The sequence below is a fragment of the Pseudomonas sp. SMV71 genome (genome assembly GCF_052042015.1).
Classification (GTDB): Bacteria; Pseudomonadota; Gammaproteobacteria; order Pseudomonadales; family Pseudomonadaceae; genus Aquipseudomonas.
The window spans coordinates 57,672-115,342 of the sequence record NZ_JBKGGU010000003.1; the positions used below are offsets into that span (position 1 = coordinate 57,672).

Annotated in this window: 35 protein-coding genes (2 of these 35 cut by a window edge); 12 read left to right on the forward strand and 23 right to left on the reverse strand. The window is 62.5% G+C overall.

Annotated elements, in window-relative coordinates:
- The 9 genes from ACLEJQ_RS03480 to ACLEJQ_RS03520 form a co-directional block, all read left to right on the forward strand.
- Positions 1–685, forward strand: the 3' portion of a protein-coding gene (locus tag ACLEJQ_RS03480; protein ID WP_440792214.1) for a FecCD family ABC transporter permease. 299 nt of this gene lie to the left of the window's left edge; the window shows 685 of its 984 coding nt (coding positions 300–984); the start codon falls outside the window, past its left edge; its stop codon occupies positions 683–685.
- Positions 682–1,731: a FecCD family ABC transporter permease gene (locus ACLEJQ_RS03485; RefSeq protein WP_440792216.1), complete on the forward strand. Its 1,050-nt coding sequence runs from the start codon at positions 682–684 to the stop codon at positions 1,729–1,731. Before ACLEJQ_RS03480 ends, ACLEJQ_RS03485 begins: the two co-directional genes overlap by 4 nt.
- Before the next feature lie 39 nt (positions 1,732–1,770).
- The gene (locus ACLEJQ_RS03490) at positions 1,771–2,721 is read left to right on the forward strand and encodes an ABC transporter substrate-binding protein (RefSeq protein WP_440792218.1); all 951 of its coding nucleotides are present in this window, start codon (positions 1,771–1,773) and stop codon (positions 2,719–2,721) included.
- Positions 2,722–2,878: 157 nt separating this feature from the next.
- The gene (locus ACLEJQ_RS03495; RefSeq protein ID WP_440792220.1) at positions 2,879–3,832 is read left to right on the forward strand and encodes a TauD/TfdA family dioxygenase; all 954 of its coding nucleotides are present in this window, start codon (positions 2,879–2,881) and stop codon (positions 3,830–3,832) included.
- Positions 3,833–3,902: 70 nt separating this feature from the next.
- Positions 3,903–8,720 carry a condensation domain-containing protein gene (locus ACLEJQ_RS03500; protein WP_440792222.1) on the forward strand — a complete coding sequence of 1,606 codons (4,818 nt, stop codon included), beginning with the start codon at positions 3,903–3,905 and terminating at the stop codon, positions 8,718–8,720.
- 78 nt (positions 8,721–8,798) lie between these two features.
- A complete protein-coding gene (locus ACLEJQ_RS03505) occupies positions 8,799–18,263 on the forward strand; it encodes an amino acid adenylation domain-containing protein (RefSeq protein WP_440792224.1) in 9,465 nt (3,154 codons plus the stop codon).
- A gap of 11 nt (positions 18,264–18,274) precedes the next feature.
- Complete coding sequence (locus ACLEJQ_RS03510; protein ID WP_440792226.1) at positions 18,275–27,325, forward strand: amino acid adenylation domain-containing protein; 9,051 nt, start codon at positions 18,275–18,277, stop codon at positions 27,323–27,325.
- Positions 27,322–31,110: a non-ribosomal peptide synthetase gene (locus tag ACLEJQ_RS03515; protein ID WP_440792227.1), complete on the forward strand. Its 3,789-nt coding sequence runs from the start codon at positions 27,322–27,324 to the stop codon at positions 31,108–31,110. Before ACLEJQ_RS03510 ends, ACLEJQ_RS03515 begins: the two co-directional genes overlap by 4 nt.
- Positions 31,107–32,750 carry a cyclic peptide export ABC transporter gene (locus tag ACLEJQ_RS03520; RefSeq protein ID WP_440792229.1) on the forward strand — a complete coding sequence of 548 codons (1,644 nt, stop codon included), beginning with the start codon at positions 31,107–31,109 and terminating at the stop codon, positions 32,748–32,750. Before ACLEJQ_RS03515 ends, ACLEJQ_RS03520 begins: the two co-directional genes overlap by 4 nt.
- 7 nt (positions 32,751–32,757) lie before the next feature.
- Here the strand turns inward: ACLEJQ_RS03520 and fhuF are convergent, their stop codons facing one another.
- Positions 32,758–33,489, reverse strand: coding sequence for a siderophore-iron reductase FhuF (gene fhuF / locus ACLEJQ_RS03525; protein ID WP_440792231.1), 732 nt, complete (start codon positions 33,487–33,489; stop codon positions 32,758–32,760).
- Positions 33,490–33,688: 199 nt separating this feature from the next.
- Between fhuF and ACLEJQ_RS03530 the strand changes: the two genes are divergently transcribed.
- Together ACLEJQ_RS03530 and ACLEJQ_RS03535 are read left to right on the forward strand one after the other, a co-directional pair.
- Positions 33,689–33,904 carry an MbtH family protein gene (locus ACLEJQ_RS03530; protein ID WP_440792232.1) on the forward strand — a complete coding sequence of 72 codons (216 nt, stop codon included), beginning with the start codon at positions 33,689–33,691 and terminating at the stop codon, positions 33,902–33,904.
- A gap of 37 nt (positions 33,905–33,941) precedes the next feature.
- Positions 33,942–35,372, forward strand: a complete 1,431-nt coding sequence (locus ACLEJQ_RS03535; RefSeq protein ID WP_440792234.1) for a diaminobutyrate--2-oxoglutarate transaminase — start codon at positions 33,942–33,944, stop codon at positions 35,370–35,372.
- A 230-nt stretch (positions 35,373–35,602) separates the two neighbouring features.
- On the opposite strand, the gene ACLEJQ_RS03540 is transcribed toward ACLEJQ_RS03535, so the two are convergent.
- The 8 genes from ACLEJQ_RS03540 to gstA all read right to left on the reverse strand — a co-directional run bounded on the left by ACLEJQ_RS03540 (position 35,603) and on the right by gstA (position 43,515).
- A complete protein-coding gene (locus ACLEJQ_RS03540) occupies positions 35,603–35,998 on the reverse strand; it encodes an ester cyclase (RefSeq protein ID WP_440792236.1) in 396 nt (131 codons plus the stop codon).
- 90 nt (positions 35,999–36,088) lie between these two features.
- Positions 36,089–36,850 (reverse strand): SDR family oxidoreductase, encoded by a 762-nt coding sequence (locus ACLEJQ_RS03545; protein WP_440792238.1) that lies wholly within the window; start codon positions 36,848–36,850, stop codon positions 36,089–36,091.
- A 37-nt stretch (positions 36,851–36,887) separates the two neighbouring features.
- The gene (locus ACLEJQ_RS03550) at positions 36,888–37,715 is read right to left on the reverse strand and encodes an EamA family transporter (protein WP_440792240.1); all 828 of its coding nucleotides are present in this window, start codon (positions 37,713–37,715) and stop codon (positions 36,888–36,890) included.
- Between the two features lie 76 nt (positions 37,716–37,791).
- Positions 37,792–38,697 carry a transcriptional regulator GcvA gene (gcvA, locus tag ACLEJQ_RS03555; RefSeq protein WP_440792242.1) on the reverse strand — a complete coding sequence of 302 codons (906 nt, stop codon included), beginning with the start codon at positions 38,695–38,697 and terminating at the stop codon, positions 37,792–37,794.
- Positions 38,698–38,832: 135 nt separating this feature from the next.
- Positions 38,833–39,465, reverse strand: a complete 633-nt coding sequence (yfcF, locus tag ACLEJQ_RS03560; RefSeq protein WP_440792243.1) for a glutathione transferase — start codon at positions 39,463–39,465, stop codon at positions 38,833–38,835.
- 99 nt (positions 39,466–39,564) lie between these two features.
- A complete protein-coding gene (locus tag ACLEJQ_RS03565) occupies positions 39,565–40,854 on the reverse strand; it encodes an MFS transporter (protein WP_440792244.1) in 1,290 nt (429 codons plus the stop codon).
- 215 nt (positions 40,855–41,069) lie between these two features.
- Positions 41,070–42,833, reverse strand: coding sequence for a S8/S53 family peptidase (locus tag ACLEJQ_RS03570; protein ID WP_440792246.1), 1,764 nt, complete (start codon positions 42,831–42,833; stop codon positions 41,070–41,072).
- Between the two features lie 79 nt (positions 42,834–42,912).
- Complete coding sequence (gene gstA / locus ACLEJQ_RS03575) at positions 42,913–43,515, reverse strand: glutathione transferase GstA (RefSeq protein ID WP_440792248.1); 603 nt, start codon at positions 43,513–43,515, stop codon at positions 42,913–42,915.
- A gap of 123 nt (positions 43,516–43,638) precedes the next feature.
- Between gstA and ACLEJQ_RS03580 the strand changes: the two genes are divergently transcribed.
- Entirely contained in the window at positions 43,639–44,580 is a 942-nt protein-coding gene (locus ACLEJQ_RS03580) for a transcriptional regulator GcvA (RefSeq protein WP_440792250.1), read from the forward strand.
- Here the strand turns inward: ACLEJQ_RS03580 and ACLEJQ_RS03585 are convergent.
- The 14 genes from ACLEJQ_RS03585 to ACLEJQ_RS03650 form a co-directional block, all read right to left on the reverse strand.
- Positions 44,572–45,780 carry a multidrug effflux MFS transporter gene (locus tag ACLEJQ_RS03585; protein WP_440792252.1) on the reverse strand — a complete coding sequence of 403 codons (1,209 nt, stop codon included), beginning with the start codon at positions 45,778–45,780 and terminating at the stop codon, positions 44,572–44,574. The genes ACLEJQ_RS03580 and ACLEJQ_RS03585 overlap by 9 nt on opposite strands.
- Positions 45,781–45,992: 212 nt before the next feature.
- Positions 45,993–46,865, reverse strand: coding sequence for a DUF6282 family protein (locus ACLEJQ_RS03590; RefSeq protein ID WP_440792254.1), 873 nt, complete (start codon positions 46,863–46,865; stop codon positions 45,993–45,995).
- Complete coding sequence (locus ACLEJQ_RS03595) at positions 46,862–47,638, reverse strand: alpha/beta hydrolase (protein WP_440792256.1); 777 nt, start codon at positions 47,636–47,638, stop codon at positions 46,862–46,864. Before ACLEJQ_RS03595 ends, ACLEJQ_RS03590 begins: the two co-directional genes overlap by 4 nt.
- 14 nt (positions 47,639–47,652) lie before the next feature.
- On the reverse strand, positions 47,653–48,642 hold the full coding sequence (locus ACLEJQ_RS03600; RefSeq protein ID WP_440792257.1) for an NAD(P)H-dependent flavin oxidoreductase: 990 nt from the start codon (positions 48,640–48,642) through the stop codon (positions 47,653–47,655).
- A 63-nt stretch (positions 48,643–48,705) separates the two neighbouring features.
- On the reverse strand, positions 48,706–49,074 hold the full coding sequence (locus ACLEJQ_RS03605; RefSeq protein WP_440792259.1) for an antibiotic biosynthesis monooxygenase family protein: 369 nt from the start codon (positions 49,072–49,074) through the stop codon (positions 48,706–48,708).
- A 26-nt stretch (positions 49,075–49,100) separates the two neighbouring features.
- Complete coding sequence (locus tag ACLEJQ_RS03610; protein WP_440792261.1) at positions 49,101–49,661, reverse strand: flavin reductase family protein; 561 nt, start codon at positions 49,659–49,661, stop codon at positions 49,101–49,103.
- Positions 49,658–50,827, reverse strand: a complete 1,170-nt coding sequence (locus ACLEJQ_RS03615) for an LLM class flavin-dependent oxidoreductase (RefSeq protein WP_440792263.1) — start codon at positions 50,825–50,827, stop codon at positions 49,658–49,660. The genes ACLEJQ_RS03610 and ACLEJQ_RS03615 overlap by 4 nt, the downstream gene beginning before the upstream one ends.
- Positions 50,828–50,868: 41 nt before the next feature.
- A complete protein-coding gene (locus tag ACLEJQ_RS03620; protein WP_440792265.1) occupies positions 50,869–51,573 on the reverse strand; it encodes an RraA family protein in 705 nt (234 codons plus the stop codon).
- On the reverse strand, positions 51,570–52,781 hold the full coding sequence (locus tag ACLEJQ_RS03625) for an isocitrate/isopropylmalate dehydrogenase family protein (RefSeq protein WP_440792267.1): 1,212 nt from the start codon (positions 52,779–52,781) through the stop codon (positions 51,570–51,572). Before ACLEJQ_RS03625 ends, ACLEJQ_RS03620 begins: the two co-directional genes overlap by 4 nt.
- On the reverse strand, positions 52,781–53,803 hold the full coding sequence (locus ACLEJQ_RS03630) for an aldolase catalytic domain-containing protein (RefSeq protein ID WP_440792269.1): 1,023 nt from the start codon (positions 53,801–53,803) through the stop codon (positions 52,781–52,783). The genes ACLEJQ_RS03625 and ACLEJQ_RS03630 overlap by 1 nt, the downstream gene beginning before the upstream one ends.
- Positions 53,804–54,128: 325 nt before the next feature.
- Positions 54,129–55,049, reverse strand: a complete 921-nt coding sequence (locus ACLEJQ_RS03635; RefSeq protein ID WP_440792271.1) for a LysR family transcriptional regulator — start codon at positions 55,047–55,049, stop codon at positions 54,129–54,131.
- A gap of 90 nt (positions 55,050–55,139) precedes the next feature.
- Positions 55,140–56,330 carry an MFS transporter gene (locus tag ACLEJQ_RS03640; RefSeq protein WP_440792273.1) on the reverse strand — a complete coding sequence of 397 codons (1,191 nt, stop codon included), beginning with the start codon at positions 56,328–56,330 and terminating at the stop codon, positions 55,140–55,142.
- The gene (locus tag ACLEJQ_RS03645; RefSeq protein WP_440792275.1) at positions 56,327–57,328 is read right to left on the reverse strand and encodes a zinc-dependent alcohol dehydrogenase family protein; all 1,002 of its coding nucleotides are present in this window, start codon (positions 57,326–57,328) and stop codon (positions 56,327–56,329) included. Before ACLEJQ_RS03645 ends, ACLEJQ_RS03640 begins: the two co-directional genes overlap by 4 nt.
- Before the next feature lie 80 nt (positions 57,329–57,408).
- A protein-coding gene (locus ACLEJQ_RS03650; RefSeq protein ID WP_440792277.1) for an efflux RND transporter permease subunit crosses the window boundary here: on the reverse strand, positions 57,409–57,671 show its final stretch. 2,911 nt of this gene lie beyond the right edge of the window; only the last 263 of its 3,174 coding nucleotides appear in the window; the start codon falls outside the window, past its right edge; its stop codon occupies positions 57,409–57,411.

A 57,671-nucleotide genomic window follows, 5' to 3' on the forward strand; every position in this document is an offset into this window, starting at 1 on the left:
GTTGTTCGTCGTGTTCGGCCTGCTGGTGGTACCGGGCAACGATCTGTCGATGATTCCCCTGTTTGCCTTCGCGGGCGCACTGGTGGCTTCCATCGGTGTCCTGATGCTGGCGGGGCGGGGGCACAACCCGATTCGACTGACATTATCCGGGGCGATGATCGCGGCGTTGTTCAGCGCAATCACCTCGATCCTGTTATTGCTCGACCAGCAGGGGCTCGACAGCCTGCGTCGCTGGCTGACCGGCTCCATCGGCGTGACCGGGGGCTCGATGCAGACCTGGGTCTGGCCTTACGTCTTGCTGGGCATGTGCCTGTGCCTGGTCAACGTCCGTGCTTTGAATGCTCATCGCCTGGGGCCTCAGGCGGCTGCGGGCATGGGGGTCAATCTATTGAAAATGCGCGTGCTCGGCCTGGCATCGGTGGTGCTGCTGTCCGGGGGCGCAGTGGCCTTGGCGGGGCCTATCGGGTTCGTGGGGCTTGTGGTGCCGCATGCGGCGCGGTTGTTGTTTGGCGATGACTACCGCCGCCTGTTGTTGGCCGCCCCTTTGTTGGGGGCATTGCTGCTCATTCTGGCGGATATCGCCGCAAGGACCGTGGTGCGTCCGTTCGAGCTCAACACCGGCATCGTCACCGCACTGATCGGCGGTCCCATCTTTGTCGCGCTGGTCTTGAGGAAGGTCCGATGATGCGAGCTGGGTTCACCTTGCCCCGAACCTATCCGTTATTGCCTTGGGTGGCCCGGCCGATCGATCTGATTTCCGTGCTGGTGCTGATGGCGGCCGTTGTTGCCTTGGCCTCGTATGCATTGACCGTCGGCAGTTATTCACTGGATGTTGCCCAGGCATGGCAAGCGCTGCTGACGCCCGAGCAGGTCGATCCGATGACCCGCAATCTGCTCTGGGAGCTGCGGCTGCCCCGCATCCTGCTAGCGATCCTGGCGGGCGCCGCAATGTCCCTGGCCGGTCTGTTGATGCAGTCGTTGACCCGTAACCCATTGGCAGCACCGGGCCTGGTGGGCGTGGAGTCGGGCGCCAGTGTCACCATGTTGCTGATTATCGTGCTCTGGCCGACGCTGCTTCCCTTGGAATTCTATCCATTGGCAGCGCTGGCGGGCGGCTTGGCGGTGGCTTTCTTCGTGGCGCTGCTGTCCTGGCGCCAGGGTATTTCGCCGTTGCGCCTGATCCTGGTGGGCGTTGGGCTTACCGCTATGCTCAGTGCGGTGGCCGATCTGCTGATCACCTACGGCAATATCGATCAGGTGGAGTCGGCTCTGATGTGGCTGGGCGGCAGCCTGCACCGGGCCGGATGGGCCCAGGTCCATAGCCTGGGCGGTTGGCTGATGCTGGCGGGGCTGCCGTTGCTGTTCTGCCATCGGCAGTTGAACCTGTTGCAGTTGGGCGAAAAAGTCGCCCTGAGCCGCGGCCTGAATGTCACCTGGGTCATGATGTCCTTGCTGCTGTGCAGTGTCATGTTGACGGCGGCAGCGGTGGCCAACGTCGGCACCATGACGTTTGTCGGGCTGGTGGCTCCCCACCTGGCGCGGCAAATGGCCGGCGACCGTCATGGCGCGTTGATCCCCTTGTCGGCCTTGGTTGGCGCACTGTTGGTGCTGGCCGGCGATACCTTGGGCAGGGGGCTTCTCCCGCCTTTGCAGTTGCCTGCGGGACTGGTGGTCGCAATCATCGGAGCGCCTTATCTGATTATGTTGCTGGCGCGCCAGCGCAGCCGCTGAGCGCGGCGTTGTTCATTGAAATCGTCTGGAGGTAAGTGCGTGCGGGAACGGGTGAAAGGTTTTTTTCGAAGTGTGGCCGGCATGCTGTGCGTGCCGTTGGCATTGGTGGTCGCACCGGCCAGCGCCGCTGAAACCAAGGTGTTCGAGAACAGTTTTGGTCGGGTTGAGGTGCCTGTCGCTGCGCACTGCATTGTGTCCTTGCATGACTTCAGCCTGACGGCCCAATTGCTCGAACTGGGGGTCAAGCCCTGTGGTTCGACGGGGCGCAAGAAACTGTTCTCGGATGTGCTGTTTCGCGGAACGCAGCAGCGGTTCAATACCACAGGAATCCAGTATATCGGCTCGCACCAGTCGCCCGACCTGGAGGCTATCGCAGCGTTGAAGCCTGACTTGATCGTAGGGCTGTCGTATCACGCCGACATCAAGGACAAGCTCAGCAAGATCGCACCGGTCGTGCTGTTGCCTGCCCGGGAAACCGACATCAAGACTTATGCCAAGGAGCTCGCCGAGCTGGTCGGCAAGCAGCAGCGCTATGAAGAGATGCTCAATGAATATCAGTGGGTCGTCAGCGAGTTCAAGAAGCGCGTCAAGGATCCTTCACGCATCACGGTCACGACGCTGGAAGTCTACAGCGATGGCTTCCAACTGATCGGCCGCGGCGGCATGGACGACGTCATTGCCGATTTTGGCCTGGGGCGTGTCCCGGCTTACCGTGAGGCGCGGCAGAACGTGCCTTACAGCCTGGAGCGAATTGGCGACTTCGACAGTGACTTCATCATCGACACCTATGAAGAACTGCTCGACTCGGAAGCCAGCACCGCGGCGTTTCGTCAGTCTCCCCAGTGGAAGAACCTGTTTGCCGTGAAAAACCGCCAGTTCCTGTACCTCAATCGCAGCCGCTATGCCGATACCATGCAGGGCCTGCTGGGTTCCGCTTACCTGCTGATGTCGCATATCGCTGAACGGGAGAACGTACTGCAGGGCAAATAAGCTGATCCTGGCGATGCGATCAATACTAATGACAATGATTCTCTATTGCGACTGTGAGTCGTTTGTATTAGTTTATGCTCTCGAAAAAAATATTCGCTGATCGCAATGGCTGGGAGCTTATATGGAAAGCGGTTTGGTGCGTGCACAGGTTCAAACCATGGATGTTGTACCGGGTAACGAGCAAACCTTGCCGTTCATCTTCCAGGCACCGCTGGCAGGCGCTGCCTGGCAAGCCAGTCGAGCGCAGATCCTGCAGGCGGTGGAGTCCGAGCTGCCTCGTGCGGGGGGTATTCTGTTTCGCGGTTTCGCCTTCAGGGATGAAGCGGACTTCGAGGAATTCGCTCGCAGCTTCGGTCATGAACTGCTGACCTACGACTATGCCTCCACTCCGCGCACCAAGCTCAACAACCGGGTGTACACCTCCACCGAGTACCCGGCCCATCAGGTTATCCCGCTGCACAATGAGCAGTCTTATTCGCTGAACTGGCCGATGAAGATCTGGTTCCATTGCGTGCAGGCCTCGCCGGTCGGCGGTGAAACGCCCATTGCCGACAGCCGTCTCGTCTACCAGCAGATCGACCCCGCTATCCGTCAGCGCTTTGCCGAGAAGCGCCTGATGTATGTGCGCAACTACGGCAACGGCCTGGACCTTCCCTGGCAGCAGGCTTTCAGCACCGAGGACCGCTCGCAGGTCGAGCGTTACTGTCGTGCCAGCAACATCCAATTCCAGTGGAAAGACGACGGTGAGCTTTCCACTCGCCAGGTCTGCCAGGCCGTGGCCCAGCACCCGGTGACGGGGGAGTGGGTGTGGTTCAATCAGGCGCATCTGTTCCATATTTCCAACCTTGCGGCGCCGGTACGCGAGACATTGATCTCCATCGTCGGTGAGCAGGGTGTGCCGCGTAACGTGTTCTATGGCGACGGCTCGCCGATTGAATTGCACGCGCTGGAGCACATCCGCGAAGTCTTGCAGCGCTGTCAGGTGAGCTTCCCCTGGCAGGCGGGTGATGTCTTGATGCTCGACAACATGCTGGTCGCTCACGGTCGCGCAACCTTCCAGGGGGCGCGCAAGGTCGTGGTCGCCATGGCGGAGCCGGCCTCGGCAAGCTGATCGCCGCTTCCTTTCAGAAAGCCGCCGCAATGGGCGGCCTATTTCGAACAAGCACAATGAAGGACATCAAATGCTCGATCGCCTGATGCATCGCTGCTGGCTGCGTGGAATTCGCCTATCGATAGCCGAAGGTCGTTTGATCGTTACGCACCGTTCGCCAGGTGCGCTGGATGAAGAGCTCGACGCCCAGCTGAGCGCACACGACGCCGAGGTGCAGCAATGGCTGCAACGCCACCCCGACTATTTCGATGCCCGACCGTTGACGGACAACGAGCAGGCGCTCTGGTTTCTCCAGCGCCTGGAGCCCGACAGCTGCGCCTACAACATTGCCTATGCCGGACGGCTCAAACCAGGGTTCGTTACTCCCGATTTGCCCCAGCGCCTGCAAGAAGCCTGGGCAACCGTACAGCAGCGCTACCCGTTGTTGTGCACGCCCTATGCCGAGCGCAACGGTGACTTGCTGCAATGGAGCCACCGCGAGCGTGTCCAGCCGTTGCAACGCGTGGCATTGCAGGACGCAGACGCGCAGACGCTGCAGCAACGTATCACCGAGGCGGCCGATCTTCCCTTCAAACTGGAAGACGGAGATGTCAGTCGGGTAGTCCTCTTCAGCAACGCGCGCGACGGTCGTGTCGAGCACAGCGTGCTGCTGGTGATTCATCACATCGCGGCGGACCTGGCCACGTTCTACATCGTGCTCAATGAGCTGTTCGCGCTGCTCCAGGATCAGCCGCTGCCCGCTGTGAACCCTGACGCCTACCGCGACTATTGCAGCGACTTGCACATTCGCAGTGAGGCAGCCGAGCCTGTAGAACTGGCATGGTGGCAGGCACAGCTGGCCGAAGCCCCGACCCTGGAGTTGCCCACCGATTTTCCCTATGGCAGCAACCAGGCCTTCAAGGGCGGGGAGTTGTCAGTCCGCTTCGATCCGGCCACGACGGCACGGTTTCGCGCCGTCGCCCGAGCGTGGGGAGTGACGCCGTATGTGTTGTGGTTCTCACTGTTCCAGCAGTTTCTCGGCGTGCTGTCAGGCCAGGACGACTTCGTCCTGGGGACGCCCAGCGGTTGGCGCTTGCGCCGTGAACACGTCAACCTGCCGGGGTACCTGGTCAACCCGCTGCCCATCCGCTGCCGGCTGCGTCGGGACTTGTCCAGCGGCGACTGGGCCAGGCAGGTCGACGCCACCGTCAAGGACGCCCTGCGGCACCGCCATTACCCGTTCTCGCGGCTGGTCAAACAATTGGACCTGCCGCGCCAGGCGGGCAGGGCGCCGCTGTTCCAACACATGTTCACGCTGAACAAGGAACGCATTGCGCCGTTCGAGCAGTACGTCGACCGCTTGCTGTCGGAACAGCGAGGCGCGGCCCACGAATTGAACATGGTGATCATCGACGAAGAAGAGGGATTTCTTTGCCGGTGGCGCTACAGCAAGGCGTTGTATCGCCACGAAACGATCGAACGCTATCGAGATCAGTTCGTCGCCCTGGCCCTGGCGGCGATCGAACAGCCCCAGGTGCCGTTTGCCGAGCTCGACTGGCTGGCGCCCGAGCAACAGTCATTGCTCAAAGGCGAGGACGTGCCGGTTCCCTTCAGCAATGCCTGGCAGGCGTTCACCGCACAGTGTGGGCGCAAGCCGCAGTCGATTGCCCTGCAGGATGAACAGGGTACGCTCAGCTATGCCGATCTGGGACGTGCCGTGGTCGCCCGTGGCGAACGTATGCAGAAGGATTCGAGCCTGGCCGGTGAGCGCATCGCCTTGTGCTTGCCGCGCAGTCGTGAGCTGGTGATGCACATGCTCGCAGCCTGGCAATGCGGCGCGACCTACCTGGCGCTCGATCCGCAATGGCCGGCGTCGCGTTTGCAGGAGATCTGCCAGGACGCCATGCCCAAGGTCTGGATCAGTGAGGGCGAGCGCCCCGAGTGGTTGCCCGGGCAGGTTCGATGGTTGGCATTGCCGCCTGTGCCGTTGTTCAGTGAGTCGCCTTTGCGGACTTCCCTGGCGGCGGATCTCGCGGCCTACGTGGTCTATACCTCGGGCTCCAGTGGGCGGCCCAAGGGTGTCGAGGTCAGTCAGGGCAACCTGATTCATTATGTGACCGGTTGCCTTGAGCGCTTGGGCCTGCCGGAGGATGCGAGCCTGGCCAGTCTGGCCAGTTGCGCGACGGACCTGGGTCATACCGCATTGTTCGGGGCGCTGCTGAGCGGCCGCTGCCTGCGCCTGCTGGCCGAAGAGCTGGCCTTCGATGCCGAAGAGCTGGCTGCCGTCCTTGCGCACCAACCCGTGGATCTGTTGAAGATCGTGCCGTCGCACCTCAATGCCTTGTTGATCGCCAAGGACCCGCAGCGGTTGTTGCCACGACAGTGCCTGGTGGTCGGTGGCGAAGCCCTGGGCCACGATCTGGTGACACGTTTGCGCGCGTTGAAAGCCGATTTGCGCATCGTCAACCACTATGGCCCCAGCGAAACCACGGTCGGGGTGTTGACCCATGAGGTGGATGCCAGTGGCGCCGCACCGCTGGGACGGCCACTGGCCAATGTCCAGGTGAGCGTGCGGGCCCCTGACGGTGCCCTGTTGCCGGCTGGCGTCAGTGGCGAACTGTACGTTCAGGGCGCGACCGTGGCCCTGGGTTATCTGAGTGCCAGCGACGCCGACCGTGCACGTTTTGGTCAGCACGGTTATCGCACCGGTGACCGGGTACGGCTCAATCACCTGGGGCAGATGGAGTTTCTCGGTCGCCTCGATGAGCAGGTCAAGATCCGCGGCTACCGGGTGGAGCCAGCCGAGGTCGCGGCGCAATTGCGCGCCATGCCGCAGGTCAGCGACGTCAGGGTACTGAACTGCCCGACGCCGTTGTCGGGCAATCGACTGGTCGCCTTCCTGGTTGCGTCGCCTGCTGCGCTGGCCGATATCCAGGCAAACCTGCAACGGCAACTGCCGGATTACATGCAGCCGGCGCAATGGCACTGCCTCGACGCTTTCGCCTTGTTGCCCAACGGCAAGGTCGACCGTCAGGCGTTGTTGCGCCTGGCTGAGCAAGCGACGGCGCCGGCCCATGGAGCAGGGGCGTCGGACGATCAGCCCTTGAATGCCGTGGAAACCACATTGCTGGACATCTGGCGTTCCATGCTCGGCAACCCCGAGGTCGGGCCCGATGACAACTTCTTCGCCCTGGGCGGCGATTCCATTCTCGGCTTGCAAATCATCGCCCTGGCGCGCCAGCAACAGATCCTGATGACGCCCAAGCAATTGTTCGCCGAGCAGACAGTGCGTGCTCTGGCGCGGGTGGTGCAGACACCACAGCGCACCCTGGAGCTGCTCCTGCTGGAGATCGCCCGGGAGATTCTCAACAACTCGGATCTGCAGGTCGACGACAACTTCTTCTCGGTCGGCGGCGACTCGATCCTGAGTTTGCAGATCATCGCCCGGGCCAAACAACAGGGCCTGCAGCTCAAGCCCAAACAGATCTTCGAATTTCCCACCGTGCGCGGTTGGGCCGGGCAGGTGGTGGACCTTGGCGCGACGGCCGAGCAGCCTGCGAGCCACTCGCCCGAGCCCACCACGGCGTTCGCCTTGACGCCCATCCAGGACTGGTTCTTTTCCCAGGGACAGAACCCGGCTGAACACTGGAACCAGTCGTTGCTGCTGGCCCTGCACGAGCCACTGGATCAGCAACGGTTTACCCGAGCCCTGGGCACGTTGCTTGAACGCCACGCCAGCCTGCGCCTGACGTTTGAAGCATCCCCGCAGGGCTGGCAGCAACGCTATCAAGTTTTTTCCCAGGACCAGGTCAAAGCCCTGTTCCGAGTGGAGGAAGAGCCCTTGACCGAGGCCCTGCTGCAACGTTCGCAGCAAGGCTGGGACCTGACCCAGGCACCCTTGATCCGCTGGGTGTATTTCACCCAGAGCCGGGAGTTGCTCTGCACGGCCCATCACCTGCTGGTCGATGCGGTGTCCTGGCAGGTTCTGTTGCACGAGCTGGAGAGCCTGTACCTGCAACCGGATGCGGTTCTGCCCGCCGTCACGGCAGGTTTCCACGTGTGGAGCGAGGCGTTGCAGCGCCACCGGGGTGACCCTGAAGTGCTGGCGCAGGTGGATTACTGGCGTGAGCAGTTGGCCGCTGAGGGCGCCGTGCCCGAACAGGTCAGTGTGTACGGTGAGAGCCGAACGCTGGAGGCGCAATTGAGCGTCGAGCAGACCCGGTTGTTATTGGGCGATTGCCATGCCGCCTACGGCACGCAAGTCCAGGATCTGCTGGTGGCCGCCCTGGCCGGGACTCTCGGGCAATGGCAGGGACGCGAGCGAGTCACCCTGGAAATGGAAAGCCACGGTCGCACAGGCTGGGAGCAAGGCCCCGATCTGTCCCGTTCGATTGGTTGGCACACCAGTCGCTATCCGCTGGCTATTGACACCTCGTGGGACCCCGAGCGCTCGATCATCGCGGCCAAGGAGGCCCTGCGCCGCCTGCCGGAACAGGGCCTGGGCTACGGATTGCTGCGCCTCGACCCGGCCCATGGCCTGGGAGCGGCCTCGCTGTTGACCTTCAACTACCTGGGACGGGTTGAACAGTGGCTGGAGGCATCCAGTCTCTGGCGATTGGCTCGACCGATCTGCCCAGGCATGCGCGCCGACAGCACCCGGCGCACGCATCTGCTGGACGTCACGGCACTGGTGAACGAAGGCCGGCTGCACATCGAATGGCGTTACGACCCGCAGATCCACGAGACGGTATTGGTTCGTGAGTTGGCCCAGCAGTTCCAGCAGCGCCTCGCCGCCTTGTTGGAGCACTGCCTGGCGCCCACGGTGGGTCGCGCCACGGCTTCGGACTTCGCTGACTCAGGTTTGTCCGACGATGAGTTCCTGGGCCTGCTCGAACAGCTCGAGCAGTGATTACCCCTGCGTGCCCTACATACAGGCATACATACAGGCATACATACACGCATCCACACAGGTTCGGATACCGTCAGCATGAACGACAAGGTCAAAGCACTTTCGCGCAATATCGAATCGATTTATCCGCTGGCGCCCATGCAGCAGGGACTGCTGTTCCACAGTCTGCTGCACCCTGGCAAAGGCATGTACCTGCTGCAATACCGTCATGTCATGGTCATGCCGAATCTTGATCTGGCAGCGTTCCGTCAGGCCTGGGCGCAGGTGGTGGAGCGCCATGAATTGCTGCGCACTTCCTTTGTCTGGAAGCAGCAGAAGCGTCCGATGCAAGTCGTGCACAAGCAGGTCGAATTGCCGATCACCTATGAGGACTGGTCGCATCTGAGCGAAGGCGAGCAGCAGGAGCGCCTGGAACAACTGCTCAGCGAAGAGCGGACCCAGGGACTGGACTTTACCAAGGCGCCGCTGATGCGAGTCAGGCTGTACAAGCTGGCCCCCGACACCTATCAATTCGTGCGCAGCTACCACCACATCCTGATGGACGCCTGGTGCTTCTCGATCATCATGATGGACTTCCTCAACGGCTACCGTGCCGCTCAGGAAGGCCGTCGCCTGAACCTGCCGGCGCCGCGTCCGTATCGCGATTTCATTCGCTGGCTGGAAACCCAGAAGCCGCAGGACCACCAGGCATTCTGGCAACAACGCCTGGCGGGGTTCGACACCCCCAACGAGTTTGGCTTCGGGCATGTCGGCAGGATCCAGGGGGCTGCGGAGCCCGTTGAAGACTGCGTCGGACACCTGACGCTCGAGCAGACCCTCGACCTGCAGAACGCGGCGGCCCGGCACGGCATCACCCTCAACACCCTGGTGCAGGGGGCCTGGGCTTTGCTGTTGGCGCGCTACAGCGGGGATCGCGACCTGGTGTTCGGCATCACCGTCGCCGGTCGGCCGGTTCACCTGCAAGGCATGGAAAGTATCGTCGGCCTGTTCATCAACAGTTTGCCACTGCGTTGGAACGTGCGTCCGGATGACGCGTTGGGTCCATGGTTGAAGGCCTTGCAGACCGAAAACCTGAGCCTGCGCGAACACGAAAGCGTGTCCCTGGCCGAGATCCAGCGCTGGAGCGAAGTGCAGCGCCAGGCCCTGTTCCAGAGTCTGTTCGTGTTCGAGAACGCGCCCATTGCCGCCGACTTGCGTCAGGGGCAACTGGACTACCTGATCAGCGACATGGCCAATCGCACCCACACCAACTATCCCATCACGGTGGTGATCGTTCCGGGTGAGCGCCTGCACCTGCAATTGACCTATCAGACCGACTGGTACCTGCGCGAAGAAATCGAGCAGATGCTGCGCCACTTCCGCACCTTGCTGCTGAACATCGGTTCGGCCTTGCAGGCTCATCCAGAAACACCGCTGCACCACCTGGCGATGCTCGATGAGCGTGAAATCGCGCACCAGCATCAGGTCTGGGCCGGTGGAGGCCTGGCGGCCGACGAACAGCTGCTGCAACCCTTGTACATCGAGCGACTGCAGCAACAGGTTCGCCTGACGCCCGAGCGCATTGCCATGGTTCACGGCGACAACAGCCTGACGTTCGATCAGTTGAACCGCGCCGCCAACCGTCTGGCCCGGCACCTGCGCGCCCAGGGTGTCAACGCTGGTGACTTGATCGCGGTGTTCGACGAGCGTGGCCTGGACTTGGTGGTGATGATCCTTGCCGTCCTCAAGGCCGGTGCCGGTTGGCTGCCGCTCGACCCGCGCAATCCACCCCAGCGCTTGGCCCAGGTCCTGCGCCAGAGTCGAACGCCGTTGCTGGTCCACGGCGCGGGGTTGGGCGAGCTGGCGCGGGAGGCTGTGGCGCTGCTCGAACAACGTCCCAAAGCAGTGCTCTACGATTCTGCGGTACTGAACAGCTACAGCGATGAAGACCTGAACCTTGCGGTCCACGACCTCTCGTTGGCCTATTGCATCTTCACCTCCGGCTCCACCGGCACGCCCAAAGGGGCGATGGTGGCGCACGCGGGCATGCTCAACAACATCCTCGGCAAGCTGCCGGGGCTGGGGCTCGATGCATCCGATGTCATTGCCCAGACCGCGCCGCAATGCTTCGACATTTCTGTCTGGCAAACCCTGGCCGGCCTGGTGCTGGGGGCTCGCACGGTGATCCTCGGCGATTGCATCGTGCAGGATCCCGATGCGCTGGCGTCGGCCATCGAACGGCATGGCATCAGCATCCTCGAAGCCGTGCCGTCGTTGATGCAGAGCCTGCTCGACGCGGGGCTCGAACGCTCGCGACTGCGCTGGGTGCTGGCCACCGGCGAGGCGCTCCCGCCGGCCCTGGCGCGTCGTTGGTTCGACCGCTATCCCGCCATTCCATTGATGAACGCCTACGGGCCCGCCGAATGCTCCGATGACGTAGCGTTCCATCCGCTGCTCGAACGGTTGCCGGAACACCGCATCAACGTGCCCATCGGTCGCGCCACCCTGAACAACCGCTTATACCTGCTCGATGCCGACCTGCAACCCATACCGGCCGGTGCGGTAGGGGAGATTTTCGTCGCCGGTGTCGGCGTCGGACGCGGCTACATGGCAGACCCGGCGCGCACGGCGGCGGTGTTCCTTCCGGACCCGATTGCCAACGACGGTTCGCGTCTCTATCGCACCGGTGACCTGGCGCGCTTCCTGCCCAATGGCGATCTTGAATACGTTGGGCGTACCGACCATCAGGTCAAGATCCGCGGACACCGCATCGAACTGGACGAAATCGAAGCCTGCCTGAGCCATTACCCCGGCGTCCGGGAAGCGGTGGTCGTAGCGCGTGACGACCAGCAACGCGCCAAGGTGCTGGTGGCCTACGTGGTGAGCGATACACAGCTGAGCATCGAGGCCTTGCGCGCGCATGTGCTGGGGCATCTTCCTCCCTACATGACGCCCGGCGCATTTGTGTTCCTGGAGCGCTTCCCACTCAATGGCAACGGCAAGATCGATCGAAAATCCTTGCCCGCCCCGGATTTCGCCGCCCAGAGTCAGGCCCGCTACGTTGCGCCCAGCAGCGAGCTGCAAGGCCAGATGGTCGAGGCCTGGCAAAGCGTGCTGGGGCTTGGTCAGGTCGGTGTCGAGGACAACTTCTTCGAGCTGGGCGGTCATTCGCTGCTGGCCACTCAACTGATCGGGCTGATCGGCAAACTCACGGGCAAGGATTTGCCCCTGCGCGTAGTGTTCGAGCGCCCGACCATCGCTGCCATGGCCGATTGGCTGGAAAACCAGACCGGCACCGTGAACGCATCGCCGGCGCTGCTGCCGCGCCCTGACAAGCTGCCGCTGTCGTTTGCCCAGCAGCGTCTGTGGTTCCTGCAACAGCTGGATCCCCATAGCCCCGCCTATAACCTGGCAGGCGCGGTTCGCCTGACCGGCGAGTTGCACATTGCCGACCTGCACGCTGCGTTGCAGGCTGTGGTTGATCGACACGAAGTGCTGCGCACCGGGTTCATCAACCAGGCCGAAGGACCGAGCCAACTGATCCTGGCCCGTACCGAGCTTGAGTTGCCTTTGGTCGACGTGTCGAACGAAGAAGGGCTGCACGACCTGCTGCGTCAGGATGCGATGACGCCGTTCTCGCTGGATACGGCTCCGTTGCTGCGCGCCAGACTCTATCGGCTGGCCCCGGATGCTTTTGTCTTGTCGTTGAACTGCCATCACATCGTGGCCGATGGCTGGTCCTTGCAACTGATCATCGATGAGGTGTGCAAGCAGTACCGCAACCTGCGGCAAGGGCTAACGATGGCGCTGCCGGCGCCGTCGATGCAATACGCCGACTATGCCCTCTGGCAACACCAGTGGATGAACAGCAAGGCGTGCGAACAGGAACTGGCGTTCTGGCGCGAGCAGTTGGCTGGCGAACTGCCGGTGCTGGAGCTCGCGGCCGATTTTCCCCGTCCCGCCCAGGCGAGCCAAGCCGGTGGGCGTGTCGAGCGGCGCTTGTCCGACGCCCTGACGGCACGCTTGCGTGCGTTCAGTGCCCGCCACGGCTGGAGCAATTTCATCCCGATGCTCACCGCGTTCCAGTTGCTGTTGCGCAGCCGCGGCGGCGCGGACGACATCCTCGTCGGCGTTCCCGTGGCCAACCGGCACCACGGGGTACTCCAGCCCCTGGTCGGTTGCTTCGTCAACACGCTGGTGTATCGCAAGAAACTGTCGGGCGAGCGCAGCCTGCTGCAACTGATGAGCGAACTGCAAGCGCTGTCCGTGTCGGTTCAGTCCCATCAGGACCTGCCATTCGACTACCTGATCGAGCAGCTCGGCGTCGTGCGGCAGGTGAGCTACAACCCGTTGTTCCAGGCCATGTTCAACTACTTCCCGGGCAATGCCCTGGAGCGTTTTGAACTGACCGATGTGATCGCCGAGCCGTTGGACAACCGTCCGGACAGCGCCTTGTGTGATCTGCACCTGGACGTGCGGGACAGCGAACACGGCATCAGCCTGAGCCTGCAATACAGCAGCGATCTGTTCCGCGAAGAAACCGCCCAGGCGATGGCCGAGCAGTACCTGGCAATGCTCGATGCGTTGATCGCGCAGCCAGAAAGGGCATTGGGTGAGCTGGCGTGGCAGTCTGCTGAACCCTCCCTGGCCCGTATCGACGGACCCGGCGTTATGGGTCATCAGGATATTCTCCAGGCCTTTGCGCATCAGGTTGCCCGTCAACCGGACGCGACGGCCTTAGTGGCCGGTGCTGAGCGTCTGAGCTACGCCCAGCTGGACCAGGCTGCCGAGCGATTGGCGGCAGCCCTGCAAGCCCATGGCGTTGGTATCGAGGATCGTGTCGCCCTCAGCTTGCCCCGCGACGCCCGCCTGCCCATGGCGCTGCTGGCGATTCTCAAGGCCGGTGCTGCCTACGTGCCGTTGGCCGAGGACACCCCGCCGGAACGTGGCCGTTACATCCTCGAGGCGGCGCAACCCAAACTGTGCCTTGGCACCGCCGCGAGCCTGGCGCTATTGGCGCAGTGGAACAGCGACGTGGCGTTGCTGGACATTGATGCCCTGAGCACCAGCGACCGCTACAAGGCCCCGGCAGTGGCGCAGGATCAGCTCGCCTACGTGCTGTATACCTCCGGCTCCACCGGGCAGCCCAAGGGCGTGGCAATCAGCCGTGGCAACCTGATGAACCTGATGCTGGCCGTGGAGCAGGCCGTGCCCATGACGGCTCGGGACCGGGTCCTGGCGTTGACCACCGCGACCTTCGATATTGCCATTGTCGAATTGCTGCTGCCGCTGGCACACGGCGCCAGCATCCTGTTGGCCGATCGCGAACAGGCGCGTGATCCCCAGGCGATCGATCAACTGTTGATGACCGGGCAGCCGACGATCATGCAGGCCACCCCCGCGACCTGGCGAATGCTGGTGGCGCATACCTCGCGCAGCTGGCAAGGCGTGCGTGCGATTTCCGGCGGAGAAGCCTTGCCTTGTGCGCTGGCCGAAGCCATCGAGGGCAGGGGTGCCAGGGTCATCAACGGTTACGGGCCGACAGAAGCGACGGTCTACAGCACTTTCGAAGTGCGCAGCGGGAGTGAGAGAGGCGGGGTGGAGGTGCCGATCGGGCATCCGGTCGCCAATACCGCCGCGTATGTACTCGATGCCGATTTGCAGCCGGTCGCCCCAGGAGTGCCCGGTGAGCTATACCTGGCTGGGGCGAACCTCGGTCGGGGCTACTTCGCGGCGGCACGACTGACCGCGGCGGCGTTCCTGCCGGATCCGTTCGTGCCGGGTGCCCGCATGTACCGCACCGGTGACCGGGTCCGACGCAACAGCCATGGCAGCCTCGACTACCTGGGACGGCTGGATTTCCAGGTCAAGCTGCGCGGTTTCCGGATCGAGCTGGGTGAAATCGAAGCGCTGCTGGCGCGTATCCCCGGCGTTCGCGAAGCGGCCGTCGTGCTGCTGGGCAGCGGTGAAACCGCCAGCCTGGTGGGTTACTACGCAGGCGACGCGCTGGATGAAACCATGCTGCGCGAGGCGCTCGCCGCCCAACTGCCGGACTACATGCTACCAAGCCAGTTCGTTCGCCTGGACACCCTGCCTTTGAGCCCGAGCGGCAAGGTTGATCGCAAGGCGTTGCCGGCACCGCAACAACGCGACGGACAGCGCGGCACGCTTTCGAGCGAATGGGAGCGGGAGGTGGCCAGGCTCTGGGAGGAACTGCTGGGCTGCACCGACGTTGGCGCGCACGACAATTTCTTTGCCCTGGGCGGCCATTCGTTGCTGGCGGCGCGGCTGGTGGCGCGAATTGCCGAGCAGCATGGCCGGCGCCTGGCATTGCGCACCCTGTTCGAGCAGCCGGTGCTGCGCGATTTTGCGGCGCAGGTGGCGGCGACGAACGTTGAAGCCGAGGGCATCCTGCGTCCCTTCAAGGAGCCCTTGGCACCGCTGCATTTCACTCAGCAGCGCCTGTGGTTCTTGGATCGCTTGCAAGGCGATACCCAGGCCTACCATTTGTCCCTCGCCCTGCGCCTGGAAGGTGCCCTGCAACCGGCGTTGCTGGAGCAGGCGTTGACGCAGTTGAGCAACCGCCAGCACAGCCTGCGGACGGTATTCAGCGAAACCTCCGATGGCGCCCGGCAGTCTGTCGAGCAATCCACGGCGGTGCCGTTGAGCTTCGAACCGCTGGAGATGGACGAACAGTCCCAGGATTTCGCGCTGAAACTGAGCCAGGAAGCACAACGTCCCTTTGACCTGTCGGCGCCGCCGCTGTGGCGGGTGTGTGTGTATCAGGGCCAGGACGTCAATGTGTTGCAGGTCACCTTGCACCACATCATTGCCGATGCCCGTTCGCTGGAAATTTTCTTCAATGAGCTGCAACTGATCTATCAGGCATTGCTGCAAGAGCGCAGCGCCAGCCTACCGCCGCTGCCGTTGCAGTTCTCGGACATCGCCGCCAGTTGGCAAAGTCCGGCAGGTCAGGCGCGTATCGAATCGCAGCTCGAATACTGGCGGCGAACCCTGGAAGGGGAGCCGCCGGTGCTGAACCTGCCCACCGATATGCCACGTCCCGCCGAGCAAGGCTACAACGGCCGGCGCCTGCGCTTCAGCCTGCCGGCAACCTTGGTCCAGCGTCTGCGTGATACCGCGCAACGCCACGGGCTGACCGCGTTCGCGCCGTTGCTGGCGGCCTGGAAAATCCTCCTGGCCAGGCACTCGGGCCAGCGCGAAATCTGGATCGGCCTGCCGGTCGCCCATCGCCATCAGGCCCACACCGATAACCTGATCGGTTACTTCGCGACCACCCAAGTGTTGCGCAGTCACATCGATGCCCAGCAGCCGGTCGAACAGTTCTGGCAGCAACTGCAAGCCACTCACCTGGCTGCCCAGCAGCATGCGGACGTCCCGTTCGAACGATTGGTAGAAGCGTTGAATGTGCGCCGCGACCTCAGCCACACACCACTGTTTCAGGCGTTGTTCAACCTGATCCAGCGCGATGCGGCAGCGGGCGATCAGCATTTCGCCGGCCTGCCGACGCAGCGGCTGGACGTGGAAAGCGACAGTGCCCTGGTGGATATCGGCTTGCACATCGAGCAGTACGGTGATGACTGGCAATGCGTGCTGGAATACAACACCGACCTGTTCCTGGATCGGACAGCGCAACGCTATGCAGACGAGTACTTGCACCTGCTCGAAGGCATGCTGGAAAACGCCCAGGCGCGCCTCTGGGACGTCGACCTGGCCAATACCGATCATGCCCTGGCCCTGCGTCCATGGAACCAGACGGCGGAGGCCTTGCCCCGCGAAGCGGACCTGATTGCCCGCTTCGAGCGTCAAGCGGCGCTGACGCCCGAGGCGTTGGCGGTCGACTGTCAGGACCAGCAACTGAGCTATGTCCAGCTAAACGCCCTCAGTAATCGCCTGGCCCATTGGTTGCGTGCACGGGGCGTCGGCACGGACGATCTGATTGCCGTCTGCTTGACCCGGGGCCGCTGGTTGCTGCCGGCACTGCTGGCCATCCACAAGGCCGGCGCGGCTTACCTGCCGCTGGACCCACAACACCCGGCGGATCGTCTGCGCTTCATCATCGAGCACGCCCGTCCGGCCCTGGTGCTCAGCGAAAGCCTGTGCGGCGATGTGCTGGGCGGTGTCGACAACGTCTGGCTCGATCAGTTGGCGCTGGAGGCGTGCAGTACCGACAAACCGGTGCTGCCGACCCACCCGGAGCAACGCGCTTATGTGATCTACACCTCGGGCTCGACCGGTACACCCAAAGGCGTGCAGGTCACACGCGGGAATCTGAGCAACCTGCTGGCCGCTCTCGATCGGCAATTGCCACTGGGCGCTGCGGATGTCTGGCTGGCCAGCACCACTTATGCGTTCGATATGTGCAAGCCGGAGCTGTTCCTGCCGCTGGTCAATGGCGCGGCGATCCTGCTGGCCCGTCGCGAGCAAGTCGTTGATGGTCACCAGCTGTTTGCCTTGCTGCGCCGCGCGACCGTGTTCCAGGCGACTCCCGCCGGTTGGCAGATCCTGTTGGAAACCGCCCAGGCCGACTGGCCAGCCGTGCGCGGGTTGATCGGTGGCGAGGCGGTTGCCGCTGAGCTGGTAACCGAGCTGCGCAGCCGCGGCGTGGTGCTGATCAACGCCTATGGTCCGACCGAAACCACGGTCTGGTCGACGACGCAGACGCTGCAAGAGGTGCCGTCCGGCGTGGCCGACATTGGTTCGCCGCTGCTCAACACGCGTTGCTACGTGCTCGATGAAATGCTCCGTCCGGTTCCACTGGGCACCACGGGTGAACTGTATATCGCCGGCGCCGGGGTGACCCGTGGTTACCAGCATGCCGCCGCCACCACGGCCGCGGTCTATCTGCCCGACCCGTATGCCAGTGAACCGGGTAGCCGCATGTATCGCACCGGCGACCTGGTACGGCGGCGCGATGACGGACGACTGGCCTACGTTGGTCGCAGCGATTTCCAGGTCAAGGTGCGTGGGTTCCGCATCGAGCCCGGCGAGATCGAGTCGCTGCTGCGTCGTTATCCGGGCGTGGAGGAGGCGGTGGTGATGATCGACTCGCGCAGTCAGAGCCTGTTCGCCTGGCTGCAAGCGCCGAGCCCCATCGACCAGGCAGCACTGCGTCGGCACCTGGAAGGCCTGTTGCCGGGCTATATGATCCCGGCGGGTTTCATCACCCAGCCACGCCTGGCCCTCAATGCCAACGGCAAGATCGACCGCAAGGCGTTGCCGGCGCCGCAGCCGGTGACGATACAGGGCGTGGCGCCGCGCACCGAGCTGGAGCAGCAACTGGCCGAAATCTGGCAGGACCTGCTCGAATTGCCGCAGGTCGGGGTGTTCAACAGTTTCTTCGAGTTGGGTGGGCATTCGCTGTTGGCGATGCGCTTGATGACCCAGGTCGAGAGCCGTTTCGGTATCAGGATCGAGCTGCGCAGCCTGTTCCACAACCCGACGATTGCCGGCCTTGCCGAGCAGATCGAGAAACCCCAGGGGCCGTCGACGGACCAGGCCCTGGACGAAATGCAGCGCCTGTTATCAGAGATGGAAGAGTAAGGATGAGTGCGATGACGCAACAAGCGTTCCTGGAGATTGCGCAGCGACTGGCTTCCTTGCCTGCGGACAAGAAGAAAATTTTTCGCCAGCGCCTGGCCGAGAAGGGCATCGATAGCTGGCGCCTGCCGATCGTACCCGCCGTGCTCGCTGAAGCGGGGCGCTTGCCGCTGGCTCAGGCGCAGCGGCGTTTCTTGTCGGCGGAGGCCCTGAGCAGCCGGGCGCTTTACAATCTGTGCTCGGTGCTGCGTTTCGACGGTCGCCTCGATGGCGAGCGCTTGCAACAGGCCATGCAACAGTTGACCGACCGTCACCAGATACTGCGCACCCGTTATACGACCGACTCGGACGGACAATTGCAGTCCCAGTGCGAGCCGCAAACAGTCACTCTGCCAGACGTCGAGCCACTGAGCCTGGCTGCCGGCAAGTACGAGCAGTGGTGCGCCGATGAGTACGCCCGGCAACTGGCCGAGCCCTTTGACCTCAGCCAGTCGGCACCTTGGCGCTGGCAAGCGTTCAGCGATGCGCAGGAGCGGTCGACCTGGCTGTTCTTCACCATTCACCATGTGGCCTACGACGCCTGGTCGGCGCAACAACTGACCCTGGAACTGGCCGAGGCGTACCGGGCGCTGGCTGTGGATGAGCCGGCCCGGCAGCCTGAACTGAGCATCCAGTACGCCGACTACGCCGCTTGGGAACAGGAATGGCTGGACAGCGAAAGCTGCCGCCAGCAAATCGATTTCTGGCGCGCCCAGCTGGTCGATGCCCCGGCGCCACTGGCGTTGCCGCTGGATCGGCCACGTCCGGCGCCCACGCAACGCCGCCACAGCGGCGCGGTGCTGGCTCGCACGCTGTCTGCGCAGCTGACGACGGCGGTCGAAGCGGCTATCCGCAGTCATGGGGTGACGCTGTACATCTATGGCCTGACGGCTTTCAGCTGCCTGCTGTCGCGCTACAGCGGCGAGAGCGACCTGTGCCTGGGCACCTCGGTCGCGCACCGTGACCGTCCGGAGTTGGTGCCGCTGATCGGGCCTTTGCTCAATACCCTGGTGATCCGTCAGCGCCTGCACGACAACCCGGACTTCACCACCGCGCTGCTGCGCACCCGTGACACCGTCGCAGCGGCTTTCGATCATCAGCAGCTGCCTTTTGAAAAAGTGCTCGAGAACCTTGAGCGCCCGCGTTCGAGTCCGCTGTTCCAGGTCATGTTCGTTCAGGTGGACTTGCCTGAAAGCCGCACCCTGACATTGCCGGGTGTCGCGGTTGAAGTCCTTGATCCGCCGCAGCGTCATGCACGCTTCGACCTCACGCTGCGCCTGGTGCGCACCGCTGACGCGGGCTTGCGCTGCGAGTTGGAATACAGCGACGAATTGTTCGACGCGGCGACGGTCGAGCAGATGCTCGACGACTTGTTGGCGATTTTCGAAGAGGCGGCGAGTCATCCCCAGCGCCGCCTGGCCGAGTTCCCGCTGGTTTCGCCGCCAAGTGAACTGTGTGGCCCGGCGTTGGGCGTGATGCCCTTACCGCTGGACCGGCAGGTGCTGCATTGGGCCGCGCATACGCCGACCGCGGCAGCGCTGTGCAGCGCCAACGAAGCCATCGACTACGCCACGCTCGGTGCCGCGAGCCGTGCGTTGGCCTCGCGACTGGCCGGGCAGGGCGTGGGTCCGGGGCAGGTGGTTGCGCTGTGCATGCCGCGTTGCGCGGAACAACTGCTGGCGACGCTGGCGTGCTGGCAACGAGGCGCGGTCTGCCTGTTTCTCGACCCGGCACAACCGCCGCAGCGACTCGCGCAGTTATTGCAGGACAGTGCCGCAAGCCTTTGGGTGACTTTGGCCGAGGCCCCGGAAACCGGCATTCAGATGGCTCGTCTGGTGCTTGGTGCCGCCGACTTGCGTGCCGAGGCCAGCGAGGACCTGGGCGAGAGCCTCAGCCAGCCGCACTTGCCGGCCTATCTGATTTATACCTCCGGTTCGACCGGCCAGCCCAAAGGCGTGATGGTCACCCACGGCAACCTGGCGCATTACGCCAGCGCGGTCGGTCAACGCTTGCAAGCGAAGCCGGGCAGCCGCTGGGCGACATTGGCGACCGTGGCGGCGGACCTCGGCCTGACGTGCGTGTTCGCTGCGCTGAATGCCGGTGATCCGTTGATCCTGCCGCCGGCCTCGTTGACCTTCGATCCGCCCGGCTGGGCTGACTTTCTTGACGAGCAACCGGTGGATTGCCTGAAGATCGCGCCTTCGCACTTGCGCGGTCTGCTGGCGCTGGACGATGCCCGACGAGTGTTGCCCAGGGATGTGTTGATCCTGGGCGGTGAGGGTTTCGATCACACCTTGTTCGCACGGGTGCGCGAACTGGCCCCGCAACTGCGCATCTTCAACCACTACGGACCGTCGGAAACCACGGTGGGTGTGATCTGCGGAGAAATCCGCTCGCTCGACTCGCTGGACCCGGGTCCGTACCTGCCCTTGGGCCAGCCGTTATCGGACTGCCAACTGCGCATCGTCGACGGCAACGATGTATCGGTGCCGCTGGGCGTCGCCGGCGAATTGCTGATCGGTGGCCCTCAGGTGGCCCAGGGGTACCTCGGCCAACCTGAACTGAGCGCCCAGGTATTTGGCTCCACCGCCCAAGGCCAACGCTTCTATCGCAGCGGTGACCGGGTTCGCCTGGATCGCAATGGGAACCTGGTGTTCCTCGGGCGTGGGGACGATCAGGTCAAGATCCGCGGTTTCCGCGTTGAACCGGGCGAAGTCAGTGCCTGGCTCAAGGCTCAACCGCAGGTTCGCGAAGGGGCGGTGATAGCCCGCGAGGTCAAAGGACGCACGCAGCTGGTGGCGTACCTCAGTCCGGCCCTGGCCACCGACGCCTTGGCGAGCCTGCAAGCCGAGGCCAAGCGTCAATTGCCGGAACACATGGTGCCCAGCCATTGGTGCGTGCTGGAGGCGTTGCCGCTGACGGCCAATGGCAAGCTCGATAGACGTGCCTTGCCGGAACCGGCCGAGCAGGCGTCCGCCGTTACCGCCGCTCGGCCACCCAGCGGTGCCACGGAACAGCGCCTGGCGCAGTTGTGGTGTCAAGTCCTCGGCTGCGCGCACGTCGGGCGCGAGGATGATTTCTTTGCCCTGGGCGGCGATTCGATCCTGAGTTTGCAATTGATCGGCCTGGCTTCGCGTGAAGGGCTCAAGCTGCAACCGCGCGATGTCCTGCAACACCCCACCCTGGCGGCCATGGCCCTGTGCATCGATGCTCGGCAGGATCCGGTGTTGCTGACCGTGCTCACGGCCTTTCGCGAATTGCTGGAGCAGCCTGGCCTGGGTCCGGACGCGGATTTCTTTGCCGAGGGCGGGGATTCGATCCTCAGCCTGCAATTGATCGCGCGCCTGCGTCAGGCCGGCCTGCGCCTGATGCCCCGGCAGTTGCTGGAAAACCCCACCGCCCGGCAACTGGCCGGGGTCTTGGCTGGTGCAGCCTCGCCGACCGTTGCACCGAAACAGGAGACCGAGGTCTCGGAGCCGTCGCGTGCACTGTCCCACGCCCAGCAGCGGGTGTGGTTCATGCAACAACTCGATCCGACCGCGACGGCCTACAACGTTACGCAGTTGCTGGCCTTGCGCGGTGAGCTGGATGTGCCTCGTCTGCAACGCGCTTGCCAGGCCCTGGTCTCGCGCCATGAGGCTCTGCGTTGCAGGTTCTTCGAAGCGCACGGGCAAGTCTGGCAGCGCCTGGATGAGACGGCCTCTGCCATTTTCAATGTGCATGACCTCAAGGGCCAGGATGAGTCGCAGCAGGTAGCAGCCATCGCCGGTGCCGCCAAGCGGGTTTTCGACCTGGGACAGGGACCGTTGCTGGCAATCGACCTGTTCTGCGTGGCACCGGGTGATTACCGCTTGCTCTTCAATGTGCACCATATTGCCGTGGACGGCTGGTCCATGGGTTTGCTGGTCGAGGATTTTGCGCGGCTGTACCAGGATCAGAACCAAGACCTGAGCCAGGACATGCCCGCCACCGCCGGATTACTGCCGTTGATCGAAGCACAGCGGCGAGCTCTGGAAGGAGAACAGGGCAGCCAGCTGCTGGCGTATTGGCAACAACGCTTGCAAGGTCTGGGCAACGAGCCGCTGGAGTTGCCGGACCACTGCGCCCGCCCCACAACGCAGGCCTACGCCGGTGCCCGCGCCGAATTTGCCTTCCCCAGCTCGTTGAGTGCGGCTATCGATGCCCGGGCCAGAGCAATGGGTGTCACGCCGTTCGTGCTGTACTTCGCCGCTTACCAACTGCTGCTTTGGCGTCATGCCGGGCGCACTGATTTCGCTATTGGTTTGCCTGTGGCCGGGCGCGAATCGGCTGAGAGCCAGGCACTGGTCGGCTTGTTCGTCAACACGCTGGCGCACCGGGTGCAGATCGATGCCCGGCAAAGCCTGCAATCCTTTATCCACGACCTGAACGGGCGGTTGGCCAGTGATCTGGCCCATCAGGCGCTGCCGTTCGAGCAATTGCTGGACATGCTGAACGTCGAGCGTAGCCTGGACCGCACGCCGGTGTTCCAGGCGATGTTCAACTATCAGGCTGACCACCGTGATGCGCGCAGCCTCAGCCTGCCGGGCATCCAAGTGGAGCCGCTGGCGCTGCCGGACGGTGTGGTAAGCGCCAAGTTCGACCTGACGTTCAATGTGTTTAGCCGAGGCCGTGGAGCCGATGCGCGCACCGGTTTGATTGTCGAGTACGCGACCGCCCTGGTGCGCCCCGGCACCAGCCAACGACTGGCGGAGGATTACCAGGGCCTGCTCACCAGCCTGGCCAGCCTCGATCTTGCGCAGCCCTTGCTGGAAGTGCCTCTGGGCTCAGTCGCAACCCTGGCCACCGCAGGCACGTCCGCGCATCTGGATGGCGAAGCGGATTTTGTCACGCGCTTTGAAGTGCAGGCTGCCGTTCACCCTGAGCGTATCGCGGTGTGCTGCGCCGGGCGCCGCGTGAGCTACGCGGCGCTGGATGCCCAAGCCAATCGCCTGGCTCACTGGTTGCTGGCGCAGGGCATCGGGCAGGAGTCGACGGTCGCTTTCTGCCTGCCGCGAGACGAAAGGCTACTGGTGTGCCTGTTGGGCATCCAGAAGACCGGTGCAAGCTACCTGCCGCTCGACCCCGCTCATCCAGCGGCACGGCAGGCACAGATTCTCACTCGGGCGCGGCCGCAATTGCTGCTCTGCGACACGCTGTCCGCAGACTTGCCCGGGCACTTGCGCAGCTGCCTGTGGGCAGACCTGCCGTTGTCACAATTTTCGGCGCCCACCTACACAAAATCCCCGGGCCTGGCGACAACCCTCGAGCAGTTGGCTTATACCCTCTACACCTCGGGCTCGACCGGACAACCCAAGGGCGTGCAGATCAGTCGAGGCAGTTTCGCCAACTTCCTGCTGGCCATGGAGCAGGCGCTGCCGCTGGATAATGTGAAGCGCTATCTGGCCCTGACCACCGTGACCTTCGACATTTGCGGTCTGGAGCTGTGCCTGCCGCTGGTGCGCGGCGGCACGGTGGTGCTGGCCAATGATGAAGAGCGGCAGGACCCCGTGTTGCTCGCAAACCTGATCCAGGACCAGGCCGTGGATCTCATCCAGGCCACACCGGCCACCTGGGCGATGCTGTTGCAAGGCGATCGCCAGGTACTGGCCGGGCGTGTGGCCCTGGCCGGTGGTGAGGCGCTGGCGGCGGAGATGGCAACCGAACTCAGGCAATGCGTGGCCCATCTCGTCAACGTCTACGGCCCGACGGAGACCACGGTGTGGTCGACCCAGACGCCCATCGATGCCCTGCAATCGCCCGTTGCCCCGATTGGCCGGCCGTTGCTCAACACCCGTTGCCACGTCCTGGATGAGCACCTGTGCGAAGTGCCGCCCGGTTGTGTGGGTGAGCTTTATATCGCCGGTGACGGCCTGGCCCGTGGTTATGCCGGGCAACCGGGGTTGACCGCCGAGCGTTTCATTGCCGATCCGTTCAGCCGCGAGGGCGGGCGGTTGTACCGCACCGGTGATCTGGCGCGCTGGCAGCCCGATGGGCAGCTGTATTACCTGGGCCGCACCGATGACCAGATCAAATTGCGCGGTTATCGCATCGAGCTGGGAGAGATCGAGGCCGTGCTCCTCAGTCATCCCGATGTAGTGCAGGCGGTCGTGGCCGTGCAAGGCGAGCATCTGGCCGCTTTCTGGGTCGCCAGTACCGCTAACCCACCGGACGACACCGCGATCCGCAACTATTTGCAGGCCCGTTTGCCGGCGTACATGTTGCCGACGCATTTGCAGGCGCTGGAACAACTGCCCCTCAATACCAACGGCAAGGTGGATCGCAAACAACTGCCACGGGTCCGATTGGAGGTCAGCGGTGCAGGCGTCATCCAGCGCGCGCTGACGGCCAGCGAAACATTACTGGCCGAGGTCTGGGGAGCGGTTTTGAACCAACCGCAGATCCCTGCCGATGGGCATTTTTTCCAGTTGGGCGGGCATTCGCTGATGGCGGCCCAAGTGCGTGCGCGTTTGCGTGAGCAAGGCCTTGAAGTGCCCTTGCGCTGGCTGTTCGAAACGCCTGTACTGGCGGACCTGGCACTGCGTATCGAGGGCCTTGCGCCTCGCCTGGACCTGGCTTCGTTGCAGATCCCCCGCGTCGACCGACAAATGGATCAACCGTTGTCCTCGGCGCAGCAACGGGTCTGGTTGATGCAGCAGTTGGATCTGGCTGACAGCAGCTTCAACATGAGCAGCAACGTGCGCTTGCACGGACCACTGGACTGCCACGCCCTGGAGCGTGCATTGCATCGGTTGGTGGAACGCCATGGGATCTTGCGCACCACGTATCACCAGCGTGGCGGCGAGTTGTACCAGCGGATCCACGAACAGCTGTCGGTAACGTTGCAAGTGATCGTGTCGAGCGCGGCGCAGTGGCCGGTCGATGCTCGCGATGTTGCGCTGCGACCGTTCGACCTCGCCGGCGAGGCACCGCTGCGGGCGGTCCTGTACCGCCTCGGCGAGCAGGATCATGTGCTGCAACTGGTCATGCACCACATTGCTTCGGACGGCTGGTCCGGCGCCGTGCTGGTCGATGAGCTGATCCAGGGTTACGAGGCCTACAGCACAGGTGTGCTGCCGCCGCAGGATGAACTGGCGATCCAATACGTGGACTACGCGGTATGGCAAGGTTCGCCAGAGGTACAGCGGCGTCAGCGTGAAGGTCTGGCGTTCTGGCGACAGGCCCTGGCCGGCATTCCTGCGCAAGTGCCGCTGCCGTTCGATTTCCCACGCCCGGAGCGCGACAGCGGCACCGGGGCGGCGCTGGACTTCCAGTTGTCGGCGGCCACGGTGGGTCGGGTGAAGGCGTTTGCGCAAGAGAGCGCAACGTCACCGTTCATGCTGCTGCTGACGTGCTATGCCGCCGTGTTGCAGCGCGAAACCCAAGGGCGCGACCTGGTCATCGGGACGGACGTCGCCAACCGCGAGCATCCTGCCACCGAATCGCTGATCGGCTTCTTCGTCAATCTGCTGGCCTTGCGCATCCGCCTGCAACCGGAGCTGAGTTTCCGCGAACAAGCGCAGCAGGTCCGGGAGGTGTGCCTGCAAGCGTTCGGCTGGCAGGACACGCCGTTCGAGCGTGTCGTCGAATGCCTGGAGCTGCCACGGGTGGCGAATGTCCATCCGCTGTTGCAGACCTTGTTCGTGCTCGACAACACGCCGCGCCAACAACGCCAGCTCGGCCATTTGCAGGTCGAGCCGCTGACGGGCGAGCAGCACCATTCCAAGTTCGACATGGCCCTGTTCGCCAGCGAAGACGGCGACACGATCAACCTGCGCTGGGTATATCGCACCAGCCTGTTTCGCCAGGCCACGGTCGAACGCCTGCGCGATGCCTTCCAATCGCTGCTGGACATGGCGCTCGGTGCGCCCGACAACCCAATCGATACCTTGATCAAGACTCCTGGAGGAGCCGCCGTCATGTCCACGGACAATCCGCTGCAACGCAAAATGAGCAAATTGGGCAAGATGCGCCAGAGCGGGTCGCCTGTCACTCGCGAGCCCTTCGAAGCCCGACCGCTGCGCGAAGGCTCCAAGTTCCCCTTGTCGATTCAACTGCGTGACCGCGAACTGGCGCCTGCCATCTGGGCGCAAGCCAACCGCGATAAGGTCGAGAACTGGTTGCTCGAACACGGTGGCATTGTCTTCCGTGGTTTCGATCTGCCGACGCCGGCGGCTTTCGAAGCGTTCTGCCAGGCCCTGTGCCCGCAGCTGTATGGTCAATACGGTGACCTGCCGAAGGAAGAGGGTGGCAAGAACATCTACAAATCCACGCCCTATCCCAAGGACCGGATGATCCTGTTCCACAACGAGAGTGCCCATCAGCATCGCTGGCCGCGTCGGCAATGGTTCTACTGCCAGATCCCGGCCACGTCGGGTGGCGCGACCCCGATTGTCGACAGCCGCCAGGTCTACCGGGAACTGCCGGCCTGGCTGCAAGCGAACCTGCGGCGCAAACAGCTGATGTACGTACGTAATTTTAGTACCAGCCTGGACGTCAGCTGGCAGCATTTCTTCCAGACTGAAGAGCGGGCCGACGTCGAACGGATCTGCCGTGAGAGCAACATCCAATTCCAGTGGCGCGGGGCCAACGACCTGCACACCCGCCAGGTGTGCCCGGCGGTCATCCTGCACCCGCTGACGGGCGAGGAGAGTTTCTTCAACCAGATCCAGCTTTATCACCCGGCCTTTCTCGACGCCGATGTGCGCGAGCAGTTTCTACGCGACGGTGAAGCCTCGATGCCCCGGCAGGTGTTCTACGGTGACGGTTCGGAACTTGAACCGGAGGCTATCGAGGCGATCAACACGGCTTACGAGCGTTGTGCCGTGCGTTTCGATTGGCAGCAGGGGGATGTGGTCATGCTCGATAACATGATGGCGGCACACGCCCGGGACCCGTTCGAGGGCGAGCGCAAGATCGTGGTGGCCATGGGGGAGATTTACGGTCGTGACCAGGTGATGGCTGCGCCGGCGCAGACAGAAGAAACACACGCAGGGATGGAATCATGATGGACCTCGGACTCACGCTTTCACCCCAACAAAAGCAATTGGCCCAGGCCAATCCGCAAGCCTGGCGCTGGGTTCGGATGCAACTGACGGGCGTGCCCGAAGGCATCGTCGAGCAACGCCTGCGTGATTGTCTCCGGCAGCATCAAGCGTTGCGCCTGCGCTATCAGCGCCCGGTCGGCGCCACGGGCTTGCGCCAGCGCGTGGTCGAGCCGTTCGAGCTGCGCCTGGACTGGCGTCAGGGGCGCTCGAATGAACAGCACAATGAGCAGACATGGCTGCGCGACGCCCAGCGGTATTGCCTGACGGAGCAGCCCGATGTATTGGCCTGGCTGCTCGACGATTGGCTGCTTTTGGCGGTGCCGGTGTATTCGCTGGATCAGCGCAGCCTGATCCAGTTGCAGGAACAATTGCTGGGGCGCGCCGCGCCGTTGGACGCCGAACCCATGCAATACGGCGAATACGTCGAATGGATCAACGGCCTGCAATTGGATGAAGATGCCGAGCAGGGCGTGCAGTTCTGGCGCAACCAGGCCTTGCAGGACGTGCCGGGCATGCGATTGATCGAACGCTATGGCATCGCCAGCGGCAATTCTGCCATTGTCCGGCTGATGCTGGCGCCGGCACTGCCGGCGGCGTTGAAGGCCCTGGCCGAACGCGAAGACCTTGCGGTCGAGCCACTGGTCCTGGCCGCCTGGGGTGGATTGCTGGGCAGGCTCAATGGCCAGCCGGACGGCCAGTTGGGTCTGCAGCACGATCCTCGTGATGACTATGAAGAGCTATCGGGTGCCTACGGGCTGTTCGAGCAGACCCTGCCGATGACGGTGCGGATGTCGGAGCACAGCACTTGGATCAACCTGGCGCGGCCATTGGCACGGCAACTGGAAAACGCAGTGGCCTGGCAGGAATATGTGGGCCAGGCCCAGTTATTGCCCGACTGGCGCGCCAGCTTCCAGGCTGGGCTGCGTGTCCTGTCCGCAGCGTCGCTGCAAGATGTGCAGGTCCTGTCCTTCGACAGTCCCGTCGAACTGCAATTGCAGCTGACGCTCGATGCCCAGGGCCGCGCAGAGCTGGTGCTGGCCTACGATGAGGGTCTGTACCGGGAAAACCAGATGCAAGTGTTGCTCAAGCGCTTCGGCCATTGGCTCGAGCAATTGATGGAATCGCCCAACGAACTCATCCATCGCCTCGATTGCCACTTGCCCGAGGAACTGTCGGCGGTGCAGCCCCGTCCCGCCCTGGCGCCGGATCTCGATATCGTCGCCACCGTGCGCGAACACGCACGGACACAACCGGATCGGCCGGCGCTACGCTATGCCGAGCAAATTTTCTCCTATGCCGAGCTCGATGCCCTGAGCGACCGTGTGGCCGGCAGCCTGCGTCAGGCCGGCGTCGGCCGCGAGCAGGTGGTCGGCCTGTACTTGCCGCGTGGGGCGCAAATGTTGATCGCGATGCTGGCCTGCTTCAAGGCCGGTGCGGCCTATTTGCCCCTCGATCCGCAACAACCCCCTCTGCGTCTGGCCGGCATTATCGACGATGCCCGACCGGCCCTGTTGCTGCACCTGGAAGGGCTGCTGCCCGATACCTCGGTCGATACGCTGTGCTGGTCGCAGGCGTCCATCGGGCCAGTGTTCGATACGCCGGTGCAGGGCACCGCGCAAGACCTGGCCTACGTACTCTATACCTCGGGCACCAGCGGCAAGCCCAAGGGTGTGCAGATCGAGCAAGGTCAGTTGCGCCATTACGTCACGCAGGTGACCCGCGCGCTGCAGTTACCCGAGGGCGGGCACTATGGCCTGGTCTCCTCGCTGCTGGCGGACCTCGGCAATACCGTGCTGTTTCCGGCCTGGTTGCAGGGCGGTTGCGTGCATCTGCTGGAACAGTCCACCGTGACGGATGCGCGGGCATTCGCCGAGGAGCTTCAGCGTCACCCGTTGGACGTGCTCAAGATTGTCCCTTCGCACCTTGAAGCCCTGATGGGCGAACACGCGACCAGCGCTGTTCTTCCAAGCCGGGTTCTGGTGTTGGGCGGAGAGCCGATCAGCGAGCATTTGCTCAGTCGTCTGGCCCAAGCGAAACCAGCCTGTCGCCTGTACAACCATTACGGTCCGACGGAGACCACCGTGGGGGTCTTGTGGCGGGCGATCGATATCGACCAGGGCGTGAGTGGCAGTGCCTTGAATCAAGTCTTGGGCGATAACCGTATCCACCTGCTCGATGAGCAGCAACGACCGGTGCCACCTGGTCAGGCCGGGGAGTTGTGCATCAGCGGCGCCAGCGTCGGCCGCGGTTATGTGGGCGGTTTCGGCAGCAGTGCCTTCGGTGTCGATCCGCTCAGCGGCAGCCGCCTGTATCGCACCGGCGACCTTGCCTTGTGCCAGGCCGATGGTGCGCTGCGTGTGCTGGGACGCAACGATCAGCAGGTGAAGATCCGCGGGTTCCGCCTGGAGCTGGCGGAAATCGAACAGGCGCTGTTGGCCCAGCCGGGCGTATTGCAGGCCGCTGTCTTACTGGACGGTGAAGCCGACCATGCCCGCTTGCTGGCGTTCGTGGTCAGGGACGAGGTCGTGTTGCAGACCAACGATCATCTGGGTGCCGCCCTGGCTCGCCAGCTACCGGACTACATGCTGCCCAGCGCTATCTTTGCGCTCAAGGCGCTGCCACTGAACAGCAATGGCAAGCTGGATCGCAAGAGCCTGCTCGAACGCGCCAGGCAGCGCTTGCAGAGTACCCGTGTGGCACCTGTCGGTGAGCTGGAAACCGCCATCCTGGCTATCTGGTGCGAGGTGCTCGGCGTTGACGAACTGGGCGTGACCGACCACTTCTTCAATGTCGGTGGGCATTCCCTGGCGGCGATCAAAGTGGTCTCGCTGATCCGCGAGCGCCTGTCGCTCGAGTTGCCGACCAACCTGTTGTTCGAACGGCATACCGTGCGTGACCTGGTCCAAGGGCTGGGCAAGCATGACAGCGGCGGCCCTTGGAAAGTCTTGCAGGACGCGGATGGGCATGCGCCGGCCTTGCTGCTGGTGCACGGCGCGCAAGGGCATCTGCAGGCGTATCAGCCGCTGCTGGACAACCTCGACGGTAACGTCGCGGTGTTTGGCCTGGCCGCCCTGGAAAAGGGTTGGGGCGAGTGCGACATGGACGCGTTGCTGCACCAGTACGTGGCGAGCATCCCCGTGCAGCTGAAACAGCGCCCGTTGGTGCTGCTGGGCTGGAGCCTGGCGTCGCGCCTGGCGTTGCTGCTGATTCCCCATCTCCAGGCCAACGGCTTTAACGTCGAAGGGCTGGTGGTACTCGATCACGATGCGCAGCGCAGCCTGGCCGGTGAGGGCGATGAGGCGGGCCAGTTGATTGCCGATTTCGCTTTCTACTGCCGCAGCCATGCCCAGCCCATGGGCGAATCGCTGCGCGAACGTTTGACGGGCCTGTTGGCCGGGCATGACTACGCCGAGGGAGTTGCCCGCTTGCTCGACGATGCCCAGGTGCGTGCGCATCTGCAATGGGACGCCGCCGATGCGGATTTACTCAGGCTATTAGCGCAGTATCGGGCGATCAAAACGCGCTTGTATGAACAGGACTTACCCACTGTCGACGTACCGCTATGGCTCTGGCGCGGCAACGCCCATGCCGACTTGCTGGCCTCGTGGCAAGCGTATACTCGGCAGGCTGTTCGTCAGTGGACGCTGGACGTGGGTCATCACGAGATGCTCGGGGAGCCGCGATTGGTCGAAAGCCTGCTGCCTTTACTGTTGCAAACCTCTGCCAAGGTGGTGTCTGCCCCATGATCCTATTGAAAGAACTGCTGCATGACGCTCGATGGCGCATTCTGCTGGCAATTCTGAGCAGCGCCTTGAGCGCGGCCACCAGTATCGGCCTGATCGGCTACATAAACCGCAGCCTGGAGCACGGCCTGGACGATATCGGCCTCGGTTTGCTGCTGTTCGGTGGCTTGCTGATCCTGTTGTTCCTCAGTGGTATCACGTCGCAATGGTTGCTGGTGCAGATCGGGCATCGCCTGGTTTACCAGTTGCGCCTGCGGCTGGTGGGCAAGGTGTTGGGCACTGCACTCGAACGCATCGAGCGGCTGGGCAGCCCGCGTATCTACAACGCGCTGACCAAGGACGTGACCACCGTCGCCACGGCGTTCAAGCAACTGCCGATCTCGCTGTACAACGGCCTGTTGCTGCTGGCCGGGCTTGCCTACATGGCGTGGTTGAGCGTGCCGTTCTTTGTCTTGACTCTCGGTGTGATTGCACTGGGGGTGGGGCTCGATGTGCTGCTCGGGCGCAAGGTCAAGGCCTTGATGCAGGCGGTACGTCGCCAGGACGACCAGTTGACCGAGCAATTCGAGGCCGCCATCCAGGGCCGCTGCGAGTTGGGCCTGAGCCGGGAACGCCGGCACCTGCTCTATGAGCGCAAGCTCGAACCCATTGCCCGGGCCTCGCTGGATGCGTCGGTACGTGCCGACACGCTGTGGGCGGTGAACTTGAACTGGACGACACTGTTGGTGTTCGTGCTCATCGGCACGCTGTTCTTTCTCGGCCAGGGGCTTGGGTTGCTCAGCCAGCAGGTGGTGGTGGGCTACGTGCTGGCGATCATGTTCCTGCGCACGCCGATCTCGATGATCCTGGACGCCATTCCTGCGGTTATTCGTGGTCATGTCGCCTTGCAGGCCATCGATGCCCTGGCGCTGGGCGAGACGGTGCAGTTCAAGACCCTTGCGCAAGCGGCAGAGCCCTTCGGCGAGTTGCGCCTGTCGAACGTGCGCTATCGCTATCCAGGACAGAGTGACGAGTTCGCCTTCGAGCTGGGGCCGATCGACCTGTCGATTCGTCGCGGGGAGTTGATTTTCATCGTCGGCGGCAATGGCAGCGGTAAATCGACCCTGGCCAAGCTGCTGACGGGACTCTACGAACCCACTTCGGGGAAGGTTGCGCTGAATGGCGTGGTCCTCGATGCCAGCACCAGCGAGTGGCACCGCGAGCATTTCGCGGCCATTTTCGCCGACTTCTACCTGTTCGCCGATGTGCTGGGCGAGGCGGGTGATCATGACGGGCTCGAGGCTCGGGTGGACCACTATCTGGACCGCCTGGGACTGGCCCATAAAGTCCAGTTCGCCGCCGGGCGGCTGTCGACCACGGCGCTCTCCCAAGGACAGCGCAAGCGCCTGGCGCTGTTGTTGCTGATGATGGAAGGCCGGGAAGTGTTCTTGCTCGACGAGTGGGCGGCCGACCAGGATCCGGTGTTCCGCCATGTGTTCTACAACGAGCTGCTACCCGAACTGAAGGCGGCCGGCAAGACGGTGATTGCGATCACCCATGATGACCGTTATTTCGACGTGGCCGACCGGGTCTATCGTCTCGATTACGGCCATCTGGTGGACTATGACCGAACGGCGGAAAACCCTTTCCAGCTGGCGAAATAGGGGGCCGTCAAACGGACTGCTCCTTGCACTCATCGAGGGGGCAACTGCTGCAATAGCCGACGCCGGGAAGGCGGTAGCGAATGCAGCAGATGCGCCTGAGGCGCTGCGGCTCGTCCTCGCCGATATCCTGGTAATGCACCGGGGCGAACAAGGGATTGCGTCGCCCGTCGGGGCGCAGGCGAGCGTTCAGGATCTCTCGGGCCGGTGCGGTGCTGTGGGCGTTGGCCAGCGGATGCAGGTCGATACGGCTGGTGACGAACTCGAAAGTATTGCCGGCATTGCTCCAGAACAGCCGGGGCGATGCCCGGGAGGCACTGACCAGGGTTTCGATGACGGGCGCCAGATGCTCCTCGATCAGGGGATGGAATCTTTCGAAGGCGGTGCCGGGAGGTAAAGGATGGCCGGCATGAGGCAAGTGCAATGCCTGTGGCCTGGCATCGTCGTTCAGTTGGAGTCCGGTGTCGGCGAGCGTCAATGGCAAGTCCCAGTGCTGGAGCAGATTGGCCGCCATCACCGGTGCCAGGAACGTGCTGAAGTACCACTTGGACCACAGCGAAACCAGGGCCAGGCGCTCATCGGTCTTGTACCGCGCCTGCAACTCGTCGACGAAAGCATTGAAATGCCCCGGCTGGAAGAACCTGCTTGCCGGCACATCCGTTCGAGGATGGCTGCGCAGTTGCAGCTTTTCACCGTGGTCGGTCAGCGGACCGGTGAACAGCGGGGCAAGGCTGGGAATCATCGACTCATCCGTGGACCGCGAATTGAGAGCGGTTATCGTTCAGAAGGGCTCGAAGTATAAACAGGGCGTTGCGGTCTTGCGACTGTTCATCGTCGAGACGAATTTTGAGAAACAGGTACATCTTTAAAAATATTAATGAGAATCGCTACCATTAGTATTGTATCGTAGGATCCTCCCGTCATACCCCAAGGAGTAAGCAATGAGTGTGGACAGCCCGGATACCCGTTTTCTGGTTGTAGTCAACGAGCAGGAGCAATACTCAATCTGGCCGGATTATCGAAGTGTGCCCGACGGTTGGCGCGCGCTCGACGTCAAAGGCAGCAAGCAAGAGTGCCTGGACCATATCGAAAAGGTCTGGACCGACATGCGCCCGCTGAGCTTGCGCCAGGCCATGCAGGAACAAGGACAGGGCTGATCGCCCGCGACAGAGTTTCTTCACTCAGGGATTCAATATGGAAAGCGTCCAGCCCCGTCTATCTTCCAGCGCAACCTTCACGCTGGAACAGTTTCGCCAGCAAGCGCCGCGTGAACTGAACACCAACCCGTACCTGCAACGCCAGGCGGCCCGTGAGTCGAATGCCCGGTCTTATCCGCGACGTATTCCGTTGGCGCTGCAAGAGGCCCATGGCCTGTATGTCCGCGACACCCAGGGGCAACTGTTCATGGATTGCCTGGCGGGGGCGGGGACGCTGGCGCTGGGGCACAATCACCCGGTCGCCATTGCGGCCATGCGGCAAACGCTCGACTCGGGCTTGCCCTTGCATACCCTGGATCTCACGACGCCGGTCAAGGATCGTTTCGTCGAAGACCTGTTCAACGCGCTGCCGGAAAACTTTGCCCGTCATGGTCGCATTCAGTTTTGCGGCCCGACCGGTGCCGACGGCATCGAAGCGGCATTGAAACTGGCCAGGACAGCCACCGGTCGCAAACCGATCCTGTCGTTCTCCGGCGGCTATCACGGCATGACGCTTGGAACATTGAGCCTGATGGGCAACCTGGGGCCGAAACAGGCTTTGGGTTCGATGATGGCTGACGTACAGTTCCTGCCATACCCCTACGACTACCGCTGCCCGTTCGGCATCGGCGGCGAAGCCGGTATCGATGCAGGTCTGCATTTTATCGAGCAGTTGCTCGGCGACCCGGAGTCGGGTGTCTTGCCACCCGCAGCCGTGGTGGTCGAAATCGTGCAGGGCGAGGGCGGTGTGATTGCCGCGCCGATCCGCTGGCTTCAAGGGCTGCGCCAACTGACCCGCAAGTTTGGCGTGGCACTGATCATCGATGAAGTACAGACCGGCCTGGGCCGTACCGGCAAGCTGTTCGCCTTCGAGCATGCGGATATCGAACCGGACATTCTCGTGCTGTCCAAAGCCATCGGCGGAGGGTTGCCGTTGGCCGTGATGCTGTACCGCGAAGAGCTCGATACCTGGAAACCAGGCGCCCATGCCGGCACCTTCCGTGGCAATCAGATGGCGATGGCGGCGGGGGCGGCGACGCTGCGCCACATCATCAGTGAAGACTTGCCTGGGCACGCCGATGTGATGGGGCAACGACTGATGACGCAACTGCGTCGGCTGCAAGGCGATTACGCATGCCTGGGCGATGTGCGTGGCCGGGGCCTGATGGTGGGCGTGGAGATCGTCAGCGACAAGCCGAGCGACAATCGCGTACCGGCCGGGGATACGGCCCTGGCCCAGGCCATCCAGCGCCAGTGCCTGCGCCTTGGAGTCATCCTGGAGCTGGGAGGACGCCATGGTGCCGTGGTGCGATTCCTGCCGCCATTGATTATCCAGCCTGAAGAAGTCGACCTACTGGTCGAACGCTTCCAGGTTGCCTTGGCCAATGCTCTGGAAGAGGTCAAGGGACGGACGCTGCACATTGCCTGAAGCAGGGCGATAAGGTGTGAAGCCAATGACCCGATGAGTCGTAATACTGTCACTCAAGGAAACCACTGAACCCGTGGCGAGGGGGCTTGCTCCCGCTGGGCTGCGTAGCAGCCCCATTTTTTGTGAGTGCTGCGCACTCAAGCGGGAGCAAGCTCCCTCGCCACAGGTTCATCTACTTTCTTGAGTGGCAGCATTTCGACTCATCGGGGCTTTGCCTTAAGCCCCGAGCGTCACTGCGCTGATTGGAGCTGAGCTTCAATCGCGTCCTTGTCGATGACCGACCAGACCTCATGGATCCTGCCGTCCTTGAACGCATAGAAAACGTTTTCCGCGAAAGAGATTTTCGCTCCGTTCACAGCAAGGCCCATGAATTCACCCACCGGTGTGCAATTGAACACCAGGCGAGCCGCCACCTTGTCTGGGTCGGTTACCAGGCATTGGATTTCAAAGCGCAGGTCGGGAATTTCCCGATAGTTCGCTTCCAGCATGCTTCGATAGCCATGCAGTCCCAATGGTCTGGCGTTGTGAACCACATCCTGATGGACAAAATGGCCGAGGTTTTCCCAATCCTGTGCATTCAGGCAGGCAATGTAGTCGTTGTAACGATCGGCAAGATCCGAAGGCATAAGAACGATTCTCCGCTTTGTGTCTGTTCGCAGAGTTTAGTCGCGCCGTGAGATCTTCGATTTGTCGAGTGGTGAAGGCGCGGGCAAAACTCATTTACCCCCCGTCACATCAAGAAACGTCCCGGTCACGAACGACGCCTCAGCACCGGCCAGCCACAGAATCGCCCGCGCCACTTCCTCCGGCTGCCCACCCCGGCCCATCGGGATCGAGTCCTTGACGCGATCGACCCGCCCAGGCTCGCCGCCGCTGGCATGCATCTCGGTATAGATGTGACCGGGGCGCACGCAGTTGACGCGTATGCCTTCCCGAGCCACTTCCTTTGCCAAGCCGATGGTGAACGTCTCCAGGGCGCCCTTTGACGCTGCGTAGTCGACGTATTCATTGGGGCTGCCAAGCCGTGCCGACGCCGAGGAGACATTGATCACCACTCCGCCCGGACCGTTATGTCGGTGAGACATGCGCTTGAGCGCCTGCTGGGCGCAGAGCATCGGGCCGATGGCATTGACCGCAAAGATACGCTGCATGCGCTCCAGGCCGAGATCCTCCAGGCGTGACTGACGCGCCAGTACCCCGGCGTTATTGACCAGTACGTCGATGCGACCGAACGAGCGGTCGATGGCCGCGAACAAGCCGGCGACTTGCTCGGGGTCGGCGCTGTCGGCCCGCATCGCCAACGCCCGACGACCCAACGCCTCGACATCCGCCGCTACCGCCAGCGCTGCGGGTTCGTTGGTCACGTAGCTGATCGCGACGTCATAGCCTTGTGCGGCCGCCAGGCGTGCGGTGGCGGCACCCACTCCGCGACTGCCGCCGGTGATCAGAATCAGCGGTGCCTGTGAGACGTTATCCATCGAGGGAACCTCCTGTAACGGTGGGGAACCAGCCGTGTCAGCCAATGATAAGGATGCCGCTGGCAATCACTGCGCACGCCAGGATCCGGCGGGCGGTGAGTGGTTCGCCGAGGAACAGGTAGCCAATCACCGCCGCAAACAACACGCTGGTTTCGCGCAATGCCGACACCGCGCCCAGGGGCGCTTCGTTCATGGCGTAGATGATGATTCCATAAGCCAGCAGGGAGACCAGCCCGCCGGCCAGGGCGGTCGACATGCCGGGTCGAATGGAAAATAGGCTGCGGGCGTCGCGCAGGCCGATGTACACCAGCGGCATCAGCGCGCCCCACAACGCGCACATCCATACGGTGTAGGCCAGCGGCGCGCCGGAGAGTCGGGTGCCGATGCCGTCGGTGACGCTGTAGGCCGCGATGAAACAGCCGGTTCCCAGTGCGTAGGGCAGGCTGGGCACCGCCAATTTGCGACTCCTGAAAGCCAGGGAAATGATTGCGCCTGACACCAGCGCGATCCCCAGTAAGGTGCCGGGGGCAATGCTTTCGCCGGCAAAGACTGCGGCGCCCAGGGTGATCAACACCGGTGACGAGCCCCGGGCAATCGGATAGGTCTGCCCCAGGTCGCCGATCCGATAGCTGCGCACCAGAAACAGGTTGTAGCCGACATGCAGCACCGCCGAAAGCGCCGCATAACCCCAGCTGGCGGGTGCTGGCGCGACCATGAAGGCGGCTGCAACGACACTGGCGAAGGCGACTGCGACGCACATCATCGTCATCGACCATAGCCGATCGGCGCCGCCACGCAGCAGTGCATTCCAGCCGGCATGCAGCAGGGCAGCGAAAAGAACCAGCAGAGTGATATGAATAGGCATGGGCTGATGTTAAGCAACCCGGTGCCCGGAACTACAGCGAAGTCTCCTCATCGTTGCATGAACAGATCTTCATGCATCAAGCGTAAGACTGTTGGGCTTTCAGCGCCTCGCTCATTAACCATTGACGAAAACTGACGATGTGCGGCTGCGATTCGATGCCTTTCGGACAGACGAAATAGTAGGCAAGCGGTGAGGGGAACGGCACATCGAACAGCCGCACCAGACGGCCATCGCTGATTTCCGCTTCAACGTGCCCGCTGCGCACCAAGGCGACGCCTTGGCCGAGCAGGGCAGCCTCGACCGTCATGTTGGTGTCGCCGAACCTGACGCTGTCCTTGAGTGGCAGGAATTCCAGCCCAACGTTTTGAAACCAGACTTCCCATTTCGGCACCAGCTCGGCGCCGTCGCGGGTCAGCAACGGGTAGTGCAACAATTCGGCGGGGCTGGCAGGTGTCCCGAAGCGCTGCAGCAGATCGGGGCTTGCCACTGGAAACACCTGTTCGCCGAACAGGAACTCCGAATACAGGCCTGGGTAAACGCCCTTGCCGAGCCGGATCGCGACATCGGCCTGGGTCTCGGAGAAGTGGATGATCCTGTCCGTGGTGTCCAGCGAAACCAACAGCTCGGGATGCTGCCGGGAGAGGCCGGGCAAGCGTGGCAGCAGCCATTTCAGGGCAAAGGAATAGGTCGTGCTGACTTCCAGACGAACCCGGTCTTTCTGCTCGCGCAGATCATTCAGGGTTGCCTCCAGGCTCATGAAGAATTCCCGCACGATGGGCGCCAGCGTGGCCCCTGCTGCCGTGAGGCTCAATGATCTGCCGCGCTCGAACAATTGCAGGCCCCAGAGCGCCTCAAGATGCTTGAGCTGGTGGCTCACCGCGCTCTGGGTGACGTGCAGTTCCTGGGCCGCAGCGGTGAAGGTGGTGTGTCGGGTCGCCACTTCAAAGGCGCGCAAGGTAGCGGTGGGCGGCAGGTCTCTCATGAAGGGTATCCCGGCGAGTCAACGGAAGTTCGTGGCATGAACGCCAGCTCATGTTAGAGCATCTCGGGCACGGGATGAGAGATCAGCCGCCGAAAGCCGATGTTGAAATGCAGCCGGGATACCGCAGCGCGCTTTCTACAGCGCAGGACGTTGCAGCTTGACCCACTCTTGCACCGTAGGCCGTTGCCACTGGCGCTGTGCGTATTCCACCAGCGCGGCGGGCACGGCGTCGCCGTTGAGTATCAAGCGGTTGAGCATCAACGCCAGGTCAACGTCGGCAATCGACCATTGGCCGAACAGGTACTCGGGGCTGTCGGCCAGCAGCGCCTGGGCGGCGCCGACCAGCTTGCGCGCCGCCGACTCGGCCGTTGGCGACAAGGGCGCCGATTTGACCCCGTAGAACACCACCAATGTCGAACGCTCCTGCCGAATCGGCAGCAGGTCACTGCGCAACCATGCCTGCACCTGGCGCGCCCTGGCACGTTGGAATCGATCCTGCGGATAAACCGGTATCGAAGGGAAGGCCTCTTCCAGGTACTCGGTAATCGCCGACGATTCAGACAGGGCGAAGTCGCCATGCACGAGCGTGGGCACTCGTTGGGTCAACGAAAGGCTGGCATAGTCCTGCGCGAGGTTTTCGGACGCATAGAGGTCAATCGGGCTGATCTCCAATTCGATGCCTTTTTCACGAAGTGCCACGAACACCGACATGGCATAGGGGCTGCTGAACTGGGCGTCAACGTACAGGCGCAGGCGGGAATCGGTCACGGGTTCATCTCCTTATGTATGAAGCACACACGCTACGAGTTCCGGCGCGATAAATACAATTCAGCTTTTTCATGGGCGTATTCCTGGTCGGAATAGCGCTCAGGCTGCATCGCTCTTACGCTTTGGGCTACTCGCCGAAACCGCGGCGGAGCCTCTGAGCAACCGAACGGCCCCCTCTCGATAGAACGCCAGAATGGCAAGCACCTGCACAACGACCGCCCCCGTTACAACAGCCGCGACGGCATGATCCGGATCGCTGAAGCCTGCGCGCACCAGGCCGAAGAAAGCCGGGGCAAAGGCATAGGTGGCCTGGCTGATCGCGACCATCAGCGCGATCACCCGGGCGGTTTGTTCACGACTGAACTCGACTTGCGCGATCAATGGCGGCAATGAGGTGGCGTTGCCAATCCCCGAGCCGATCAGCACCACGGCGATCCAGGCCACGCTCGGGTGAAACGCCAGGCCGAGGAGCATCAGTGTGCCCAGCAGCTGGATGGCATAACCGAGACAGGCCAGATGCCGGCGGTTGGCACCTTGGGTCATCAGGCGAGCGGCCACGTAGCGTCCGCCCATGGCGCTGGCGGTGGCCAGGCCCATGGCGAGCGCGGCGTCATGCGCGCCGATGCGTCCCGCCAGGATCGAATATAAGTGTGCGATAAGGCCGATCTGGGCGAACAACCCCAGGGACATGCCGGTCGCCAGGCTGCGGAAGCTTGACGATTTGAATGTCTGCATCGCGGTCCACGGCGTGGCGCTGGGGCTGATCGGCGCGGGTTCCGGCTGTCCGGCATTGTCAGGATGCTGCCCCAGGCTCTGCGGGCTTTTGTTGAAAACCAGGAGGGCGAAGGCGCCGATCAGCAGCACGGCGATGACGCTGATCACCAGCGCCGCCATGACAAAGCCGAAACGCTCGATCAACAACACCCACAGCGGCGAAAAGATCACGCCGCCCATGCTCGCACCGTTGTAGGCCTTGCCCAGGGCCTTGGGCCTGTCCTTGACGTACCACGGCGCAATCAAGGTATTGACCGCCGTGGCGCCCAGCGTCACCCAGCCGAAACCGGAGCAAACCGCACCGGCGTACAGCACCCATAGCTGGTTGGCCTGGGCCCAGGTATTCACGCCGATGCCCAGGACAATACTGCCCAGCAGGGTGATGGCTGGGATACCGAAGCGTGCGTAAAGCCGTGGCAGGTTGGCAATGACCACCGTGCCGCTGAGAAAGTGCAAGGTGACGGCAGTCGAGACCTGGGCAATGGGCCAACCGGTGCGCTCCATCACCGCTTGCATGTAGATCGGCGGCCCGTAGAAGCCGACTCCCCAGCCGATCATCGCCAGGATGAATGTGCAGGCCAGTACGGTTTTTCCAAAAAAACGGCGGTGTTTCATTTGCTATCTCCTCCATGTCGGCCCGCAGGTTAAATTCCCAGCGGGCCTTACACTTCGAGGAGCGTCGAACTGTGGATGTCGAAAATCGAGCAGCGACCGGCTTGCCACTCGATACCGGAATACCGGATCCAAAAAGAACCCACGATCAGCGGAGCTGGTTGTAATGCTGCTCGGGGTGGACGTTCCTGGAGGTTATGGTCGGCGATGTAGCTCAATCAGCGCACACGCCGACGGCTCTGCTCCGCCAGATCCAGCGCCTTGTACATGTCCAGCCGCGCCGAACGGCCCACGTCCTTGTCGTTGAGCTGGTAGTTGCGCTCCGACGGCAGGATGGGCGCGGTGAGGTCTTCGGCGTCCATTCGTTCGAAGTCGTGATTGTCGCCGATGGTCATGGCGCTGCGGCGTAGCAGCATGCGCAATTGCTCGGGCTGCAATTGCGGGTTGATGGAGAGCATCGCCGCCACCAGGCCGGTGACCATCGGCGTGGCATAGGAGGTGCCACAATGCACGGCGCCGTCCTGGCCGGCTTCGGTTGTCGAGGCGTGGGTGCACGCGGCGGCGGTTATGTCGACGCGCATGTCGATGTTCGAGGAGCTGCGCTTGACCGCATAGGTCGGGTCGTCGACAGCGATCCCGGCCCGTTCGCTGCGCTGGTGGCCGCCGACCACCAGCAGTTGTTCCGTGATGAAAGAGGAGGGCAGGCGGTATTCATCGCTGCCCGAGAACGACGAACCGTTGCCGGCGGAATTCACCACCACCACGTCGGGATGTTCCTTGCGCAGCCAGAGAAAGAATTCCTCCAACAATTCCTCGTAGCCGCCCATGGCGATGCCTGAGCGCAGCAGGGAATCCACTTCGTCGCCCTTGACGTTCTTTGCGCCGACACGATGAATGCCCCAGCTCCAGTTGAGCACGCGTACACCGTCTTCCACCAGGTTGACCGAGGCGGCGATGTTGGCGGTGATGCCGGCATCGGAGTTGCGTTCGACGATCACCTCGAAGCCTCCGCTTGCCGGGTCCAGGCCACGGAGCAGACCGCTGTTGCCGCCGTCGTTCCAGCGGGCGGCGAGGATGCCGGCGACGGTGGTGCCGTGGTTGTCCGGTTTGTCCGCATCGCGGGCATAGACACAGGTGCGCGGGGCCGAACATGCCCCGACATAGTCGGCAAAATCCGCCGTGTCGAAATCAACGTCACGCTCGATCAGGCCGATGCGCACCGGTTGCGGGCGGATGGGGTCCTGCCGGCCGGGGATGCGTCGCAGGTAGTAGTTCACCCCATCGAGAAAACGGTTCGCGGCCCATTCATCGGAGTCCGGGGCCGGTTTCTTCGGGTCTTGCGGGGCAGCCGCCTGCTCGGTTTCTTCAGCGGCGGATTCTTCGATCACCACGGCGTCCACGCTGGTTTCGCTGCCCAGGCGCAGCACCAGCGCATCGCGTTGCATCAGGTCCGTGGCCGGCAAGCGCAGTTGATAGAGATTCAGTGGCGCGATACTGCCGACCACCTTGGCCCCGTACTTCTCGGCCAGGCGTTCGGCCTCCTGGCGGCCGTCGTGGTTTTCCTCGATCAGCAGGCTGACCAGGTTGACGTAAGTGGTCAGGCCGTCCATGTTCTTCGCCACCTCATCCGGCCCGGCGGCCACCACATGACTGTTGCGCAACGTCAGCCAGGCGGCATTGCTTTGGCGCGCGCCGTCCTCCAGCCACAGCGGACCGCTTTGATAATCGGTGAAGTCCAGGCGCAACCGCAGGTTTTGCCCATCGCGCTGGACGGCATCGGCGGGCAGGGCCTTGCTCCCAAGTTTCAGTTGCGGCGTTGCAGCACCCAACCCGCGAACAGTCAGGCACCATTGCTGGTGCTGGCTCTGCAGCAGGTCGCCACAACGTTTCAGGCTTTCCAGGCGCAGTGGCTCATGGGCGGCGATTGCGCCGTGGCTAGTCAGAGCGAGCAATGTTGCAAGAGCAATAGGGCGTAGCGGCATGGTCGGGTTTCTTGCCAAAGGGTCCAGTTGTTCGGACCGCCGCACGGCTTGCTTCGTTCAGAAGACAGCCTCAGACCGGTCACGTCGCCGCTTCCGCAGCGATGGCCGCCTGGACGCTGGGGCGCACCTCGATCCGCGCCATGAACGACGCCAGCGCAGGCCAGCCCTTGATATCGATATCGAAGAGCGGCAGCCACTTCAGGACGCTGAACAAATAACTGTCGGCCAGGCCGAAGGTGTTCATCAGGTAATCCTGGTGTCGCAGCGATTCAGTCAGGTAGTCGAGGCGCTTGAACAGTTTCTGTTTGAAGACGGCTTTGGTGGGCTCCGGGATATCGGTATTGAACAGCGGCGCGCAACCGCTGTGAATCTCTGTGGCGATGAAGTTCAGCCACTCTTGCAGCCGAACCCGCTCCCATGTGCCATTCGCCGGCGCCAGTGTGTTGCCTGGGACGAGGTCCGCCAGATACTGGACGATGGCCGGCCCCTCAGTCAGCACCTTGCCGTCGTCCAGCACCAGCGCGGCGACGTAGCCTTTGGGGTTGAGGTCGAGAAAGTCCTGGCCGTCGGCGGTTTGCTTGGTCTTGTTGTTGACGCGGACCAACTCGAAGGCAATGCCCAGTTCCCGCAGCACGATATGCGGTGACAAAGAGCAGGTCAGGGGGGCGAAGTACAGTTTCATTTCCGGGTAGTCCTTGCTTGGGGATGAAGACGCGCCGCTAGCATCCGCGAGCGCCGGTGCCTTTCGCAAAGGACATTTCGGGTGCTACGGTATGACAGAATCTCATGAGCGTCCCAGGCCCCGATGACCGTCAGAATTCCTTCCCTCAATGGCTTGAAAGCGTTCGAGTCCGCAGCCCGGCATATGAGTTTCACCCAGGCCGCACAAGAGCTGAACGTCACTCAGACCGCGATCAGCCACCAGATCAGACGGCTCGAAGACGAACTCGGCGTTCACCTGTTCCTGCGGGCCAAGGACGGTTTGAGCCTGACCCAGGAAGGGCAGGCCTATTTGCCGGGGGTACGCTCGGCCTTCAACGCGCTGCGGCATTCGACCGAAAGCTTGTTGGGACGCCGTGTGAAGCGCACGTTGACGATCAGCACTTTGGTTTCCCTCGCCTCCAAATGGCTGTTGCCCAGGCTGGGGTCGTTTCAAGAGGCGTTTGCGGATATCGACGTACGCGTCACGGCCTCTACCGAGTTGGCGGACTTTCGCAAGGCCGGCATCGATGCCGCCATTCGTTACGGTCGTGGTGACTGGCCGGGGTTGCGTGCCGACCGGCTGATGTCCGATGAAATATTCCCGGTGTGCAGCCCGCGCTTACTGGACGGCTGCGACCCGTTGCAAACGCCGGCTGACCTGGCCCGCCACAAATTGTTGCAGGTCAGCGGGATGACGGCTGATGACTGGAGCCTGTGGCTGGACGCAGCGGGCCAACCGCAGGCGTTGGCCGAGGGCTCGCGCCTGACCTTCGATCTGGCGATGATGGCGGTCCAGGCGGCGATCGATGGCTTGGGCGTCTGCATCGGGCGCTCGACTTACGTCGATGAAGACCTGAAGGCGGGCAGGTTGGTGGTGCCTTTCGATTTAAAGCTGAAGTCCGATCTGGGCTTCTATCTGGTGACGCCGCTTGAGCATGCCGGCTCGCGCAGCGTGGAGGCCTTCCGGATCTGGTTAATGGAACAGGTAGACACCACACCTCCTTTGGGAGCCGAGCTTGCTCGCCATGGCGGTGGGTCAGCCTGAACGACCTCGTAGAAGAAACAAGACCATCGCCACCAGGCAAGCGATCAATTGAATACCGCCCAGCGTTGTGACCGGTGCAAAGGTCAGCACCGAAGCCAGCCAGGTGGTCAGTGCGGCCGCCCCCATGGAGATAAAACCGAGCAGCGCGGAAGCCATTCCGGCCTCTTTACCGAATGGCCCCATGGCGATTGCCGTGCCGAGCGGGTTCGCCAGCCCCATGCCCCACAGGAAGGTGACCATCGAAATGGCGTACCAGCCAAGGCTCGGATCGGCCGACCCGGCGAGCAGCAGGCCACCACCGGCCATGGCGCAGGCGATGCCCAGGATCGTGATGGCGCCGGCACCGTGGCGGTGGGCCAGGCGCGGCGCGGCCATCCCGGCGGCGAACACGACAAATACCGTCGAAGCAAAATAGAGACCGGTCTGTAACGAAGTCAGACCGATTCCTTTCATCAGGATGGCGGGCGCGGCGGCGAACGAGGCGAACAGCCCGCTCAGCAACAGGCTCATCGACAGAGCCGGCAGAATGAAGCGACGGTCTCGCGCCAATCTGGCATAGGCGAGTACTACGCTTGTGGCCGAATGCGGCGCCCGGCGATCAGCCGGATGGGTCTCACCCAGCCCCCGGACATAAAAAAATGCCAGCACCACCGCGGCCAGTCCCACGAGGATGAAGATCGCTCGCCAGCCCAGCGTGACGGACAGCAGGCTGCCCGCCAGGGGAGAAAACCCCGGTGCGGCGGCGGTGGCGATCATGGTCAGCGACAAGGCCCGAGCCAGGGCCTCGCCTTCAAACAGGTCCCGGGCAATCGCGCGTGACAGCACCGAAGCCGCGCACACGCCCAGGGCCTGGACGACGCGTCCTGCGATCAGCACCTCAAGGCTGGTGGCGAGTCCTCCGATCACCGTACCGACCACAAAAATCGCCAGCCCGCCCAGCACCAGCTTCTGGCGTCCATAGCGATCAGCGAGCGGCCCGACGATCAACTGGCCCAAGGCGAAGGTGATGAAGTAGCTGGACAGTGTCAGGCCCATTTCGCGAGCACTCACCCCCAAGGCTTCGCCGATGAGCGGAAAGGCGGGGAGGATGATGTTGGTGGAGAGCATGCCGATCGCCGCCAGGCCCGCGAGCAACGCGACGATTCGCCCGGTCAGTGGCTGGACGGCTTGGGCCTGGGTGTTAGCAACGGCTGTGGTCATGGATTCGCACCTTTGGAATTCCCCGGCACGGCGGCCTTGCTTCAGGGTGGCCGGTGGTCTGGGGCCGGCAGGGCTGCCGAGATATGACGAATGTAATATTTTGAGAGAAATATGATGGTCATCATGTAATTCGTCAAGTTCAATATTCAGTGATCGCGTCGCCAGTGAAGGCGGCGCGGGAAATACTCAATCATCCGGGAAGAGGGAGCCGCTCACTGCGGCTCCAGTTGCAACAGCTGACGTGCATTGCCTTGCGTGACTTCAAGTACTCGCTGGGCGCCCAACGCCATGCGTTCGAACCACAGCAAGCTGTCCACCTGCCATTGTTCAATATCAGGTTGGGAGGTCTGGCCCAGGTCGGAACTGTAGAGCGCCCTGGGTACGCTGCGCAGAACCTGAGTAAAGTCTTCCCACGGTTGATAGCCGAGCAAGTAGGTCAGGGCGGTCTGTTCGGTGTAAACCATCGGAGCTTGGGCCAGTTCCAGCAGGGCATTGGCATCCAGACCGGTCAGCGGGTTGGCCGGCTGGTTGAGCATCAGCCTCGGCACATCCAGTTGTACCGCAGCGTCGATCAACAGACGCACTTCATGAGCATCGGCATGGCCTGTCGAAATGACGATGGGATAGTCCCTGGCCATTCGCAACACATCCAGCGTCCGTGGGCTCAAGCGCCCGTCCTGGCTGACAGTAAGGGGCGCGATAGGGTATTTGTCCAGGATCCAGTGACCGCTGCTGCGTTTGAGACGCGACTGATGAGTGCGACCCGTCACGGTCGGCAGGTGGACGATCAGCCTGGCGTCGCTGTCCGCGTGATGACACAGCGAGCGCTGCACGACCCTGAAATCAATGCCGCCGGCAATTTCGTTCAGCACCACCGAGCCGGAAACGGGAAGCCCCTCCTGACGGGCCTCCCACGCCTGGGATGCGGTGCACCCCAGATGATTTTTCAGCACCACCCAACCGTTCACCGCAGCATAGCGGCGGCCGGTCTCCATGACGCCATGGCGCCGCAGGTAGGCGTCGGGACCGGCATGGTAATGCACGTCAATGAAGTCGGCCTCCAGCAGCCTGGGCGTGTGGTTCATGCGGCGGCCTCCAGGGCAATGCCCAGGCGGTCGCGCACGTTTCGAAGCACCATTGCCGGCGCGTCGACCAGCGGGCGCATGCCTCCGTCGGGTATGGGGAGCCGGTAGTGGCGAGCCCGCTCGTTTATGTGGACGTTGATGCCACGTACCAGTTGGGATTGTTCTCCATAGACAGTCAACAGCGCACCGCTGAAGCCATGGCTGGCCTGCCTCAGATCGAGACGGTTGAGCAGTCGGAATCCCAGGTGCAATCGCCTGGCCTGGCTGGCAGCGCTGGCCTGGTCGACTTCGATCGGTGCGCAAGGGCGTATGCGGGTGGCCGGCTGGACCAGTTGATCCAGTAAATGCAAGGCTTGCTCGACGTCCCCCAGCAATGCCAGGTCAGCCATTTTTCCCAATCGACCATCCAGGATCCCGTCGGCCAGGGCGGGTGATGAAAGCAGCAGCACTTTGTCGACGCGTGCACCGAGGGCTTTGCCGAGCAACGCCTGAACCACCGCCCCCCCCAACGCCGAGCCTACGAGCAGATCGATCTGGCCCAAGGGCAGTAACACTTGCTGCCAGCGTTGCGAAAAAGCCTCCAGCGTCTCACCTTCCTGGGCCAACAATGACAGCGTGTCGAACACAATCACTCGGAAGCCGGCCTTCACCAAAGGGTCGATCATGGGTTGGAAGAATTGGCCGTCATCCCACACGGGCATGACGGGGGACATGACGACCGCCAGTTGCTCGCCGGTACCCCACTGGCGGCTGATAGCATTGGATGCGTGCATAGCGATTGGCTCCATCAAGCGATTTTGTCGAGGGCCAGCAGCCGCTGGCTGTTGCGCAGGATCTGCGTGGTTTCGCGAAGGAGGTCCTCGACGATCTGGCGTGCCGGCTTGATATTGCCCACCAGGTCGAGCACTTCACCCGCCCAGATGGCCCGGTTGTCCAGGTCGTCCGCGAGCACCGCCTTGGCGTAGTCCTGGCGTACAGCGTCGGGCGCGTCCCTGAGCGCTTCGTCGCGACCCAGCCATGCCTGCGAGAAACGGTTGGCAATGGCGCGGCCACTGTAGTGCTCAGGCCACTCGATACCGCGTACCAGATCGAAAATCCGGGTACGCACGGTATCCGCTGTGCCGGATTCGATCAGACGTTTCTTGAACGCTGCCGAAGGTAAGGCTTCGTCCGACGCCAGGAACCGCGTGCCGAGCATCACCCCGTCCGCGCCCAGGATCATTGCGGCTGCCATGCCGCGACCATCAGCGATGCCGCCGGCGGCTATCAGCGGTATTTTTTCACCCACCCGATCCTGCACGGCGGGCAGCAACGGCATCAGGCCACGGCGCAGACTGTGCCCGCCGGCCTCGGCGCCTTGTACGATCAACGCGTCGGCCCCGGCATCGAGGGCGGCGCTGGCTTGATCCAGTTCATGGATCTGCACGATGGCTTTCGCACCGGCCCGATGAATGATCGGGATGAATGTCCGTGGATCGCCAAAGGACAGGGCGACGACGCGTGGCCCGTATTCCAGCGCCAAGTCCAGCAGTGCCATGTTCCGAGCCACGGTGAACATCACCAGGCCGACGCCCCACGGCTGTTTCAGGTCGCGCATGGGGGCCAGCTCGGTGCGCATCCATTGCTCGTCGCCGTAGCTCGCGCCGACCAGTCCCAACCCGCCCGCTTTCGATACCGCGCCCGCCAGTTTCGCGCCCGAGGCACCGCCCATGGGGGCCAGTACGACCGGGTGCAGAATATTCAAACTCTGTGTGAGACGCGTGTTGAGGTCAGCCATATCGATACTCCTGTATTCGTGCTGGAGGGCCGGCCAGGGCCCGCCAGCATCGGCGTTTTACACTCAGTCGGCGATGAGCGTTGCGGTCAGTGCCTGGGGAATGAAATCGCTCACCTGGTACAGGTGAAACTCCCAGGTGCCGGTTTCCTTGAGGCCCGAATACCGGGACATGAACGCTTCATCATGAAACAGCGAGTCAAAGGCATCCTTGCTGCTCCACTGTGCCTGGTTGATGACGGTTTTCCCGTCGAGACTCTTGAACAGGCGGCTCCACTGGAAGGCCGGGTAGGTTCGGGCCACGTACTGGACGGTATCGCGCAGTACGGCGAGCGCCGCATCCTGTTGGCCGGGGTTCACATGGACCACATTGACGAGAAAAATGGCCTGCTCTTCGCCGGGTTGCGGTGTCGGGAATTGTTCGATCTGAGTCATGAGCATCTCCTGGGTCATTGTGCGAATCATTGCGTCAGCCGGGTGGAAATCGCCGGACTGCCGTTTTCCCAAAGCAATGGATTGATAGGTTCGGCGAACTGGACCGCTTCGACGCGACCGATGATTACGTCATGGCTGCCATAGTCGATGCGCTTGTCCAGGGTGCAGATCAGGCTCGATTGCGCATCGGCCAGGCAGGGCAAGCCCTGGATGTCCTCCCATTGCCCATGGGCGAAACGTTCGGGCCCTTTGACCTGTCCCGCGAAGACCGGCACCAGGTCGCTATGGACGGCACTCAACAGGTTCACGCTGAAGCGTCCGGTCAGCGTGAGCGGGCCATGGAGGCTGGCGGAGCGATTGACGCAGATCAGCAGCGCCGGTGGCGTGGTGCTCACCGATACCACCGCCGTCGCGACCATGCCCACCGGGGCATCTCCATCGCGGCTGGCGATGATTGCAACGCTTGAAGTCAGCCTGCGCATGGCATTTTTAAACTGGTCTGCAAGCTCGACGGATTCGACATCGAGAGGCGCCGTCAGGGCCGTGACTTTGGCCGTGGAGCCCAGGGCTTGAGAATATCCGTTCATGCCACGGCCTCCATGATCCTGCCCGGGTTATGGGGAGCCCGTTGTCCTGCCTGCTCCATCAACGGCAAGACTTGCTTGACGAAACGCTTGAGTCCGCTCTGGTAGTCCAGCCAGGTCAGGTTGATGCCGTCCACGCCCAGGTCGGACCAGCGCTGCATCTGCTCGACGATCATTTCCGAGGTGCCTACCAGCGGCACTCCGGCAAATCCCGCCTTGAAGTGGAAGCGGAAGCGTTCGGCATCGGCGGCATCGTTGAACATCCCGCTCTGTACACCGATTTCGCGGGTCACATTATCCAGCGCGGCATCATCGCCATGCTGGTTCACGTAGTAATCGAGCTGCTTGTGGGCCTGCTCCAAAGTGTCCTCGTGTACCACATAGGCATACACCCAGATTTGCAGTTCACGGCCATGCTCCAGGCGAGCCAGGTCGCGGTAGGCATTGATCTGTGCGCGGATGGTGTCGTCATTGTCTTCGTGCTTGAGAATCAGGAATGCGGCGTCGCAATGCTTGGCGCAGAACTGCCGGCCCCGTGGCGAACCCCCGGCATTCATCAGGAACGGTCTGTTGATCGGCTTGGGTTCGGAGTAGCCCTGTTTGACGTTGAAGAACTCACCCTCATAGTCGAAATAGCCGTTGGCTTGCCAGGCCGACTTTGCAATGTCGATCCATTCATCGGCATGGTCATAGCGCTTGTCGTGGTCACGCTGGTGACCGTTGAACATGCCCATCTCCTGGCCGAACCAGCCGCAAATCATGTTCAGTCCGAAACGGCCGCCGCTGATATGGTCGATGGTGGCCGCCTGCTTGGCGGCGAACAGTGGATGGACAGTCGACAGGTGCGAAGTGGTGAACAGGGCGATCTGGTCGGTGACCGAAGCCAGGGCCGCCGCCCAGGTGTAGGTTTCGTAGGACACGCCCATCGGATTGCTGGCGCCTTCCCAGCCGCGCCACCGCCCCACAGGCAGCAGCAGCTCCAGGCCGGCACGGTCGGCCAGGGTGGCGATTGCCAGGTTGCTTTGCCAGTCGGCCGCGCGATGTCGCTCCGGGACGGTGGTGAGTGTGCAGCCGCCTTCGATGTTGAAGCCGAAGACGCCGAGTTTGATTTTGTTCTTGCTCTCGCGCACCGGGTTGGGCTTGCGAACGGACACGTTTGCAGTGGTCATGTCGTGAGTACTCTTTTCAAATGAATGGAATGAATTGCAACTCAAGCGTTGGCCTGCTTTTCCCGAGCCGACAGCCACGGCTGGTCGTAGCGGTGCAGGGCGCGGGCCTGTTCCAGGGTGCAGCCGGCGTTCACGCTCTGGATGATGTCCCGCTCCGTCTGCTCCACTGCCTGGGCACGCTGGATGACCTGTTCGGCCTTGTCAGCGGGTATCGTCAGGCATCCGCTGCTGTCGCAGACCACCAGGTCACCCGGGGAAACCGTGACGCCACCGATCTGTACGGGAACCTGAGTGGCCTTGAGCTGCACCCGGTTTTTTGCCGACTGCATGAAGCGCGCCCGGCTGAACAACGGGTAGTTGAGACGCTGGACCGTATCGATATCCCGGGCGGCGCCGTCGATTAGCGTGCCGCGGATCCGCTTGCTGACCGCCACATGGGTGAGGATGTCCCCCCAGGTTGTGCAGTCGGTGCGCCCGGGATTGCTGGAGACAATGACGGCATCGGGCGGTACGTCATCGATGTAATTGGCGGCGGTCTTGAAGCCGTTCCGCTCCTGCACCGGCTCGTACAGCACCGTGTAGGCAAAGCCCACGCAGCGTGTTCCGGGGACCTGCTGGTTGATGCCCGCCAGGCCACCGGCCAGGCCCAGGCTGTCGAGAGCGTCGGACAGGCTGGCCGTGTCGAGCGCTTCACAGGCTTTGAGCAGTGTGTTGTCGGGCGCAGCGGTTGAGGTGATCGCCTTCATGCGTGAGTTCCTTTTTCCAGGGCCGGCTTTTCCAGGGCATGCTGTTGCAGGGCATGGTTCTGCTGCAGGTGGTCTGTCGCTGTGCCAGACCGTGCGGCCCACTCCAGGGTTTGGCGAATGATGGCCGCGGCCACCTCAAAGGTGCCGGCCGTCCCGCCCAGGTCATAGGTGCGGCAATCGCTACGGGCGACCTGGCTGACGGCTTTGCGAGTCGCCTGGGCGGCTTGCGCATGTCCCAGGTGTTCGAGCATCAGTGCCACCGACAGGAACATCGCGCTCGGGTTGGCTTTGCGCTGGCCGGCATAAGCCGGAGCGCTGCCATGCACCGGTTCGAAGTAGGCGCCCTGGGCGCCGATGTTGGCACTGGGCGCCAGGCCCAGCCCGCCCATGACCCCCGCACCGAGGTCTGAAAGAATGTCACCGAACATGTTCTCGGCCACGATCACGCCGAAACGCTCTGGGCGTCGAACCATCCACAACGCGACGGCGTCGACGTTATCGATGTTGCATTGGATATCGGGGAAGTCCGCTGCGACCGACTCGAGGATTTCCCGCGCAAAGGCGCCGCTGTAACGCAGCACGTTGGGTTTGTCGGCCAGCGTAACGCGCTCGTAGCCTTGCTGGCGCGCATGCTCGAAGGCAAACCGGAACAGCCGCTCAAGCCCTGCGCGGGTTTGCAGGCGGACGGTCATGGTCGCGTCCGCCAACCCCTGCCGCGACCATGGCGCTCCCTGGCGTTCGCGCTCGGCCAGTATCGGCTCGAAGGCCTGTGGAATGCTGGCGAAGTCCAGCCCCGCATAGAGTCCTTCAGTGTTCTCGCGGATCACTGAAAACCGATAGCGGTTATCGCCCAGTACATCCGTGACCGGACGCACGTTGGCAAATAACCCGAGCTTTTGTCGAAGTTGAATTACCGGCGAAACATAAACCAGGCCAGTGCCTCTTAGTGTCGGCACAAGTTCGGCTTCCGCTTCGCGCAGAGGTTTGCTGGTAATGGCGCCCAACAAGGTTGCGTTACTTTCGCCGATCAGTTTCCAGGTGGTATCTGGAATGCAGTTGCCTTGGCTTTTCCAGCAGCTCCAGCCGATCTCTCCAAACTTGAGGTCAATAGGAAGTTTGAGCGCGTCGAATAGAGGTAAGACCGCTTCAGTGACTTCGACACCAATGCCATCTCCCGCCAATACACATATTTGTTGGCGCTTGTTCATCACAGGCTTCCTCCACTTACCAGCGATGGTGCATGGGGCGTCGTCAATCGCTTGATCGGTTTTTCGGGCTTGCGACTGAACTGTTCATGCAGTATTTGCAAAGCATGGAAAGTTGACGCCGGGCTGTGCGCCTCGATGATTTCATCAAGGCGCTTTTGCACGTCGAACGGCATGTTGTAGGTGCCCATCATGACGTCCGTCAGCGATAGGGGAAGGCTGCTGGCCGGTACGTTGTCGGCGGTGAGCTGAGACAGATGCAAGGCGCTGACCAGGTCATAGTCGTTACGAATGCCTGCCCGGTGCAGGTAAGCGACAAACACGCCCAGGTGTAGGTTACCGGCGCCCTTGCCCATGCCACAGATGGAAGCGTCGATGTACTCGGCCCCCGCATCCATGGCGGCAATGGAGTTGGAAAGGGCCAGAGACAGGTTGTTGTGAGCATGGAAACCCAGGGGAATGAGGACCCGGCTGGAGATTCGTGTGATCAACCGGTCGACATCGGCCGGGATCATGTTGCCATTGGAGTCGGCGAACACCAGCAGGTCGGCACCGGCATTTTCGGCTCGCAGGCTCATGTCGGAAATCTCCCCGGGCCCCAGGGTGGTGACATGCGTGATATTGGCGCTGACCTGAAAGCCGTAGGCCTTGGCCAGCGCCACCGTCGCCAGGCCGTCTTCCAGGCGGTCACGACGCAGGCAGACCCGGATCATCGAGACTGCGTGCTCACGCAAAAGCTCGAAATCGCTGGCATCTACATTGTGTGGATGCACCATGACGCACAGATCGATTCGATCCCCCGCGGCGTCATGCAGCGCCTTCAGGTAATGCGCATCAACGGCGCTCGTCAGCCCGTGCTCCTGTTTGCGCAGGAAGGAACCGTTACGGTATCCGATCTCGCAATAGGGGATGCCGGCGTCAATCATTTGTGAAATTGCAGACTGGGCATAATCAACCGTGAAGTTGAAGTTGTTACGGTACCCACCGTCCCGAAGCGTGACATCGATAATCTTAATCTGGCTCATGAATACAGTCCCTTTATCATGTTTCGAAGGCACGCAAGTGTGCCGCTTTTACTTCGAATAACAGAGGCAACCAAGAATAGTAATGTCTAGCGCAGCCGAGTACGTGAAACGATACTGTCATCAGGGACAGCGTTTTTTCTCGTAAAGGCAGAGGGATTATTATTATAAGGATATTACAGATGCGGACTTTTCTACGGGTCATGGTGTTAGAGCGAAGACTCGCTCGCCTGACCTTGTTTGATATTGGCTAATAGCCTACAAATTGTAAACGGGTTGTTTTTACCGGCAGATGTTAAAAAATTCACCAGTCACGTTACGTGCGGGTTTATCGATGCTGCTGGGCAAAACAATTAATCAAAAAGTCCATCATTGCGCGGATCCCGGGTGCGTTTCGCATGTCGCGGTGAACCACCAGCCACAACTCGGCGCGCAAGGGCTGTTCTTCAATTTCGACCCTGATCAGCCCGCTCTGAGCGTCGGCCATGAACACCGGCAGCAATGCGACGCCTGCACCGGCCTTGGCCGCCTCGGCCTGCACATCAAATGATTTCACCCTCAGCACCACTGGCCGTTGCCCGGCGACATTTTCCAGCCAGATGCGCTGTTGGGAGAGTTCCTGTTCATCGTCGTGAGCAATGAACTCATAGGCCGACGCGGCACGATCCTTCAGGTAGGCGTCGGCACCGAAAAAGCCAAAATCCAGAGTGCCGATTTTACGGATGACCAGGTCGGTCTCGGTCGGTCGTCCGACGCTGATCGCAATGTCGGCTTCACGCCTGGCCATGGAGGCCATCCGTGGGTTGGACAAGATGCGCACGTTGACGTCCGGGCACTGTTCACGTAGCCGGCCGAGATGGGGTGCGATGAAATGCGTGGTCAGGTGAGGTGGGGCACTGAGGGTGATATCCGCCACCCGGTCGGTGCGGATCGCGCAGACGGCACGACTGAGGGCGCAGGCGTTTTCCTGCATGCGGTTGCCCAGCTGGGCGATACGCTCGCCGTTTTCGGTCAGTTCGTATCGGTGGCTGCGGCGGTCCACCAGGCGTATTTTCAGTGCGGTTTCAAGGGCTGCTATCCGGCGGGAGACCGTGGCGTGCTCGACATTCAACGAGCGCGCTGCAGCGGCCAGGGAGCGTATCCTCGCGAACGCGATGAAATAGCGCAGGTTTTCCCAGTCGAACTGGGTACTATCCACGGGGAACTCGACAGATTTCGTGTCTGCAAATGACGTGCTGCTAAGATCCATATAGTCACTCCGTCCAGGGGTCTTTACCGATAGAAACTCCGTTGTATCCGAGAAAGACCGTGGCGTTGCCACGGCCTCCGATTATCCACTCTAGTGCAAAACTGCCTGGGGTTCTGGCTCAAGATCCGATTGTCGGCTGCCGTAGACGACCACCTTGGTGACAATCATCGCGGCCGCCAATGCGCAGAAGATCAGCCCGCTGACGATCGTTCCTGCCATTCCCATGCGCTCCAGGAACCATCCGCCGGCCGTAGCGCCGAGCGTTACGCCCAGGTTGATGAATGAGATATACAGTCCGGTGACGAACTCCGGAGCTTCCGGAGCCTCGGATGTCAGCCAGACTTGCGTCACGATCAGGCCACTGGTGTGAGTGGCCCCCCAGAGAACCACGATCAATACCATCGGCAGGATGTCCGGGCTGGCGAAGAAGTGCAGGATCAGATACGCCGCGCCCAGCATGATGGGATGCATCAGCGTGGTGCCTACCTTGTTCCTGGATAGCAACCGACCCGCCAGCAGGTTACCGGCGACACCCCCCACGCCGAACAGGATCAACATGACACTGATCACCTCGCCACTCATGCCGGCTTCGCGCGAGAGGTATTCGGCACTGTAGGAGTACACCGAAAACATCGCGCCGAAGATCAGCGTGGAGGCGGCGATGTTGAGCCACAGCGTGGGCTTGCGCAGGATCGCCAATTGTTCACCGTAGGGTGTCCGCTGTCCGGCGAAGGTGTCGGGCAGACGGGCGATGATGCCCAGGCCGGCGATCACGTTGACCGCCGTGCAGAACAGGAAGGCCGCCTCGTAGGAAAAGCGTGCGGCGATCCAAGTGGTGATGGGTACACCCAGGACCATGCCCATGCTGGTGCCCACGAAAGCCTTGGCCGTGGCTTGCGTTGCCTGGTCCTTGGGGTAGAGAGAGATCGCCGCGACGAACGCCAGCGAGAAATACACCGGATGGAAGAATGCCGGGATGATCCGCAGGATCGCCAGTGTTTCATAGTTGGGCGCGTAGGCTGACAGCGCGCTGCTGCCCGCAAAGATGAACAGCGAAACGGTCAGGATCCGCTTACGGTTGTAGCGCGAGAGCAGCAGAACCATGAACGGCCCGAACAACGCAATGATCAGGGCAAACAACCCCACCAGGTAGCCGGCTTGTGATGCGCTGACGCTGTAGCGTTCGATGATCACCGGCAGGATGCCGACCACTCCGAACTCGATGGTATAGACGCCGAATAGTCCCAGCGCGATGAAAAACAGCGGATTGAACATTTTCATGGCCGGTCCTCCAGGCTGACGATGACCTTGCCAAACTGCTCGCCTGCCTCCAGGTACTGATGGGCCTGGACGATGTCTTCGAAAGCGAATGTCCTGGCGATTATCGGGGACAGGCTGCCGTCTTCCAGGCCGCTTGAGACATACGCCTTGCCCTCGGCGAACAGTGCCGGGTCATTGACGATTTCATGCAGCAGGTAACCTCGCAGCGTGAGACTCTTTCCCAGCACCGTGAACAACGGGAAGGGCGAGGGTTCGCTGCTCAGGGCTCCGTATTCGATGATGATCCCGCCGCGACGCGTGGCCTCTGCCAACTGTTCGATGGTCGGGCCGCCAACGGGGTCGAACACCACCTTGACGCCGTTACCGGACGTGATTTGCGCTACGCGCGTTACCAGCTTTTCTTCGTCGCTGACGATCACATGGGCGGCGCCGGCGGCCAACAGTTTGCGCACCTTTTGCTCGCCACGTGTCACCGCGATGGGAATGGCTCCGACCCGGTTGGCAATCTGGATGGCCGCCAGGCCGACACTGCTGGAGGCGGCGGTTACGAGCAGGAAGTCCCCTGCGGCCAGACGGGCGACAGGCAACAGGGCGCCCCATGCAGTCAAGTATTGCATCCAGACGCCTGCGGCCTGTTCCATGCTGAGGCTGTCGGGATGCCTGACCAGCATGGCCGCCGGCACGACGGCCTGTTCGGCGTAGGTACCCCACTGGGCGATGCTCGAAGGCGGTACGAGACTGACTTGATCGCCGACCTGAAAGTCGCGTACCGCCTCACCCACCACTTCAATCACCCCGGCTGCTTCATAACCCAACCGGCTCGGGAAGATGGCCTGTTCCAGGTATTGACCGCGACGGAACATCGATTCGGCACGATTGAGCCCGATGGCCCGCACGCGGATGCGCACTTCGTCAGGTCCTGGTTGAGCCGCAGGTAGATCTTCGATCCGTAGAACCGCCGGATCCCCATATTCATAGAAGCGAACGACGCGTGTCATGGCATTTCTCACAAAAAGGGTAGGTAAGACCGCAGTCTAGAGGCGCGCTCAATGTAGAAAAACGCGCTGTAGTTCCGGTGTTAACGGATATATGTGTCCGCAATGGGCAGCGCATGCCGCAGAGTCAGCCGGCGACCGAGGCTGCGTACGAGCATGTAGAAGAGCGGGGTGAAGAGCAGTCCGAACAAGGTCACCCCCAGCATCCCGAAAAACACCGCCACGCCCATCGCCTGGCGCATCTCAGCCCCCGCTCCGGTGGAGACCACCAGGGGAACCACGCCCATGACGAACGCGATCGAGGTCATCAGGATCGGACGCAACCGCAGCTTGCTGGCCTCCCAGG

Bases quoted from the DNA above. Each gene is read 5' to 3' on its own strand.
- ACLEJQ_RS03595 (WP_440792256.1), bottom strand. From the start codon at position 47,638: ATGCACGCATCCAATGCTATCAGCCGCCAGTGGGGTACCGGCGAGCAA.
- ACLEJQ_RS03630 (WP_440792269.1), bottom strand. From the start codon at position 53,803: ATGAGCCAGATTAAGATTATCGATGTCACGCTTCGGGACGGTGGGTAC.
- gcvA (WP_440792242.1), bottom strand. From the start codon at position 38,697: ATGAGAGACCTGCCGCCCACCGCTACCTTGCGCGCCTTTGAAGTGGCG.
- ACLEJQ_RS03615 (WP_440792263.1), bottom strand. From the start codon at position 50,827: ATGACCACTGCAAACGTGTCCGTTCGCAAGCCCAACCCGGTGCGCGAG.
- ACLEJQ_RS03620 (WP_440792265.1), bottom strand. From the start codon at position 51,573: ATGAAGGCGATCACCTCAACCGCTGCGCCCGACAACACACTGCTCAAA.
- ACLEJQ_RS03505 (WP_440792224.1), top strand. From the start codon at position 8,799: ATGAACGACAAGGTCAAAGCACTTTCGCGCAATATCGAATCGATTTAT.
- gstA (WP_440792248.1), bottom strand. From the start codon at position 43,515: ATGAAACTGTACTTCGCCCCCCTGACCTGCTCTTTGTCACCGCATATC.
- ACLEJQ_RS03545 (WP_440792238.1), bottom strand. From the start codon at position 36,850: ATGGATAACGTCTCACAGGCACCGCTGATTCTGATCACCGGCGGCAGT.
- ACLEJQ_RS03485 (WP_440792216.1), top strand. From the start codon at position 682: ATGATGCGAGCTGGGTTCACCTTGCCCCGAACCTATCCGTTATTGCCT.
- ACLEJQ_RS03570 (WP_440792246.1), bottom strand. From the start codon at position 42,833: ATGCCGCTACGCCCTATTGCTCTTGCAACATTGCTCGCTCTGACTAGC.
- ACLEJQ_RS03495 (WP_440792220.1), top strand. From the start codon at position 2,879: ATGGATGTTGTACCGGGTAACGAGCAAACCTTGCCGTTCATCTTCCAG.
- ACLEJQ_RS03550 (WP_440792240.1), bottom strand. From the start codon at position 37,715: ATGCCTATTCATATCACTCTGCTGGTTCTTTTCGCTGCCCTGCTGCAT.
- ACLEJQ_RS03510 (WP_440792226.1), top strand. From the start codon at position 18,275: ATGACGCAACAAGCGTTCCTGGAGATTGCGCAGCGACTGGCTTCCTTG.
- ACLEJQ_RS03605 (WP_440792259.1), bottom strand. From the start codon at position 49,074: ATGACTCAGATCGAACAATTCCCGACACCGCAACCCGGCGAAGAGCAG.
- ACLEJQ_RS03540 (WP_440792236.1), bottom strand. From the start codon at position 35,998: ATGCCTTCGGATCTTGCCGATCGTTACAACGACTACATTGCCTGCCTG.
- ACLEJQ_RS03600 (WP_440792257.1), bottom strand. From the start codon at position 48,642: ATGGCTGACCTCAACACGCGTCTCACACAGAGTTTGAATATTCTGCAC.
- ACLEJQ_RS03610 (WP_440792261.1), bottom strand. From the start codon at position 49,661: ATGAACGGATATTCTCAAGCCCTGGGCTCCACGGCCAAAGTCACGGCC.
- ACLEJQ_RS03565 (WP_440792244.1), bottom strand. From the start codon at position 40,854: ATGAAACACCGCCGTTTTTTTGGAAAAACCGTACTGGCCTGCACATTC.
- ACLEJQ_RS03535 (WP_440792234.1), top strand. From the start codon at position 33,942: ATGGAAAGCGTCCAGCCCCGTCTATCTTCCAGCGCAACCTTCACGCTG.
- ACLEJQ_RS03625 (WP_440792267.1), bottom strand. From the start codon at position 52,781: ATGAACAAGCGCCAACAAATATGTGTATTGGCGGGAGATGGCATTGGT.
- ACLEJQ_RS03645 (WP_440792275.1), bottom strand. From the start codon at position 57,328: ATGACACGCGTCGTTCGCTTCTATGAATATGGGGATCCGGCGGTTCTA.
- fhuF (WP_440792231.1), bottom strand. From the start codon at position 33,489: ATGATTCCCAGCCTTGCCCCGCTGTTCACCGGTCCGCTGACCGACCAC.
- ACLEJQ_RS03635 (WP_440792271.1), bottom strand. From the start codon at position 55,049: ATGGATCTTAGCAGCACGTCATTTGCAGACACGAAATCTGTCGAGTTC.
- ACLEJQ_RS03590 (WP_440792254.1), bottom strand. From the start codon at position 46,865: ATGAACCACACGCCCAGGCTGCTGGAGGCCGACTTCATTGACGTGCAT.
- ACLEJQ_RS03640 (WP_440792273.1), bottom strand. From the start codon at position 56,330: ATGAAAATGTTCAATCCGCTGTTTTTCATCGCGCTGGGACTATTCGGC.
- ACLEJQ_RS03530 (WP_440792232.1), top strand. From the start codon at position 33,689: ATGAGTGTGGACAGCCCGGATACCCGTTTTCTGGTTGTAGTCAACGAG.
- ACLEJQ_RS03585 (WP_440792252.1), bottom strand. From the start codon at position 45,780: ATGACCACAGCCGTTGCTAACACCCAGGCCCAAGCCGTCCAGCCACTG.
- ACLEJQ_RS03515 (WP_440792227.1), top strand. From the start codon at position 27,322: ATGATGGACCTCGGACTCACGCTTTCACCCCAACAAAAGCAATTGGCC.
- ACLEJQ_RS03500 (WP_440792222.1), top strand. From the start codon at position 3,903: ATGCTCGATCGCCTGATGCATCGCTGCTGGCTGCGTGGAATTCGCCTA.
- ACLEJQ_RS03580 (WP_440792250.1), top strand. From the start codon at position 43,639: ATGACCGTCAGAATTCCTTCCCTCAATGGCTTGAAAGCGTTCGAGTCC.
- ACLEJQ_RS03520 (WP_440792229.1), top strand. From the start codon at position 31,107: ATGATCCTATTGAAAGAACTGCTGCATGACGCTCGATGGCGCATTCTG.